Source organism: Halomicroarcula saliterrae (assembly GCF_031624395.1).
Taxonomy (GTDB): domain Archaea; phylum Halobacteriota; class Halobacteria; order Halobacteriales; family Haloarculaceae; genus Haloarcula; species Haloarcula saliterrae.
Genome location: NZ_JAMQON010000001.1, coordinates 875648 through 929049, shown reverse-complemented (window position 1 = coordinate 929049; position 53402 = coordinate 875648). Strand labels below are relative to the sequence as shown.

Genomic DNA, 53402 nt, shown 5'->3' with positions numbered 1-53402 from the left:
CCCGTTGTCGTAGCGGAACCGCAGGGCGCTGACCGGGACGCTCTCCTCCCGACCGAGGTCGTCCCGGTTGTAGATGGTGAACGTGGAGTTGTCCGGAATGTCGTACACCGCTCTGTAGGAGGTTCGATTGAGCGTTAGCGAGGCGTTCGCCTCGGTGTCCCAGTCGTAGCTCGCGTTCTCGTTCAGCTGGTCCGAGTCGACCTCTTCGGGGCCGAAGATACCGGTACAGCCGGCGAGTCCGACCAGCGCGAGGACGGCAAGCAGTGCGAGGATGCGACGTTGCATATCAGGGAACGACGGCGAGTAGTTCCGACGGCATGAACCGGCCGATGTCGGCCAGCAGGCCCGGGGCGTCGGTGTCCGGGTTGCAGATGATGCTCATCTCCAGCAGTCCGAGGCGTTCGACGGTGACGATATCCTGGGCGTGACCGGACTTGTTGACCGTCGCCCGCACCTCCGAGCGTGTCGCGCTGTTGGTGTTGACGCGACCGTTACCGTGGTCGCCGCCCCGTTTCCAGTCGTAGAGGCGGTCGACCTCCTCGTCGGCCAGTCGGGGCTCGTCACCGGCGACGAACCGCATCGAGAGGTGCTGGACGAGGCCGAACCGCTTGCGAATCTGGTGTGGGGTCCCCTGTCCGAGGTCGAGGTTCGCCGCCGGAATCCGCACGTCGCCAGCCGGCCCGGCGTCCAGCACGAACCCGTCGTCGTCCCAGCTATCTAGCGTGCCGACGTAGGTGTCGCCGGCCTCGTGGGTCGGCACGACCTCGCCGAACTCCTCGCGCAGGATATTCCGGGCGACCACGGCGTCGGGGCCCTCCACCGTGACGACCGGGAAGTCGTCATCCCGGTGGCCGATCTCGAACTCCACGTCGAGGTCACCGAACCGGTCGTTCACCAGCCCGCGCAGGCCGTCGAGCGCACGGTCACGGGCGTCGCCCGTCACGTACACTTTGGAACCAAGGACGACCATCAGGCCTCGGCTTCCACGTTTAGTTCCGAGCGCAGTTCGTCGATCCGGTTCTCCATCGCCGTCACGAGGCGGGTGTTCTCCATCGCCTCGACCTGGTTGCCACACTCGGGGCACTCGAAGCCGAACTCCATGGCCTCGCCGAACTCGAATCGGATGCCACAGTGCTCACAGAGGTAGAACTCGTTGTTGCGCTCGTACTCGCGGCGCTCTTCGAGCCCCTCCAGCAGCCGGTACATCTCCTCTTCGAGCTGTTCGGGGATCTCCTCGTACTCGAACGTCCACAGGTACGTGAGCCACCCCGAGTCCTCGTCGCGGAGCCGGCGATAGGCCGCCAGGTCGTTCTCGTAGAGAATAAAGAGCGCGCGGCGAACGTCGTTCAGTTCGAGGCCCAGTTCCTCGGCCAACTCCTCGTCGGTCACCTCGCCGTCCGGCGGCGCGGCGGCGACCGGCATCCCTTTCGGTCCGACCAGCTCGTGGAGGTACTTCTGTATGACGGGGTCCTCCAAGAGGTCCTCAAAAGCCATTACCGTGTTGTCGGGGGGTCACGTGGTTAAAACCTCCGGGTCTCTGACGGTGCCAGCGCTCCGCGGCTCGCAAGCGCGAGGCGGTCGCCGGCTACTCAGCCCACGGTCCGACATCCGCGTACCGACCGAGCAGCCAGCCGACGGCGAACGGAGTCAGGACCGCCAGGCAGGCCAGTCCGACCCATCTGGTCGGCGGCGGTTGCAGCGCCATGTAGACGAGATAGATGGGACCGAGCAGTAGGATAATCCGCGATGTCAGCGTCGAGGGGTCGCCGAACACGGGCCGCTACCCCTCCAGTGAGGCGGCGGGCTCACGTCCCATCGTCGGCGTCCTCCGGGTCGATAACCTTCTTGCCGGTCTCCATCGGGACGACGACCTGGTCCGGGTCCTGCCAGTCGCGGTCGAGTTCCGCGCCCCCGTAGAGCCGGTCGAGGAAGACGGCCAGCGAGGCGATTTCGGAGTGGGGCTGGTTCGTCACGCCGACGTTGTAGTCGGCCCGCTCGTACACCTCGAAGGGGACCTTCTCGGCGCCGACGACCACGAGCAGTGGCTCCGCGTCGTGGGCCGCGCGGATATCGCCCTCCACGTCCTGTATCGGTTCGCCGTACATCGTCAGGTGGACGACTGTCCCCGCGAAATCGCGGATGCGCCGCTTTGGCTCGTCGGTCGTCTCCACGTCGAACGGGCCGCCAAAGCGGTCCGTGATGTCGACGACGGTGTCGGCCCGACTGCTGGCCGCACCGGCGAGGACGACCCTGTCAGCGCCCAGCGCCCGGGCGGTCAGACCGACGTGCGTCGTGATCCGTTCGTCTCTCCCGGGCCGGTGGCCCAGTCTGAGCACTGTCACGCTCTGGCTGTCTCTCATTGTCCCCTCGCAGCTTCGATAGCCTCTTTGACGGGGTCGTAGGCGATTTCTTGCCACTCCACGGGAGCGCCGTCGACGAAGATAGCGGGCGTCCCCTGCACGCCCCGGTCGACGCCCAGCGCTCTGTCGGCGGCGACGGTCTCGTCGTAGCGCCGCTCTGTCGCCCCCGTTCGGACCGTCTCAGCGGCCACACCGAGCCCGTCGGCCTGTGAGCCATACGTTTCCGACCCGAGGCTGTCCTGGTTCCGAAAGAGCCGCTCCGAATAGCGGAAATACGCCTGGTCGCCGGCTTCGGCCTGCACCGTTCTGGCGGCGTTTGCGGCCTGCCAGGAGTCGCGCTGGTCGACCGGGATGGGGTAGTCGTGGAACTCGTACCGGACCTGGTCCGTTTCGAGATAGTCGGCGGCGAGCTGGGGGAACACCTCTAAGGAGTACGTTCCGCAGTGCGGACAGGCGTAGTCCTCGAAGGCAGCGACGGTCACGTCGGCGTCGGGGTCGCCGGCGACCGGCGACGGCAGCGGTTGCCCGCCCGTCGGCGTCGTCGACTCGGCTATCGTGCCGAGCTCCGGCGACTCGCTCCCGCTATCGCCCCCGAGGCAGCCGGCGGTCGCCGCCGCGAGCGCGACGCCCCCGGCGACGAACTCTCGGCGTGTCGGAGTCTTCATACGCGATTCTCAGCCGGGGAGATATAAAACGGCGTTGTCATCGCGGGACCCGACGCCCACGGCTGACAGCGGCGGCGGTGACCGCGGCGATCGAGTGACCCCCTCCTCCAGTTCGCGCTTCCCGACAGGCTGTACGGGCACAGCGGTTTCCGGTGGCTATTATACGGCCGCTCGTAGATGACACCACATGGACGTAGCGTCACGACTGTCGGATATCGGGACCGAGCGCGCGCTGTTCGCGCTCGGGGCGGTGATAACCGGTGTGTTGACGATACTCGTGTTTCTCTCCGGAAATGACGACCAGGGGGCCCTCTTCGGGGTGTTTTCGATCTATCTCGGCGGTGCAGCGACACCCGCAATCAGGAACAGCGTGCCCGACTACAAGCGCACCGGCGCGATCGCTCTCGGCGGTGTCGGCGTGATCGCTATCCTCATGGGAACCCAGTCCGGGCTCCCGGTGCTGTTCGTCATCGGCGCCATCGCGGCGCTCATGAACCTCTTTTGAGCCGGGTCAGGCCGGATACGTGCCTGTCAGCTCCGCTTTCCCGACCATGTGACCGCTGGCCGCGTCGTAGATGTCGTCTTTCGTCGCGTCGGCCGGGAGGTCGAGCTCCGTATCGAGCGCGTACAGCAGGAAGCGATAGCTGTGTTCCCTGTCCGGAGGGTTCGGCCCGCCCCAGCCGGCCTCGCCGTAGTCGTTCTGTCCCTCCGTCGCACCCTCGGGCGTCGTCCCCTCGGGAATGGACTCGGTGTCCGGCGGGATCGACCAGCAGAGCCAGTGGTTCCACACTTTCCCGGCCGGCTCCTGCGCGTCGGGGTCGTCGACTATCAGGAGCAGCGACTCGGCCGCTGACGGGACGTCGCGTATCTCCAGGGGCGGGTTCGTGTTCGCTTCGGTGTACCCGTGCGCCTCGGGGATTCGCTCGCCGTCGTCGAACGCCGGGCTCGACAGTTCGAGGTCGGCCATGGGCAGTGTTGTCGCGCCACAGACAAAAGCCCCGTCCCGGTACCCATTTGTCCGCCGACTGCCAACGCCACCGCGTGCAAGTCGTCGGCTACCGCGCCCGGGTCGATACCCACGCCGCTCTCCTGCTGGCAGCGGACGGTGAGGTGACCACGGAGCGGCTGGACCCGGGGACGGAACTCGCCTATCGGCTCGGCGAGCGCCACTGCGCCGGCGCCGTCGACAGCGTCGCGCCGGACCGAGAGCGGGAAGCCGGCGACACGCTGGTCCACTACGCCTGTGACACCGGCGAGGCGCCCTACTGCGCCGAACACACCAGCCGGTGGCCCTGTGCGCGCTGTACCGGCGACTGCGGGAAACCCGTCGCGGCCTGCGACGAGGAACACGCGGTGTATCTGGCGGCGTTCGCCCCGGAGACCGTGAAAGTCGGCGTCACCCGCTCGTGGCGGCTGGAGACCCGCCTGCGCGAGCAGGGCGCCGACCGCGCGGCCCACCTCCGGACCGTCGCGGACGGCCGCATCGCCCGCCAGATAGAGGCCGACATCGCCGCCGACCTGGGCGACCGGGTGCGCGTGCCGACGAAGATAGCCGGGTTCGCCGAGACCGTCGACAAGGCGCTCTGGGCGGACCTCTGTGCCGAACACGACCCCGTGGAGACCTACGCGTTCGACTACGGCCTCGACCTCGCGGACCGCCCGCTGGCCGAGACGCTGGCGACCGGAACGGTTCGGGGGACCAAAGGACGCGTCGCCGTCGTCGAGAACAACGACACCACCTACGCCGTCGACCTCCGGGACCTGGTCGGGTACGAACTCCTCGAGGGGAGCACCGAGCGGGAGCTGCAGTCCAGTCTGGGCGCGTTCGGATAGATTCGGCTCAGTTCCGGTCACACACAAGACATTTACTGCGTCCCTCCGCCCCCACGGTCGTGCGACGTGAAACCCTCCTCGGCGGCGCTATCGGTGCTGTCGTCCTGACGATGGTCGTCGGTCTAGTCGCGATTCCCGGTGCCCTCGCCGAGCCCCCGGAGGAGCTGCGTGAGAGCCGGCTGGAGATGCAACAGCCGTACGTCGAAGCCACGGCGGTGGGCGGTGAGACCGTGACGCTCTCGCTGTCGGCTCGACTGGCACACCGCGGCGGGCCGGCCGACAACGTCACCGTCGAGACGCGGGCCGTCGACACCGAGACAGGGCTGGTCGAGACGACCGAACGGCTGTCACTCGGAACGCTCGATGGCGACCGGGACGTGCCCTACACGACGAACATCACCGTCGAGCGGGCGGGGAGCTACCGAATCGAGACCGAGGTGTACGCCGACGGGCGCAGAGCGACGACCCACAGCGGGACGGTGTCGAACCTCGATGCGCTCGTGCCGGCGTCGGCCCGCTCCGCTGTCCGCTTTCACGAGTTCGACGACGCGAGCGCGGACTTGGAGGCCATCTCTTACCGCATCGTCGACGTCCGGGACAACGAATCGCGGCTCAACGTGACGACCTACCTCACGAACACCGGTGACGACGCCGCCGGCGGCGTCGAGGTCCAGCTGCGAGCCAGACAGGCCGAGTCCAACGTCATCGCGGACGCCGACACCGTGACGGTCGGGGAGATACGGCCCGGTCGGACCCGCACTGTCAGCACCGAACTCGCCGTGCCGGACGGCTACGACTACTGGCTCGACGGCATCCTCAGCTCCGACGGCGTCATCGTCGGCACGGAGCGGTCCGTCGCCGATCTCGACCCGACCGAGACACTCCGAGCGAACACGACGACGAGAGAGACCGGGTTCCGGTCGGACGACTTCGTCCGCCGGACCGAATCGGGAGGCGACCGCGACCGGTCGAACGAGGAGTCACAGTTGACCACCGGCGGCAGCGGCCCCGGCTTCACCGTCGGGACGGGGCTCGCCGCCCTCGCGCTCGCCGCCCTCGTAGCTATCCGGAGACAGATATGAGCGACGACGCCACCGCCACGACCGACGCACCGACCGACGAACCGCCCGCGACGCCGTCGACGGGCCACAGCGACACGGAGACCTCAAGACAGATGGTCCGGACCGCCCAGTGGGCCGCGTTCGCGTTGCTCGTCCTCGTCGCGTTGCTCGCGACGGTCCGGCTCTACTTCGCCGTGTCTACCGCCGTCGAGACCTTCGTCACGCGTCGCTACCGCCCGCTGTTCATGGCCGGGTTCAACCTCGTCGTGCTACTGTGCTGTGTCGGCGGACTCTCCGCCCTCGTGCGCCGACTGACCTGACACGACAACCCTTTTCAGCGGGCCAGCCGAACCGGAATCCATGGCAGATGACGAGCCCGAGACAGGCGACGAGTCGGCCGAATCGACCGAAAACGGCGAGGAGGAGAAGTCCTTCCGCGAGCGCGTCGAGGAGATCCGACAGAAGCGCGCCGAGGAAGGTGACGACGGGGAGGGGATGAGCCGCGAGGAACGCATGGAAGAGATGATGGGCGGCGGTGGCGGCCCCGGCGGTATGGGCGGCGGCGGCGGCAACCCCTTCGCACAGATGATGGGCGGCATGATGGGCGGCGGCCCCGGCGGTATGGGCGGCGGCCCCGGCGGTGCGCCCGGGCAGGCACAGGAAGGGGGCAGCGACAACGAAGAACTGACCCGCGAGATGCGGAAGCTCCGCGACGAGGTCCACGACGTGCGACGCACGCTCGACCGCATCGCCGACGCGCTCGAAGACTGACGACAGAGCGATTCTACGCTTTCCGACTCTAGAGCGGTAGCACTGCGAGACGTTCGACTGCCCGTAGCGGAGCGGTTCGCGAGGCGACCCCTGGTCGCACCGATTCCGGTCGACGCCGTCTAGAACAAGCTGCCTATCCGTCCTCGTAGGCCAGCGTCATGACCCACTGCGAGAAGGTGTCGTCGTGCGGGTCGACCTCCTCGTCGCCGATAAACGGGGAGAGCTGGTCGCCGGCCATCAGCAGACTGAACTCCAGGTCCCGGGCCGCGGGCGTGAGGAAGTAGGTGTTGTGGCCCTCGTACACGGTGTCTTCGCGCTGGATGAGCCCTTTCTCGAAGAGGGACTCGACGATGCGACTACCCTTCCGGGAGGAGACGTCGAGCTCCTTCCAGAAGTCGCTCTGGTGGATGCCGCCGGATTCGCGGATAAGCTCCAATCCGGCACGCTCGTCCTCAGAGAGGTCCGCCTCCGACGTTGCCGAACTCATATACAGTGTACTCCGCCGGTCGGCCGCTTAAATCTGGCCTTCGACGGGGCGGTACTCGGTGCGACAGGGCGGGCCGTCGGCGAACTCGTAGCGAGCGTTCTCGCCCAGTGCGATGAGCGACGAGGAGCGGGTGCCAAAGCCGTCGCCGTGGACGCAGACGCCGTAGTCGTGGTCGGCGATGGTCTCGCCGGCGCGGTCCAGCCACGAATCGACCGACTCGCCGGCTTCGACCTGCAGCGTCTCGCGCAGCCGGTCGGCGTTGGTCGCCTGCCGCTCGCCCGCGTCGGGCCGGTGACTCGGAATCCGGTAGTCCCCGTCCGCACCGACGTTGATGACGACGTGGACCCCGGGCTGGACGTTCCGCACCGCGAGCTGGCCGTCCCACTCCAGCAGGATGGCGGCGTTCTCGTCGGCCAGCAGGAGATTGAAGCCGGCGTATTCGGCTTCGCGGACGGCCCCCTCGACGGCGCGGGCGGCCGCCTCGGCCGACTCGTGGCTCAAGCAGTCCCGAACGAGAAGGCCCCGGGAACGCTCGCCCGCGAGCTCAGCGTCCACCCAGCGGTTGGTGACGGCGACCAGCAGGCCGTCCTCGTTGTACCCCTCCCACGTCCCCTCGGCCTCGGCGTCGGCCGGCGCGACGACCTCGCGCCCCCACTGTCGGCGCTGGGGCGGTTCCGACGGTCTGTCGAGCAGTTCGTCGCGGTTGGCCGCGAAGGCTATCGGCGTCTCTTCGAACACCTGCCAGGCGAGGGCGATGGTACACACGAACGTCTGTAGGCACTTCAGGGAGAAAACGGCTTGCCCGCACCGCTAGGACTGTAGCAGTCGTCGGACGGCGTCCCGGTCGACCGTCCCCGACGGCGTCCGCGGGAGCGCGTCGACGACGCGCACCGTCTTCGGCACCTCGTAGGGGGCGAGTTCGTCGCGGCAGTGGGCCAGAATCGTCTCCTCGTCGGCAGTCCCGACTACGAGCGCGCCCACTCGCTGGCCCCACTCCTCGTCGGGCATGCCGACGATGGCGGCGTCCTCGACGCCGTTGCACTCTCCGATGACAGCGGCGACGGTCCCGGCCTCGACGTTCTCCCCGCCGGTGAGGATTCGGTCGTCGACGCGGCCGACAACCCACAGGCGGCCGTCCTCGTCCCGGTAGCCGCGGTCGCCCGTGTGGAAGCCGTGGGGGCCGAACGCGGCCGCAGTCGCGTCGTCGTCGAGGTAGCCGGGCGTCACGGTCGGCCCCGAGACGACGATTTCCCCCGTCTCGTTGGGGCCGGCCGGGTCGCCGTCTGCGAGGACGGTCACGTCCGTACAGACCAGCGGCTGACCGACGGTGTCCGGGTACCGTCTCGCCGTCTCCGGCAGCGCCGTGGCTATCTGGGAGGCCGTCTCGGTCATGCCGTAGGTCGGACAGACCGGAATCTCCCGGGCCAGACAGCGCTCGACGAGGTCGGGGTCGGCCGGCCCGCCGCCCAGCAGGACGGCCCCGAGCGAGTCCCCGGGCGCCCACCCAGCGTCGACGAGGCGCTTGCACATCGTCGGCACGAGGGAGACGCCGGTCACGCCGTGGTCGTCCAGCAGTCGGGCCGTCGCGGCGGGCTCGAACTCGCGCTGGACGACGACCGCCGTCCCGTAGAGCGCGGCCCGCACGAAGGGGGCCAGCCCGCCCATGTGGTAGGTCGGGAGACAGACAAGCCAGCGGTCGCCGGGCCGAACGCCCAGCCGGAACGCCGAGGCCGTCGCGCTCGCGACGAGGTTGCCGACGGTGAGTCTGACCCCTTTGGGCTCGCTCGTCGTCCCCGAGGTGAACAGAATTAGCGCCGTCTCGTCCCGGGAGCGCTCGGCCGGTTCCACGGCGACCGTCGACGATTCCACGGTTTCGAGGCGCTCGACGGCCCCGGTTGTCGGCTCGTCCACGGACGCGACGGGGCAGTCGGCGACAGTCGCGGCCAGCTCCTCTGTCGCGCGCTCACAGACCAGCAGGTCGGCGTCGAGCGCGTCGAGCTGGGCCCCCAGCGTGTCCGCGGCGAGGTCGACGTTCAGCGCCGCGTACGTCCGGCCGGTGCGCCAGACGCCGTAGAGGAGCCGCCCGACCGCGGGCCGTGTATCGACGAGCGTGGCGACGCGACCGCCGGCCGTATCGGCCAGACCGTCGACGGCGGCGGCGACCGAATCGGCGGCGGCGTCGAACTCTCGGTAGGACCGCTCCGCGCCGGTTTCGGCGTCGACCACGGCCGTCCGTTCGGGCGTGGTCTCAGCCCGGTGGGAGAGCAGGTCACGCGTGGGCCACTCGACCGGTTCACGCATCGGGGCTCACCTCCGCCGGGTCGAGTCCGAGGCCGTCGGTCTGTGGGACCGAGAGCCGCCCGCCGGACAGCGTGGCGGGGTCGGGCGCGAGGTCGTGCGCCAGCCGGTCCCCGGTTGCCAGCCCGCAGGCGCCGATGTCGGGGACGCCGGCGGCGACGTGGAGCGCGGCCAGCCGGGCGACGACGCCGTCGATAGTGGTCGTGACGACCGGCTCGACGCCGTGGTCGCGAGCCCGCATCGCCAGCGTGTAGGCGTTGCCCGGGCCGCCGAGCACCATCGGCTTCAGTATCAGCACGTCCGCGGCGTCGGCCGAGAGCACCGTGTCGGCCCGACGGTGGACGAGCGACTCGTCGAGGGCGACGCCGACGGGGCCGCCACGGAGCGCGGCGTGGCCGTCGAGGTCGTCGGCCGGAAGGGGTTGTTCGACGTAGTCGACGCCGTAGTCGGCGAAGACCTCGAACGCCCGCTCGGCTTCGGCGGGGCGCCACGCGCCGTTGGCGTCGGCTCGCAGCGTCAGGTCGTCCCCGACGCGCTCCCGGACGGCACGGAGGCGTTCGATATCGTCTTCGACCGAGCGGGCACCGACCTTCAGCTTGCAGCAGTCGAAGCCGGCGTCGTCGGCCTCCGCGACCGCGTCGGCGGTCGCCGCGGGAGCGCCGTCGCCGACGGTGGCGTTGACCGGCACCGACTGACAGCGGCGGTCGGCGTCGAACCACTGGTAGAGCGGCACCCCGTCGGCCCGCGCGTCGGCGTCGAGCAGTGCGGTGGCGAAACCGTGACGGGCCGCGGGAACGCTGTCGGCGGCGAGTTCGAGCATCGCGGCGGCGTGGCCGCCCGCTATCTCGGCGGTGGCGGCGCTCGCTAGCGCCGCCCGGCAGTCGGGGAGCGACTCCGTCCACCCCGGGAGCGGCGTGGCCTCGCCGACGCCGGTGTGGCCGCGGTGGTCGTAGCGCACCACGAGCCCGTCGCGCTCCTCGATGGTGCCACTGGCCGTCGCGAGCGGGCTGGACAGCGGGAGCGAGAACGGCGTCGTGTTCATAGCAGCCGTGGGAGCGCAAGCCCCGCAGCGAAGAGCAACGAGTGCAGGAACAGCGTCTGGCCGACCCGTTCGAGCGTCGGGTTCAGCGACTCACCGTCGGTGCGTGTCAGGACGGTCTTGCCCGTCCTCGCGGCCAGCGGGATGGTCAGCAGCGGTGCGAGCGCCGCCGGTCCGTAGGCCGGGTCGAGCGCGAAGAGGACGGGGACGACGTAGGCCATCCCGACCAGCGCGACGAACTCCGCCCGACTGGGGCCGTACCCCAGGTAGACGGCCAGCGTCTTCTTGCCCGCGGCCATGTCGGTCTCGCGGTCGCGGATGTTGTTGACGACGAGGATAGCCGTCGAGAGCCCCGCGGCCGGGAGGCTGGCGACCACGGCGTCGACGGGCACGCTCCCGGCCGGGAGCGTCGTCGGGAAGGTGCCGACGGCGGGATTGGTCGCCACGGCCTGCACGTAGTAGGTCCCGGTGACGGCGACGAGGCCGAAGTAGACGAAGACGAAGAGGTCCCCCAGCCCGCGGTAGCCGTAGGGGAACGGGCCGCCGGTGTAGAGGATGCCGGCGGCGATACCCGACAGCCCGACGGCGACGATGGGGACGCCGCCGATGGCGACCAGGGCCACGCCGACGACGACGGCCAGCCCGTAGGTCAGTAGCATCGCCCGCTTGACCGACGACGGTTCGATGAGCCCGCCAGCCGTCACGCGGGTAAAGCCCTCGCGTTCGTCCGTGTCGGCGCCCTTGACCGCGTCGTAGTAGTCGTTCGCGAAGTTCGTCCCGACCTGGATGAGGAGTGCCCCGACGAGCGCGCCCAGCGCCACGAGCGGGGCGAAGACGTCCGCGTGGACCGCCAGCCCCGCGCCAACCACGACCGGCGCGGCGCCGGCCGGCAGCGTCTGTGGCCTGGCGGCCATGAGCCACGCCTCGCGTTTCGAGATATCCGCCGTCGCGGTACTCATTGCCCGGGCGTAGGGACGGCCCCCCCAAAGCGACTGTGGTTCGGCGAACCGGCGGTGAGCGTCGATACCGGATACTGTCTGCGAGATTACCAGTAAGACACCATTTTTTATCATATTACAACAAACCATCAGTATGGCTTCCCCTGATTCTTCGCGCGTGTCCTCGGGGCTCGCTGGACTCGACGAGATTCTCGACGGTGGGTTCATCGACGAGCGGACCTACAGCATCCGTGGCGAATCGGGGACCGGGAAGACGATTCTCGGCTACCACTTCCTGACGGCCGGGGCAGCGGCCGGCGAGACCGGGCTCTACTTCGCCTTCGAGGAGACCGCGAAGGACATCACGGCCAACGCGGCCTCGCTCGGGTTCGACCTCAGCGACGTGGTTATCGAGGACATGAGCCCCTCCGCGACGCAGTTCATGGAGGACGGCACCTACACTGTCTTCGGCCCGGGCGAGGTCGAAGCCAGCGGCATCGTCTCGCGAATCAGCGACGCGGTCGCCAGCAACGACCCCGACCGGGTGTTCATCGATCCGCTCACGCTGCTTCGCCACCTGACGCCCGACGAGTACCAGTTCAAGCGGACCGCGGCGTCGCTGATGAGCTACATGAAAGAACGGGGCGTAACGACGCTGTTTACCACGCAGGCGACGGCCACCCAGTCGGACGAGGACCTGCAGTACCTCGCGGACGGCTCGGTGACGCTGCGCCGCACCGACCGGGGCCGCGAAATCGCGGTCGAGAAGTTCCGCGGCTCGGGGTTCCGGGGCGGTACCCACGGGCTCCGCATCGACGGCGGGCGCGGGCTGACGGTGTTCCCGAGCCTCGTTCCCGACGACCACCGACAGCCGTTCAGCTACGAGCGGCTGTCGAGCGACATCGACGAGTTCGACGAGCTGCTCGGGGGCGGCATCGAGCGGGGGAGCATCACCCTCGTCAGCGGACCCAGCGGCGTCGGCAAGTCCACGACCGGGACGGCACTGGCCTGTGCCAGCGCGCGCCGCGGCGAGCGCGCGGCGGCGTTCCTGTTCGAGGAGTCCGAACACAGTTTCAGCCACCGCTCGGACGCCATCGGCCTGGGCGTGAGCGAACTGCGGGAGGCGGGCTCGCTGGAGGTTCACGAGGTCGAACCGCTGCGTATCTCGGCCGACGAGTTCGCCCAGCGGGTCCGGGAGAGCGTCGAGGCGCGTGACACAGAGTTCGTCCTGCTCGACGGGACCGCGGGCTACCGGCTGGCCCTGCAAAACCCCGACCGCGAGCTCCGGGCGGAGCTCCACGCGCTCTGTCGGTATCTCCGGAACATGGGCGTGACCGTCGCCCTGACGGACGAGCTATCGTCGGTGACGGGGACGTTCCAGGCGTCTGACTCCCACGTCAGCTACCTCGCCGACAACGTGGTGTTCATCCGCTACATCGAGGTCGGCGGCGAGATACGGAAGGCCGTCGGCGTGCTGAAAAAGCGGTTCGGACAGTTCGAGTCCACGCTCAGGGCGTTTCGTATCGAGGACGACGGCATCCACATCGGTGACACCCTCTCCGACCTCCGCGGTGTCCTGACGGGGACGCCGACGCGACAGACCGACTGATGTTCGAGTCGTCGTTCCAGGGGACGGACGCGTTCCTCAGCAGGTCGATGCGGGTCCTGCTGTGTCTCTCCAACCCCCGTGACCGGGAACTGCTGGCCGACCAGCTCCGCTCGGACGACCTCGAAGTCGTCACGGCCGATGGGACGGAGCCGGTCCCGCAGTTCGACCTCTGTGTCGTTGACACGTCGCGGTATCCGTCGGTTATCGACACCGTCGAAGCGCGGCGCGGGGAGCTGGGGTCGGTTAACCTGCCCGTGCTCCTGGTTCTGGGCCCCAACGATTCGGAGCATGCCGTCGGCCCGTACTGGGACAGTATCGACGACGTCCTGCCGGTCCCGACCTCGGGACAGACGTTCAGACACCGGGTGGACGCGCTGCTCAGCACGCGACGGCAGTCCGAACAGCTGGCGCTGTTCGCCCGGGCGATGGACGACGCACAGACGGGGATATCCATCGCCCACGCCGGTGGGGACCAGGAGCTGCAGTACGTGAACGACGCGTTTCTGGAGGTGACCGGTTACGAACGGGACGAAGTGCTGGGCCGCAACTGCCGGTTCCTGCAGGGGCCCGAGACGGACCCCGAGACGGTCCGACAGATCCGGTCGGCCATCGACGCGGAGGAGGCCGTCCGCGTCCAGTTGCGGAACTACCGAAAAAACGGCGAACAGTGGTGGAACGACCTCGAAATCGCTCCGGTGTACGGTGAGGGCGGTGTCACCCACTTCGTCGGCTTCCAGCAGGATATCACGGAAGAGGTCCTGCGGACCCAGACGCTCCGGCGCTACGAGGAGATAGTCACAGCCGCGGGGGACCCCATCTACGCGCTCGACGGCGACCTCCGCTTTACGCTCCTGAACGATGCGACGGCGGCGTTCTCCAACTCGTCTGAGGCGGAGATTCTGGGGAGCCACGTCGAGCGTGTCTTCGGCGACGACCACGCCGAGATACTGGGCGCGGCGGTCCTGAAACTCGCGGAGTCGGGCACCGACCGGACGACTATCGGCACCGTGGTCCAGAACGCCGAGGGTCGACCACGACGCTTCCAGACGACGGTCGCCGCGCTCCCGGCCCAGGAGTTCGAGGGCGTCGTCTGTGTCAGCCGCGACATCACGGAAGACCGGGAGCGCGAATCGCGCCTCTCGGTGCTCGACCGCGTCCTGCGGCACAACCTCCGCAACAAGCTGCTGGTGATGCTGGCACAGGTCGAACAGATACAGAGCCGGAGCGACGACGGCGCCGTCCTCGACGCTGCGGGGGCCATCGAGACGGCCGGCGAGGAACTGCTCGACCTCGCCGAGACGGCCCGGCAGTTCAAGCAGACCGTCGACCCGGCGGAAGACGACTCCGTCGGACCCGTCGACGTCGGCAGCACCACCCGCCACGCGGTCGAGGAGACTAGGATAGAGCACGGACAGGTCGCGGTCGCCGTCGACGTCCCGGCCCCGCTGTGGGCGACCGCCCACGACTCCTTCGAGCTCGCGATGACCGAGTTGCTGGAGCGAGCGGCGACGGCCGACGACGTGGCGGAGATCGTCGTCGAGCTGACCGCGGACCGCGCCGACGACACCGTCGCTATCACTGTCAGCCACGACGGGACCGGGCTGGACAGCGTCGAGATGGCTGCGCTCAACTCCGGTATCGAGTCCGACCTCCAGCACACCAAGGGACTGGGGCTGTGGTTCGTCCGCTGGATGACCGTAAACAGCGGCGGGAGGTTCAGTATCTCGGGCACCGAGCCGGGGACCCGGGTCGAACTGACGCTCCCGCTGGCCGACTCGCCCGGGGAGTGAATCCGACGCTAGACGGCCGACGGGGGCGAGCGGGTCCCCGGGAATAGACAAAGGCATTATATAATCATTGTTCGTATTAATTCGGACGATGGAGAAGCCACTGCTCGTGACCGACTTTCTCGACCGTGCGCGCCGATACTACGGCGACCAGGAAGCGATAGTCGCCACGACAGGCGAACGCTACACCTATTCGGAGTTCGGTGCGCGCGCCGACGGGTTCGCCGCGGCGCTCGCCGCCCGCGGGATAACGAAGGGCGACCGGGTGGCGGTGCTCGACCCGAACACGCACTACCACCTCGAAGCCGCCTACGGCACCATGCAACTCGGGGCGGTCCACACCCCGCTGAACTACCGACTCGTCCCCGACGACTTCGCGTACATACTGAACGACGCGGACGTCGACGCCATCTACGCGGACTACGAACACGCGGAGAAGATAGCGGCCGTGCGTGACGAGGTCCCGACTGAGACGTTCATCACGAACGACACCGACGCCGTCGACGGCGACTGGGACGCTTTCGACGACATCGTCGACACCGACGCGTCCGTCGAGCGCCCGCCGATGGACGAGACCGACGTCATCACAATCAACTACACCTCGGGGACGACGGGCGAGCCCAAAGGGGTCTGTCGGACACACCGCACCGAGACGCTCCACGCCTACCTCGTGAGCCTGCACCAGGAGATACGCGACGACGACGTCTACCTCTGGACGCTCCCGATGTTCCACGTCAACGGCTGGGGGCACATCTACGCGGTGACGGGGATGGGCGCGACACACGTCTGTACGCGCGGCGTCGACGCCGGCGGCATCTTCGATACCGTCCGCTCGGAGAACGTCTCCTACCTCTGTGGCGCGCCGACGGTGCTCAACATGCTCGTGGACTACTACGAGGACCACGACGTGGCCACGACCGGCGACAGCGACGTCCGTATCGCCACCGCCGGCAGCGCCCCGCCCGAAGCGGTCATCCGCGCCGTCGAGGACGATTTCGGCTGGTATCTCAAACACGTCTACGGGGCGACGGAGACGGGCCCGCTCATCACGACATCCGACGCCCGCCGCTTCTTCGAGGACGGGAGCGACGCCCGCTTCGGTATCAAGAAACGCCAGGGACTGGGCTATCTGGGCACGGAGGTCCGGGTCGTCGACGAGGACGGCGATGACGTGCCCGAGGACGACGAGACGCTCGGTGAAGTGGTCGTCCGGGGCAACCAAGTGATGGACCGCTACTGGAACAAGCCCGAGGCGACCGAGGAAGCGTTCACCGACCGCATCGAGGGGTACTACCACACCGGCGACCTCGCGACGGTCGACGAGAACGGGATGATAGCCATCCGGGACCGCAAGAAGGACATCATCATCTCCGGCGGCGAGAACATCTCCAGCATCGAACTGGAGGACACGCTGTACGAACACGACGCCGTCGCGGACGTGGCGGTCATCCCGGCCCCCAGCAGCGAGTGGGGCGAGACACCGAAGGCGTTCGTCGTCCCGGCGTCGGGCGACCCGGGCGAGCCCGGGACCGACGTGGACGAACTGGTCGCGTTCACCCGCGAGCATCTGGCGACCTACAAAGCCGTGAGCCAGGTCGAGTTCGTCGAGGCGCTCCCGACGACGGCGACCGGAAAGGTCCAGAAGTACGAACTCCGCCAGCGCGAGTGGGACGAGGAAGACCGGATGATAGGCGAGGGGTGAGGGCCACATCAGGGCCTGCTCTGACCCAATCAGGCTGACGGCTATCAGGGTGCCATAGAATTTGGCACAGCCGACTCTCTGTGGTACAATCTGAGATGGAAGCGTCGAGAGAGAATAGTTACAGACGGCAGTGCAAGATACAGCGGTTGAGTCGTGCACCTACGTCTGCAGCCTTTCTGCGCTGTGGCAGGAATCGGCGGTCGAATACAAAGCGCAGGTATATTGTCAGGTATTCCCGAGCCCCCCGTCAACTAAGATCGACTCACCGTTGACGTAGGAACTCAAGTCACTGGCGAGAAACAGCGCCACATTGGCGATTTCTTCGGGTTGGCCGAAGCGACCGGCGGGCGTCGCACCCAGCACCGCCTCTTGGAGGTGCTTGCCAGTTTCGCCTTCTCCCATTCCCCCCTGGGCTAACATTTGCGTCTCGGTGAAACTTGGTTTGATCGCGTTGACGCGAACCCCATGACCACCGAAGTAGTCAGCCAGCGCGTAGGTCAGTGATTTCACTGCCCCTTTCGAAGCAGAATATATCGTCTGGTAAGACGCCCCACGGTCTGCCGCGAGGCTTGCCATGTTGATGATCGTCCCTCCTTCGTCGTTTTCGGTCAGTCGTTCGCCAGCGACCTGCGCCCCGAAAAAGACGCCTTTGACATTTATGTCCATGAGGTGATCGTATTCCTCTTCCGTAATTTCGAGGAACGGGGTCTCACTGTGAACGCCTGCATTGTTGACCATGATATCGAGGCCACCGAGATCTTCGGCAGCGTCAACGGCGGCTTCCAAATCCGCTCGCTCGGTCACATCGCACTCGACGAAGACCGCCGTTTGGTCGGTCTCGGTCGTGATCTGCTCGTGTGTCGGCTCGCCGCCTTCTCGTGGCGTTTCGCGGACATCGGCGACGACGACATCGGCACCGTGATCGGCAAACGTCAACGCGATCCTACGGCCGATCCCACTCGCTCCGCCCGTCACGACGGCCGTCTCGTTTGTGAGTAGTTGACTCATTGTCCTCCCTCAGTTGCGTGTTTACTGGTTTCAGTCATTTGTGACACAGTAGCACGACGCATTGTGAGGCAGATAAATGCCATAGTTTCGCACGGAATAAAATTCAAGCTAGGCAGCTACAGTGAACGCAGTCTGGAATCGTCCAGCCACAGTTCAATAGTCACACATCCGGAAAAACTACCATCGCCACGGCTTTTCAGACTAACTCTCCCGACAAAGTCAGGAGAACTCACGGAGGCGACGGTCGTCCCGGAAACGGAGTTGGCTGTCGACTGGGAGCATACCTTTTCGAGGCCACATCGAAGAAGTCCAATCCGATTGGACCGTCTGCTATCCATGAACGTCCCGACATCTGGGGCTAACTGTGTTGCCGGGTTCTTGTAGGGTTGTTCTATCTGATCTCAATACCTCCACGGACGTACAGCCAACAGTATCAGTAGTGCCAGGGCACGTCGTCGAAGTCGGGCTCGCGGCCCTCGTTGAACGCGTCCCGTCCCTCCTGAGCCTCGTCGGTCATGTACGCCAGCCGCGTCGCCTCCCCGGCGAACACCTGCTGGCCGACCATCCCGTCCGAATCGAGGTTGAAGGCGTACTTCAGCATCCGCATCGCCGTGGGCGACTTCTCGTTCATCCGCCGGGCCCAGTCGATGGCCTCGTCTTCGAGGTCGTCGTGGGGGACGACGTCGTTGACCATCCCCATGTCGGCGGCCTCCTCGGCGCTGTAGGTCTTCCCGAGGAAGAACACCTCGCGGGCTTTCTTCTGGCCGATCTGGCGCGCGAGATACGCCGAACCGAAGCCGCCGTCGAAACTGCCCACGTCGGGGTCGGTCTGGAGGAACTTCGCGTGCTCCTCGCTGGCGAGCGTGAGGTCACAGACCACGTGCAGCGAGTGCCCGCCGCCGACGGCCCAGCCGGGGACGACGGCGACGACGGGTTTCGGGATGTGGCGAATCTGGCGCTGGACTTCGAGGATGTGGAGGCGGCCGACGTTCTCCGGTGCGTCCTCGTCGCCGACGTCTCGCGGGTCGCCCCGCTCCCCGCTCGGCCGTCCCGAGTCGCTCCGCGACTCGCTGTCCTCGTCCGCCTGATACTCGTACCCGCTCTCGCCCCGAATCGACTGGTCGCCGCCCGAGCAAAAGGCCCAGCCGCCGTCCTTCTCGGAGGGGCCGTTCCCGGTGACGATGACACAGCCCACGTCGGTGAGCCGTTTGGCGTGGTCGAGCGCCGTCGACAGTTCGTCCACCGTCTCCGGCCGGAACGCGTTGCGCTTCTCCGGGCGGTCGAACGCGACGCGGACCGCGCCCGTCTCCGTCGAGCGGTGGTAGGTGATGTCGCTGAAGTCGAACCGGTCGACGGCCTCCCACCGGTCCGGGTCGAAAATCTCTGAGACCATACTGTCGTTGCGGGGTGAAAGTGGCAAAAGCGTCCCGGTGGCTTCGGAACCATTTTGTCCACCTGTCCGAAAAGTGAAAGTATGGTCCCCTCCATCATCCGCGTCTCGCTCGGCGTCGCGCTCGGCGTCGCCCTCGCCGTCCTCTCACTGCTGGTACTGCTGTACAGCCTCATCATCGCCCAGCAGATACTGCTTGGCATGTTGTTCGTCGCCGCCATCTGGCTCGTCTACTTGCTTCTCCTGCTCGTGGTCACGCTGCGCGAAAGGAGCGAGCACGACGGCTGAGAATCGGTCACGAGGTTTTATACCGAGATGTTGCCCACTACCTACCAATCCCACTCGTCATGACCGAGAGCTTCTACGACGTGCTCGGCGTCGCCGAAGACGCGACGACCGACGAAATAGAGTCCGCCTACCGGGAGCGGCTCAAGGAGACCCATCCCGACGTGAGTGACGACGACGACGCGGGCCAGGAGACGAAGACGCTCATCGAGGCCCGCGACGTGCTCGTCGACGAGGACGAACGGGCACGCTACGACCGTCTCGGTCACGGCGCCTACGTCGGGAACGGCGCGCCATCGCCGAGCGAGGCGGCTGCCGGGGCGAGCCAGACGGACGCCGACGGGGACGGACAGACTGGTGGCAACCGGGCGGGCGCGGCCGATAGCGGGAGCCAGAGCCGCAGCCGGCGGGAAAAGCGGGCGAGCGAGCGCGTCCGACAGGAACGCCGGCGGGCGCGGGAGGCGCGGCAGCGACGTCGACAGGCCGCCGAGGACGCGCGGACCGACGACGCGGCGACGTCCGCGAGGGCGAATACGACTGAACCCACAGCCGAGCACGACACGGGGTCGGCAGGGAGCCGACGAGCAGGGGCCACCGACCCGACGAGCGGGACCGCGACCGGCAACACCTACAGCGTCCGGGAGGACGTCGCCACGACGACGAGCCACGGACCGCTGTTGCCCCAAGGCCAGGAGCTCACACTGCTTGGCATCTTCTTCGCGCTCTACCCCGTTCTGCTGTTCTCCGCGCTGCTCCCGGCGTTCCCGTCGTTCGTCAACGTCGTCCTCGGGGCGTGTACGCTGTTGACGATAATCTACCTCCAGTCGATGCCCCGTGTCGCGCTGTGTCTGTTCGGCGGCTGGAGCGGTATCAGCCTCGTGGGGCTGGCGGTGTTCGGCTTCGGCTACCTCTCGGTCGTCGGGCTCGTCGTCCTTATCGGGACTGTCCTCCCCTTCGGGTTCTCGGTGTTGACGGCCTCGGCGCTGCGGTACTAGAGCGCCTCGGCGAGTCGTCGCTGGAGTGTGTCGCGGCGCCCGTGGCTCGCTTCGGCGTCGAACGCGACCGAGAGCACCTGTGTCCCCTCGCTCCCCACGGACCCCTCGAACGCGTCGACGAACCCCTCGCGGCCCTCGACGCGCTCGAAGTCGAGTCCGTAGAGCTCACCGGTCGGCTCGAAGTCGAGCCCGTGGGGCGTCTTGAACTGCGACTCGAAGGTGTCGTGGTCCTCGATGGGCAGCATGTGGAAGATGCCGCCGCCGTCGTTGTCGACGAGGACGATGGTGGCGTCCACGCCACAGCGGCCGAGCGCGAGCAGCCCGTTCATGTCGTGGTAGTACGCCAGGTCGCCGGTGACGAGCACCAGCGGGTCGTCGGTCGCGCTCCCCGCGCCCAGCGCCGTCGAGGTGATACCGTCGATGCCGCTGGCGCCGCGGTTGCCCAGAACGGTGAGGTCGGCCGTCCGCGGCTCGCCGAAGCGGTCCAGGTCCCTGACCGGCATGCTGTTGGAGACGAACAGCGTCGCGGGGTCGGGGGCCAATCGGGTCACGTCTGCCAGCACCCCGCCCTCCCAGTACTCTCCCGTGAGCCCGTCCGAGACCGTCTCCCAGTGGACGCGCTCTGCGCGCTCGAATCGCTCGGCCCAGACCGGGTCAGCGGGCTCGGTGACGCGTTCGGCGACGGTTCGTGCGGTCAGGTCGGAGTCGGCCACCAGCAGGTCCGAGGCCGTGAAGGTCGCCTCCGTCCACCCGTCACTCGGGTCGACGACGAACTGCCGGCAGTCGGCGTCCCGGAGGTAGTGGCGCAGGGGCTTCGACGTGGGGGAGGCTCCAAATCGCAGGACGACTTCCGGGTCGGGCCAGTCGGCCGCGGCCTCGCTCCCGAGATAGCCGTCGTAGCCGCCACAGACGGGCACCGACCCGACGTGGGGGCCAAAGCGGCAGTTCGAGAGCGGGTCCGCGAGCACGGGAAACCCCGTCGCCGCCGCCAGTTCCTCGACGGCCTCGGGGCCGAGCCCGCCGTCCGATGGGCCGGCGACGACGAGACCGCGGTCGGCCGCGTCGACGGCGGCTGTCACTCGCGAGCGGTCCGGCGCGGAGAGCTCGCTTGTCCCCTGTGCGGTCCGGACGAACGGCCCGTCACGGCCGTCGGCGGCCAGTCGGTCGCCGTCGGCCCAGTCTGTCGGGACGGCAGCCGGATGGCCGTCGGGAACTGGTGTCGGCTCCAGTGGCTTGCGAAAGCGGCAGTTCAGGTGGACCGGGCCGGGGTCGCTGCCGGTGCTGTTGGAGAGCGCCCGTGCCACCGTGGTCCGGAGCATGCGAACTTTCCGGGGCTCGGCCGCCGGCTCGGGCATATCGCGGTACCAGCGCACCGAGTCGCCGTAGAGCTTCTCCTGGTCGATGGTCTGGTTGGCGCCGCTGTCGGTGAGCTCGGGGGGGCGGTCGGCGGTGAGCAGCAACATCGGGACGCCGGACTGTGCGGCCTCGATAACGGCGGGGTGGAAGTTCGCCGCCGCGGTCCCGGACGTACAGACGAGCGGCGTCGGCTCGCCGGTCCGGCGGGCCCGCCCGAGCGCGAAGAAGGCCGACGACCGCTCGTCGAGATGCGAGAACGCCCGCAGCTCCGGATGTTCCGCGCAGGCGACTGTCAGCGGCGTCGAGCGGCTGCCGGGCGAGACACACACCGCCTCGACGCCGCCGGCGACCAGTTCCTCGACCAGCGTCTCGGCCCACAGCGTGTTGACGTTGGGGTACATTACTCCAGTTCGTCGAGCATCGGCCGGTATTTGAGCTGTACCTCGTCCCACTCGCGGTCCGGGTCGCTGTCGGCGACGATGCCCGCGCCGGCGAAGAGCGTCGCCGTCCGCTCGGTGGCGACAGCCGACCGGATTCCGACCGCGAAGGTGCCGTTACCCCGGGCGTCGACCCAGCCGATGGGAGCGGCGTACCAGCCGCGGTCGAACGCCTCCGTCTCGCGGATGGTCCGCAGCGCCTCGTCCGGGGGCAAACCGCCCACGGCGGGCGTCGGGTGGAGCGCCTCGACCAGCGAGAGGACGTGTTCGTCGTCGGCCAGTTCGGCCGTTATCGAGGTCCGGAGGTGCTGGACCGTCGCCAGCCGCCGGACGCTCCGGTCGCCGATGCGGACCGACGCCGCGAACGGTTCGAGCTGGTCCCGGATAGCCTCGGCGACGATCTCGTGCTCGTGGATGTCTTTCGTGCTGTCGAGCAGTTCGGCGGCCAGCCACTCGTCCTCGGCGGGGGTGTCGCCGCGCCCCGTCGAACCGGCGAGCGCCTCCGTCCGGACGGTCCGGCCCCGCAGCGAGACCAGCCGTTCGGGCGTGGCGCCGTAGAACGTGGCCCCGTCGTCGGGCGAGAAGACGAACCGGTAGCAGTCCGGGTACGTCTCGGCGAGTCGGGCCTGTACGTCCGGGACCGAGAGATCGGACTGCAGACCGAGACGCAGTGCCTGTGCGAGGACGACCTTCTGGAGGCTCCCCTGTTCGACGCGCTCCAGGGCGTGGCCGACCTGGTCGCGCCACGCCGCCTGCGAGGGCTCGCGCTCCCGCGTCGCGATGCCCGGTCTGCGCTTTGCGTTCACTGCGGGCTCGTCGGCCAGCTCCTCCTTCCACGCGGCGAGCCGTGTTTCGGCGCGGTCGGCGGCGCCCTCGCCGGCGGCCGCGGTGGTCAGCCAGCGGTCCCCGTCGCGGGCAGTCACCTGCACCTCGGGGAGAAAGAAGGCGGCACCGGGGAACGACTCCCAGGGGGAGTCCGCGCCGTCGTGGTCGCCGTCGTGGAACGCGAACCCGCCGAACAACCGCGGACGGGCCACGCTCGGGAGCCCACCGGCCGGCGTCTCACAGCGGTCGAAAAGCGCTGTGGCCGCCGCCCGGACCTCGGCGAACCGCGACGGCCCCTCCGCCGTTATCGTGGCGGCGGCACCGGTGGCAGCAATCGATTCCGCGGGCGTCGCCCAGCCAAAGCGCGGACGCGTCTCGGTGTCGAGGACGAGCCGGACCGACCCGGCACCGAGTCGGCACCCGCGCGTGACGACCGTCGTCTCACCGACCGTCGACTCCGCACCACGCAGTGGTTCCATCACCTCGCCCTTAGGAGTGCGTCCCTTTGAGCCTGACTATACCCTCAACGCCGCCCAGTCCGGGGCAGGGTCCGCGTTGCTACCGGAGTAGTCACCACCTTCCGGTTTCGCGTCGCAGACAGGCCGAATCTACCGGTCCCGCGGCCGGCGCCTACCCCCGCCAAATTTAAATAGACCTTGCTCAAAGGACCCAACGTTGCGATGCCAAAGGTAGAGATCAATATCCCTGAGCACCTCGAAATGCAGATCGCTCAGCTGGTCGAGCAAGGCGAGTTCCTCAATCGTGAGGAGGCCATCGAGGACCTCCTCGCGACCGGGCTGAAGGCGTACAAGACCTCCGGTCCGACGGACGAAGACGACGAACCGGGCTTCGAAGAAGAAGACGGGATGATGGGGCACGACGACGAGTACGTGTTCTGAAATCGAGATATCGAACGAAACCAGATATCTCGGTTGCGGGCGGCGTAGCACGGGCAGTACCTCGACGTGGCAGTCTGGTATCCGTTCTCGGGCAATTCTTATACGGGTCGGACCGAATAGCTTGGACAACAATGCACAAAGACGAGCTGCTAGAGCTACACGAACAGATGGTGACCATCATGGAGTTCTTCCGTGACGAGATGGACACCGTCGACCCGGAGCTGTTCGACCCCTACGGCGAGCTGGACGTGCGCCCCTCCGACGTGCACAAATCGAAGAGCGAACACAAACACGCCGTCTTCGTCCTCGGGAACGCGCTGGCGACGGCGATGAGCGAAGACGAGTTCTCCGACGCGGGCCGCGTCGGCAAGCGGATGAAAGAGCTCGCCGAGGACGCCGAGAGCAAGCTGTAGATATCTGCCGACTTCTGTGGCTCTCCCCGCGCCGAGTGGAATCGCTCGCCCTCAGCGTCCCTCGAACTCCGGCTCTCGCTGTGCCATGAACGCCGTGGTCCCCTCCTCGTGGTCCGCCGTGGTGAACGCGACCCCCTGTGCGGTCGCCTCCCGGTCCAGCGCTTCCTCGACGGTCGAGGCGGCGCCCCGGTCGATGAGCTGTTTGGCCTGTGAGAGCGCGACGGTCGGGCCCTCGGCGATAGTCGCCACGATGTTCTCGACGCCGGCCTCGAAGGATTCGGCCTCGAACAGCCGCGTGAAGAGACCCAGCTCGCGGGCCGTATCCGCGTCCAGTAGCTCCCCGGTAAACACCAGCTCCTTGGCCTTGTTCGGCCCGACGACTCTGGGAAGGAAGTAGGAGACGCCCGAGTCGACGGCGAGCCCGACCCGACGGAAGCCAAAGCCGATCTTCGCGTCGGGACTGGCGAGCTGTATATCACAGGCCAGTGCCAGCCCGGCGCCGGCACCGAAGGCCGGCCCGTCGATGGCCGCCACGACGGGGAGCCGACAGTCGTGGACCGTCTCGACGGCGTCCTGAATCGCCGTGACGAACGTCATCCGGTCGGCAGGGGGGGCCTCACTGGCCACCCCCTCGACCATCGCGCCGATGTCCCCGCCGGCACAGAACGCCGAACCGGCCCCGCGGACGACGACACAGCGGGCGTCGCTGTCGGCGATAGCGTCGAACCGCTCGACGAGCCGCGCGGCCGTCGGCTCCGCCAGGGCGTTGCGCTCGTCGGGTCGGTTCAGCGTGACGGTCGCGACACCGTCCTCGACGGTCAGCAGTACGGCATCCTCGGTCATACCACGGAGGACCGCCCCCGCGACCAAAACGTTGCTGTCCGTTGGGTACGACTTTTTCAACGGGCGGTCCCGAGAGAGGCGTATGCGCCTCCACTGGCACCGGCGGGACCTCAGAGCGGCGGACAACGCGGGACTGGCCCGCGCGAGCGCTGACAACCCCGCCCTTCCGGTGTTCGTCTTCGACAGCGACGTGCTCGCTCACGCCGGCCCGCCGCGGGTCGCGTTCATGCTCGACGCGCTCTCGCGGCTGCGAGAGTGGTACCGCGAGCGCGACAGCGACCTCGTCGTCGCCCGCGGCGACCCCCGTGAGGTCCTGCCCGAACTGGCGGCCGACTACGGCGCCGACCGGGTGAGCTGGGGGAAAGACTACTCCGGCCTCGCCCGCGAGCGCGACGCCGCCGTCCGCCGGGCCCTCGACGACGCCGCTATCGCCCGCGAAGCGGTACAGAACGCCGTGCTCCACGAGCCCGGCGAGATAACCACCAACGACGGCGACCCCTACAGCGTCTTCACCTACTTCGGCCGGAAGTGGCAGGACCGGGAGAAGGCGGCCCCGTACGACCCCCCGGCCGCCGACGAGCTGGTGACCGTGACCGACGACACCGACCTCCCGACGCTGGACGCGCTGGGCTTCGACGAGCCCGAGGCCGACATCCCCCCGGCTGGGACGGGACCCGCCCGCGAGCTCCTCGATGCCTTCCTCGACGACGGCGTCTACAGCTACGAGGAGCGCCGCGACTACCCCGCCGACGGCAACACGTCGCGGCTCTCGGCCCATCTGAAGTACGGCACCATCGGTATCCGGGAGGTGTACGAGGGCACCGCCGAGGCCCGGGACGCGGTCGAGCCCGGGAGCGAGCGCGACGAGTCCGTCGCCGAGTTCCAGTCCCAGCTCGCCTGGCGGGAGTTCTACACGCAGGTCCTCTTTGCGAACCCGAACGTCGTGACTCGGAACTACAAGGAGTACGAGCACCCCATTCAGTGGAACGACGACCCCGAGGCGCTGCAGGCCTGGAAGGACGGCGAGACGGGCTACCCCATCGTCGACGCCGGGATGCGACAGCTCCGCGAGGAGGCGTTCATGCACAACCGCGTGCGGATGATCGTCGCCTCGTTCCTGACGAAGGACCTGCTCATCGACTGGCGGGAGGGGTACGACTGGTTCCGCGAGAAGCTGGTCGACCACGACACCGGAAACGACAACGGCGGCTGGCAGTGGGCCGCCTCCACCGGGACCGACGCCCAGCCCTACTTCCGCATCTTCAACCCGATGACACAGGGCGAGCGCTACGACCCGGACGCGGAGTACATCAAGCGCTACGTGCCGGAGTTGCGGGACGCCGGGGCCGAGATAATCCACGAGTGGCACGAGGCGTCGCTGACCCAGCGGCGGTCGGCCGCGCCCGACTATCCCGACCCCATCGTGGACCACAGCGAGCGGCGGGAGGAAGCTATCGAGATGTTCGAGGTAGCGAGGGGCGACGACTGAACGAAGTGAAGGAGTCGCCCCTCGAAGCGGAGCGGTGAGCGCAGCGAACCGCGGAGCAGACGCGAGGTGACGCTCTCGCTACGCTCAAGCGTCACCTCGAAGCGGAACGGCAACCGGCGGGAGCCGTGGAGCAAGCGCGAGATAGCTGACCGGTATGGGAACGACCGCACCTCTCGGAGCGAGCCGCGGAGAAAGCGCGGGACGGCTCCCTCCTTCGGTCAGTCGTCGCCCCGCGAAGCGGGCGCCGGAAAAGCGAACCGCAGGACGAACGCGGGCCACCGGCGTTCATGACACATCGAGTACCTTTTCGACTGTCGGTTGCCTTCGCGGGGGCTCGGCGTGAATCCACTCGCCGGGTTGCGCCGCGTGTACAGTGGTATCATACGGCTTCTAAACGTTTAAAAGGCATCCGCCCGACAATTACGATGGAGGCGATTTCATATGCCCGAACACTCAGAACCTGAACTGCCACCGCTCCCGTACGACTACGACGCCCTGGAGCCCCACATCTCCGAGCAGGTGCTCACCTGGCACCACGACACCCACCATCAGGGGTACGTAAACGGGCTCGAGTCGGCCGAGGAGACGCTGGCCGAGAACCGCGAGTCGGGGGACTTCGGCTCGTCCGCCGGTGCCCTGGGTAACGTCACCCACAACGGCTGTGGCCACTATCTCCACACGCTGTTCTGGAACAACATGGACCCCAACGGCGGCGGCGAGCCCGAGGGTGACCTCGCCGACCGCATCGAGGAGGACTTCGGCTCCTACGAAGGCTGGAAAGGCGAGTTCGAGGCCGCCGCGTCCGCTGCCGGCGGCTGGGCGCTGCTCGTGTACGACCCGGTTGCAAAGCAGCTGCGCAACGTCGCGGTCGACAAGCACGACCAGGGCGCACTCTGGGGTTCGCACCCGATTCTGGCCCTCGACGTCTGGGAGCACTCGTACTACTACGACTACGGTCCGGCCCGCGGCGACTTCATCGACGCCTTCTTCGAGGTCGTCGACTGGGACGAGGTCGCCGAGGAGTACAGCACCGCAGTCGGTCACTTCGAGTAACTCCCGAACACGCACTTTTTTGCGAGCTGTCCGTCGAGCAGCCGTTGTGCCGACTTCGAGAGTTTTACACGCCGCCTCGGCTTAGCGGTCCCCATGCCTGCACGGAAAACGGAGTTCGACGACGTCCGCTCGTTCGACCTGTACGAGCCCGCGGACGTGCTCGACCCGGAGCTGCTGTACACGATTCCAGAACTGGCGCGACTGCTGCAGGGCCTCCCGGCCGACGCGGAGCTCTCCGACTTCAACGAGTCGGTGTTCATCGACTGGGCCATCCCGTGGATGATATACAACCAGGAGGCCCTCGTCTTCGCCGAACCGGACGACGACGAAGTCGTCGGGCTCTACGGCCTCGCCGACGAATGAAGCTGCTCGTGGCCGGCGGCGACCGGGTCGACGCCGGCAAGACGACCTTCTCCGTGGGGCTGCTCGCCCACACCGGCGCTCGCGGCTTCAAGCCCCGGGCGGGCAACAACTACTGGTTCGACCACGACGACTACGAGCGGGCGACGAAGGAGGGCCGACTATACGGTAAGGACGCCCGCCGGCTGGCGGACGCCTCGCCGGGTGCGGTCCGGCCCGAAGCAATCAACGCCGTCCACCGGCTCTGGCACCCGTCGCCGGGCCCCTCGAAGGGGATTCTCGGGCAGTCGCCGCGCCAGTTCGTCGTCGACCGGGTGGGCGACAGCGCGGGAGGCCGTCCCGCAAGCAGTCGGCCTGCGGCCGACGACGCGGACGGGGTCGGCGAGTTCGTCGTCAACGGCACCGTCGATATCCCCGACTCCGCCGCCGAGCGACTCCCCCTCGACGCCGCGCCGCGGGTCACGTCGCTGCCCGACTTCAACGACCTGATGGCGGTGATGCACGCCGAGGCGCTCGCGGCGCTCGGCGAGACGATCGCGGCCGCCGACCGGGCCGTCGTCGAGTCGTACGGCGACATCGCACGCCCGCTGGAGGGGTTCGAGCCCGACGCCGTCGCGGTCGTCGAGCCGGGTCGGGCGCGCGTCTACGACGGCCGCCGCTACGCGAAAGCCTGCGAAATCGCGACCGGCGGTCCCGGTGAGGGGCAACTGGAGGAGCGAGTCGAGAACGTCGTCGACCTCATCGACCGCACCAGCGCGGTCCGGCTCCCGGCCCTGGACAAAGAGACGCGCGCGGACCCCGAGGCCGTCGCCGACGCCTACGACCACGCCTACGACGCCCTGCTGGCGGCGGCCTTCGACTGAGCGACCCGCTCCAGACGGGAGTCTACAGGTTCGAGAAGGCCTCCTCGACCAGTTCGCCGGTGTCCGCGACGATGTCGGCCATCACGTCGTCGTCGGGCGCCATCCCCAGCAGTCTGGCGGCCCGCATGATGCTGACGTGATACACCGTCTGGACGCCGGGCGCTGTCTCCCAGATGACGACGTTACAGGGGAACAGCGCGCCGATGCGGTCGTCTGTCGCATCGAGCGCCCGGTCGGCCATCTCCGGGTTGCACGCGCCGAGGACGTAGTACGGGTCCCGGTCGGCGTCGACTTTCTCGTTGAGCAGTTCCGACGGCGAGAACTCGACTGGGACGCCAAAGCCCGCCTCGGTGAACACGCTCCGGACGTGTTCGACGGCGGCCTCGTGGTCCATCTCGAGGGTCGCCCGTTTCTCGCCGATATCGCCCGATTCCAGCGCCGCTGGGTCGATTGGGAGCGCCATGTCCGACAGAACGGACCGCCGCCGCAAAGCCGTTACTGCCGCCGAAGTTCGACGAGGAACACCGCGCCGGTGGGCTCGTTGTTTTCCACCCAGACGCGCCCGCCGTACTGGTCGACGAGCGTCTGGACGAGATAGAGCCCGATACCGGTCCCCCGGCTCGACATCCCGCGTTCGCCGCGGCCGAAGATATCCTCCTTTCGCTCGTCGGGGATGCCGGGGCCGTTGTCGGCGACGCTGACCCGGACGCTATCGTCGAGGACCTCGACGGCGACGGTCACTGCAGGGGTCTCCGAGTCGTTGTGCTGGACGGCGTTCTTGAGGAGGTTCCGGAACACGGACCCCAGCATCTCGTCGGCGACGACCGAGACCGCGGGGAGTGTCCCGGCGACGATGATGGTCGCCGCCGTCTGTGTCTCGCGCACCTGTGCTATCTGCTCGCCGAGTGTCTGCTCGAGCGCCACCGGACACGGCTCGGTGTCCGTCCGGAGCATCGCCTCCACGAGCTCCTGGGCGCTGGTCGTCAGCTCGACGGCAGCGGCCGTGCTCCGCCGTATCTTCTCGACGTACTCCCGCTGGGTCCCGTCGACGGTCTCACCGAGCAGGTCCGCGACGGCACCGACGACCTGGAGGTCGTTGCGGATGTCGTGGCTCATCATCCGCGTGAGCAGTTCGAGGTTGTCGCGTTGTCGTGCCAGTCGGTTCTCGCTCGTCACCTGGTCGAGCGCCACCGTCGCGTTGGCGGCAAGCAGCTTCGCGAGAGTCACGTCCGCCTCGGTGAACTCGTCGGGCTGTTCGGAGGCGACGATGAACACGCCGTGGCCCCCGAGCGGGACCAGCAGTTCACTCCGGAAGGGCGTCGACGCATCGAAGACGTTCCGTTCCGACGAGACGTCCGTGTAGACCCCGACCGAGCCCGACTGGTAGGCGTTCCAGGCCAATCCGCTGGCCAGTTCGGGCGGTTCGCCGAGGATTTCGTAACACCCCGTCGACTGCGCGACGGAGACGAGCGCCTCGCGGTCGCTGTCGTAGAGGTGGACGGCGTTGACTGGGAGTTCGAGGATCTCTACCGCCGCTCGACTCATCAGGTCCGCGACCTGCTCGGGGGTCTCTCCGAGGAGCATCCGACGGGTCGCCTCGTGGAGCCGTCCGAGCGTCCGCTCGTGCTGTCGCTGGTCGGTCGTCTCGGTAACGACGACTGTGTGACCGTGGTCGTCAGGGTAGACGCGGGCGAGGCAGCTCCGGCCGTGGTCGGTCGCCGTCCACTCGCACGATTGGGCGGTGCCGGTCTCCGTGGCCCGTTCGAGCGTCGGGCGAACGACCGCTGTGGCCCCGTCGGGGAGCGTCTCCCAGACCACCGTCCCGAGAAACGTCTCCCGCTCGCCGCCCAGCAGCGCCGCCGCACGGCTGTTGAGATAGGTGTATCTGCAGTCGGAGTCCAGCGCGACGACGCCGTCGGAGATGCGCTCGAGTGTCTCGACATGGACGCTGTCGGACGGCGGCGCATCTCGACTCACACCTGATTGTGCGGGCCGACCGATAAATGTCTTTGCTGGAACCGCTAGAACCGGGCGGCCTGCCATGCCAGCTCGATGTCGTGGTACGGCCGGTCCTCGACGCTCGGCCCATGGCCGGTGTGCATCGCCGCGAGGTCCTCCGAGACGGTATCGAGCACGCGGCCGATGCTCTCGACGAGCAGGTCCCGGTCGCCCTCTTCGAGGTCAGTCCGACCGAAGCTCCCGTTGGCGAACACCAGGTCTCCCGCGAACAGCACGCCCGCGTCCGCCGAGTACAGACAGACGTGGTCGTTCTTGTGCCCCGGGGTGTGGAGCGCGCGGTACTCGTGGTCGCCGAGCCGGACAGTCCCGTCGTCGTCGAGCGCGTGGTCGACCCCCTCCTGAGCGGTGTCGTAGCCCCACACGTCGACATCGAACGCCTCGACGACGGCCGGGAGGTTCCCGACGTGGTCGTAGTGGGTGTGGGTCAGGACGACGGCGTCGAGGTCGTCGACGTGGTCACGAACCAGCGAGACGACGTCGAACTCGTTGCCCACGTCGACGAGGACGCGTCGCTCGCCGCTGACCAGGAAGGCGTTGCTGGTAAAGGAGTCGGCGTTCCGAGCGAGGTTCCGAATCATACCGGCCGTTCGGTCGGCCCGGTCATGTCGGTGTCGCTCCGGGCTCGACCGAGCGGTCGGCAAACCCCGCGTCTACGGCGGATATGTCAGCTGTACCGACGCTCTGTGGCGGAACACCCACAGGGCTATGTAGGAGGATACAGAAATTGTGATAGCAAGGAATAGCATGTCAGAGCCGGACCCACCTGTCGTACTTATCGTGGAGGACGAACCGGACGTCGCGGAGACGTACCAACTGTGGCTGGACGGCGATTACGAGGTCCGCATGGGGAAAAACGGTGACGAAGGTCTCGAACTACTCGACGAGACCGTCGACGTGGTCCTGCTGGACCGGATGATGCCGGGGCTCTCCGGCGACGAGGTCCTGCGTCAGATCCGTGAGCGGGACCTTGGCTGTCGAGTGGCGATGGTCACCGCGGTCGAACCCGATTTCGACATCCTCGAGATGGGTTTTGACGCCTACCTCTCGAAGCCGATTCGAAGCGAGCAGCTACACGATACGGTGACCAATCTGCTCGAACGGTCCGAGTACGACTCGCTGTTACAGGAGTACTACTCGCTCGTGGAGAAACAGGCGACGCTGGAGGCGACGAAATCCAGCGCGGAGCTGGCAGAGAGCGAGCAGTACGCGGCACTGACGGCGGAGATCGCGGAGATGCGCGAGGGGCTCGACGACACGCTCGGGGGTATCGAAGACGACGATGACTTCATCGCCACATTGCGTGGGCTGAGCAATGGCGAAGACGAATAAGGGGGGTAAACAAATGTACGACCTGTCATCAGTTGTCGATTTCGACGCACTGGCCGAGGTCCGACCCGGGTCCAGTATCCTCGTCTCCGGCCCGGCGATGACCGGGAAACAGCAACTGGCCTACGATATCCTGGCCGACGGCGCGGCCAGCGGCGACGGCGCCGTCGTCGTGACCACGAGCGACAAGGCGTCGGACGTGGTCGAGGAGTTCCGCGACCGGGTACCGGAGCTGAAAGGGTCACAGCTCGGCGTCGTCGACTGCCGCGGCGAGGGCGGCGCCGACCCGGAACTCATCGAGGGCGTCTCCGTCCATCAGGTCTCCTCGCCGGGGGACCTCACCGGCATCGGTATCGGCATCACCAAAGCGCTCGAATCGCTGCACAACTCCGGGCTCGAACGCGGGCGGCTGGCGCTCATCTCGCTGTCGACGATGCTGACCTACACGGACAAGAAGACCGTCTTCAAGTTCTGTCACGTGCTCTCGTCGCGGCTGGACGCGGCCGGCTACGTCGGCGTGTTCACCATCGATTCGAGCGCACACGACCAGCAGACCATTCAGGTCATCAAACAGGCGTTCGACGGGCTCATCGATATCCGGGACGCCGAGGGCGGCGGCCGCGAGGCCCGCGTCCTCGGACTGGCCACGGAACCCACCGACTGGAAGCGAATCTGACCCGTCGCCGCCGGAGGGGAGTATTTTTGCCTCTCGGGCGTTCCCACCCGGTATGGAAGTCACGCTGCTGGAAGCGACCGAGAACCCGGAGGAGCTCGTCTGCAAGGCGGCCCGGAACGACTACAGCGCGGCGTTCGTCGGTGGGCAGTCGCTCGACGCGACCATGGAGACCGTCGAGGGCGACACGCTGGCGGAGAAACAGGAGACGCTCATCGGCCACCTGCTGGACCACGGCCACTACGGCCCGTTCGAACACCCGCAGATAACGTTCGCCGTGGAGGGCGTCTCCAGGTCGTGTATGGCCCAGATTACCCGCCACCGCCACGTCTCCTTCGACGTGCAGTCGATGCGGTACGTCGCCTTCGACGACGTGGACCCGGCCGACGTCCGCGAGGGCGAGATGGTCGTCATTCCGCCGTCGGCCACCGACCCGGACTGGGTGGGCCGCAATCAGCAGAGCGGGGCCGTCGACGAGTCGACCGTCGAGGAACGGGCCGAGATTTTCAGAGACAGCATCGAGGACGCCGTCGAGTCCTATCAGGACCTGCTCGACCTCGGGATGCCACCCGAGGACGCCCGCTTTGTCCTCCCCATCGGGACGAAGGTCAACATGGTGATGTCGATGAACGCACGGATGCTGATGCACGTCGCCGACATGCGCGCCGCCGCCGACGCCCAGTGGGAGATCCGCGGGCTGACCGAGGACCTGCTCGACATCGCCGCCGACTGGTGTCCCATCACCTTCGACTACTACGAGCGCGAGATGAAGAACCGAAAGAACCGGCTCGCGCCCTAGGGTCTCCGAGATCTATCGGGGGAGCTGTCGTAGCACCGAGAGACGTAGACGGCCAGGTGCTCTCGGTCCGGTAGCCGGAACTGGCAGGGGTGCGCCAACTTAACGGTTCGCCGGACCAGACCACGATACATGGGCGCTACCGAGCAGGAACCGAGTGACGACCCGGCGGGCGACGCGCGGGCGGACTACGATTATCAGGGCGCGGACGTCGCCCGGCCGGCGATGGTCGCCGAGCTCACCGAGCGCGTCGCTGGCGACGTTCGGTTCGACGACTACTCCCGACAGCTCTACGCCACGGACGCGAGCGCGTACGAGGTGACACCCGTCGGCGTCGTCTTCCCTGAATCGACGGCCGACGTGGCCGCCGTGGTCTCCTACTGCGCCGAGCGGGAGATCCCCGTCCTGCCCCGCGGCGGCGGGACGAGCCTCGCGGGCCAGTCCGTCAACAGGGCCGTGGTGCTGGATTTCACGCGCCACATGGACGAAATCCTGTCAGTCGACGCCGAGGACCACCGGGCGACGGCGCAGGTCGGGACGACGCTTGGCGACCTGAACGCGGCGCTTTCGAGCGAGGGACTGAAGTTCGCGCCGGACCCGGCGTGGGGCGACAAGTCGGCCCTGGGCGGCGCCATCGGCAACAACTCCACCGGGGCGCACTCGCTGCAGTACGGCAAGACCGACCACTACGTCGAGTCCTGCGAGGTGGTGCTTGCCGACGGGACCGTGACGACCTTCGGCGAGAGCTCGCTGGCACAGCTCCGAGCGGCCGGCGACCCCGACGGCGACCTCGAAGCCCGCATCTACGACGCCCTGGTCCGGCTGGTCGAGGACGGCAGCGGAGCTATCGACGCGGCCTATCCCCGCCTCAAGCGCAACGTCTCGGGCTACAACCTCGACCGGCTGCTGGCCGAGGCCCGCGGCGAGTACGGCGAGGCGGGGACGGTGAATCTCGCGCGGCTGCTGGCCGGCAGCGAGGGGACGCTCGCGGTCGTTACCGAGGCGACCGTCTCGCTCGAACCGGTCCCCGAGACGGAGGCGCTCGCCCTGCTGACCTACGACGACCTCGTGACCGCGATGCGGGACGTGGAGCCGATACTGCGCCACGACCCCGCCGCGGTCGAGGTACTCGACGACGTGTTGCTCGACCTCGCCGCGGAGACCGAGGAGTTCGGCGACCTCGTCGCCGACATCGTGCCCGAGGGGACGGGCGCGATACTGCTCGTGGAGTTCTACGCCGACAGCGACGACGCCGGGAAACAGCGGGTCGCGGACCTGCTCGCCGACCGCATCGGCGACGTGGACACGGCGGTCGCGCCGAGCGACGACGCGACCGCGCGGACCGAGGCACAGACACACGCGTTTCTGGGTCGGGAGGCACACAGCGACGCCGAGCGAGAGCGGTTCTGGAAGCTCCGCAAGTCCGGCCTGCCGATTCTGCTGGGCCGGACCAGCGACGCCAAGCACATCAGTTTCATCGAGGACACCGCCATCCCGCCGGAGAATCTCCCCGAGTACGTCGCCGACTTCCGGGAGCTGCTGGCGGAGCAGGGGACGTTCGCCTCCTTCTACGCCCACGCCGGACCGGGCTGTCTCCACATCCGCCCGCTGGTCGATACGAAGACCGTCGAGGGGGTCGAGCGAATGGAAGCCATCGCCGACGGCGCGACCGACCTCGTCCGCGAATACGGCGGCAGCGTCTCCGGCGAACACGGCGACGGTCGCGCCCGGACCCAGTGGAACCACAAGCTGTACGGCGACGACGTGTGGGCGCTGTTCCAGGAGCTCAAGGCGACGTTCGACCCCGACTGGCTGTTGAACCCCGGCCAGGTGGTCGGCGTCGACGAGGCGGCCGTCGAGGCCGGCGACGCGCCGCCGCGGGCCGGAACGGTCGATATGACCGAACAGCTCCGCTTCGACCCCGACTACGAGTTCGAGATGGGGTTCGACCCGCAGCTGTCCTGGCCCGAGGAGAACGGCATGCAGGGGATGGTCGAGCTCTGTCACGGCTGTGGCGGCTGTCGCGGCCCACAGGAGACGACGGGGAGCGTGATGTGTCCGACCTACCGCGCGGCCGACGAGGAGAGCACCTCGACGCGGGGCCGGGCGAACATGCTCCGGCAGGCGATGAGCGGCGACCTGCCGGACGACCCGACCGACGGCGAGTTCGTCTCGGAGGTGATGGACCTCTGTATCGGCTGTAAGGGGTGTGCGCGGGACTGCCCGAGCGAGGTGGACATGGCGAAGCTCAAAGCCGAGGTCGAACACGCCCACCACGAGGAGCACGGGGCCAGCCGCCGAGACCGGCTCTTCGCCAACGTGGAGGCGCTCTCGCGGCTCGGCTCCGCGTTCGCGCCGGTATCGAACTGGGTCGGGGCGGTGCCCGGCAGCGGCTATCTCGGCGAGAAGCTGCTGGGTATCGCCCGCGAACGGGACCTCCCGACCTTCGAGCGCGAATCCTTCGAGGCGTGGTGGGCCGACCGCGGCCCCGCGGTCCCCGAGGCCGAGGCGACGCGCCGCGCGCTGCTGTTCCCGGACACCTACAACAACTACAGCCACCCAGAGGTCCTGCGCGCTGCCGTCGAGGTGCTCGAAGCCGCCGGGGTCCACGTGCAGGTCCCCGACGACGCGGGGCCCTCGGGTCGGGCCGCCCACTCGAAGGGGTTCCTCGACGTGGCCGGCGACCGGGCCGCGGCGAACGTCGACGCGCTCGCCCCCCGGGTCGCCGATGGGTGGGACGTGGTCGTCGTCGAACCCTCCGACGCGGTGATGTTCCAGTCCGACTATCTGGACCTGCTGGGCCACGACCACGACGGCGCGACCGGGCTCGCGGCCGGCGCCTTCGGCCTCTGTGAGTATCTCGACCGCTTCGCGCTCGACGCCGAAATACGCTGGGCCGCACCCGACGAGTCGCTGACCTACCACGGCCACTGCCACCAGAAGGCAATAAAGAAGGACCACCACGCGGTCGGTGTTCTCCGCCGGGCGGGCTACGCCGTCGACCCGCTCGACTCGGGCTGCTGTGGCATGGCCGGGTCCTTCGGCTACGAAGCCGAACATTACTCTATGAGCCAGTCCATCGCCGACATCCTCTTTGGCCAGGTCCGGGCGAGCGACGGCGACCGAGTGGTCGCTCCCGGGGCCTCCTGCCGGACGCAACTCGGCGACGGCCCCACCGACGGCCCGGTCCCACACCCGGTGGAAAAACTGGCAGACGCCGTCCGGACAGACGGTGAGTAGGGGGTCCATTCACAGCGCTTTTATGCTGTCCTCGGGTCTTACGAGATAGATGTCCCGCGCGGTTGTCGTCACACTCGCCGCTGTCCTGCTGGTGGGCAGCCTCGCCGTTTCGCCCGCTGTAGCGGCGTCGAGCGAGAACCGACTACAGACGCCGGACAGGTTCGACACGACGACGTTCCGAATCGCCCTGTACGAGAACGGGTCGGCGACGTGGACGATAGCGCACCACCAGCCCCTGGAGACCGACAACGAGACCGCGCAGTTCCGGAGCTACGCCGAGGCGTTCGAGGAAAACGAGACGGAGCTGTACCGGAACTTCGTCGACGACGCCGAGACGCTCACACGGACGGGGACAAACAAGACGGACCGGCAGATGGACGCCCGGAACTTCCGGCGGTCGGCGGGAATCGAGCCCGTCCAGGACCGGGGGACGGTTCGGATGTCGTTCCTGTGGACGAACTTCTCGCGAGTGTACGCGGACCGCGTCGTCGTCAGCGACGTGTTCGAGGGCGGGTTCTACATCGGGACCGGCCAGACGTTGGTGTTCGAGCACGACACGTCGCTGGCGTTTACCGCCGCCGAGCCGTCACCGGCCTCACAGAGCGACCCGCAGTCGCTCCGTCAGAGCGGGACGATAACTTACGCCGGGGAACGCACGTTCACCGACAGCAGACCGTACGTCGAACTCGGGCCGCCGCCGGCGACAGGGGCCACGGCGACGCCCAACGTCTCCGCGGCAGGGGCCACACCGGGTGAGAGCATGTGGCAGCTGGCGCTCGCGCTCGCAGTCATCGCGCTCGGAGTTGTCGCCGCCGCAGCCTGGCGGTCGGGGGCCGCGACAGCCGTCCTCGGTTCCGACGACGACGGCGGGGCCGCGACGGAGTCGGCCCCCGAGCCAGCGTCCGACACCGCCGTCACGGACGACGAGCTCCTCAACGACGACGACCGCGTCATCAAACTGCTCGAAGACAACGGCGGCCGGATGAAGCAGGTCGACATCGTCGAGACCACCGAGTGGTCGAAATCGAAAGTCAGTATGCTCCTCTCGGATATGGAAGAGGAAGGGGATATCAGCAAGCTCCGCGTGGGCCGTGAGAACATCATCAGCCTCGCCGGTGAAGAGCCCGACGCGGCCGGCTCTCCCTTCGACGAGGAGTGAGAAACCCACACAGGGCACTCCCGAAGCGCAATGATTATACGTACCTCTGTCCTTCGACAGAATGTACGCTCCGGTGGTGTAGTCCGGCCAATCATATCACCCTCTCACGGTGATGACCAGGGTTCAAATCCCTGCCGGAGCATTCCTCTGTTCGACGTGCCGAGCGATGGCGGCGGTTCTTTGAGGGACGGGGACGACCGAACGGTATGGCTGTCCCGCTCGCGCCCACGCTCGTCGCTATCGTCCTCCTACTCGCTTGCAGCGCCTTCTTCTCCAGCAGCGAGACGGCCCTGTTCTCGCTCTCGCGGGAGTGGGTCGCCCAGGCGGCCCCGACGGACGCACGGGCAGCGGCCGTGGCGGACGTGCTCGAAGACCCACACCGACTGCTGGTCACGCTGCTCGTGGGGAACAACGTCGTCAACATCACGCTGTCGAGCCTGTTGACCGCCCTGCTCGTCGACCGACTCGAACCCGGGCTGGCCGTAGTCGCCACGACGGTCGTCGCCAGCACCGTCATCCTCGTCGCCGGCGAGATACTACCGAAATCCTACGGGCTGGGACACGCTCAGTCGTTCGCGCTCACCGTCGTCAGGCCACTCCGGTACGTCGAACTCCTCCTGTACCCGGTGGTCACTGTGTTCGACCTGCTTACGAGAACTGTGTCGGACCGCATCGGCGGTCAGCAGTCGATAGAGCAGACCTACGACGAGGTGGAGTGAAACCCATCGAGAGAGTAGAGAAAGAGCGTTACTCGCCGTCCCACTCCGCCCGACAGTCGTCGTCGCAGAAATGCGCCGTCTGGACGCTGTTGTCCTCGACCCACGTGATGACGCGGTGTGTCACCTCGTTAGCGATTGCGGCGTCACATACAGCGCAGTTCGGGGCGTCCGCCTCGTCGATATCCTCGTGGTGATCCGATGTTGGGTCGACCATCTTACCGGAGCGTCGTCGTCACCATACTTAATCTCACATACTCGTCCCGAGAACCCGTCAACCTCGCGACTTCTTCGGCGCTCGCGTCTGTCCCCGTTCGGCAGTACCGAGGTTCCCGACGCCGTTCGGGCCCTCGCTACCTGTCCCGTATGACCGTCTCACCGGGTGTCGTGGTCGCGCCCGCCGAGAGCACTACGCCGGCGTTGAGACTGGTGTTGATAGCCGTCCGGACGCCGTCGCCCGCGACGACCCCGAACTTCCGGCGGCCCGTCGAGACGCGGTCGCCTTTGACCGTTATCGTCACCGGTTCGCCGTCGTGGCGCAGGTTCGCCACCTGCGTGCTCGCGCCCAGGTTCACGTCGGTTCCCAGCACGCTGTCGCCGACGTAGGAGACGTGTGGCACGTTCGAGTCGGCCATCACGACGCTGTTTTTCACCTCGACGCCGTGGCCGACGTGGGTGTCCTCGCCGAGCATCGTCGCGCCCCGGACGTAGGCGTTCGGACCGACGGTCGCCCCGGCGCGGACCAGCGCCGGCCCCTCGATGACGACGCCGGGTTCGACGACCGCTCCCTCCTCGACCACCACGTCGCCCCGCAGGTCCGCGTCGCCCCGGACCTCGCCGTCGATACGGCGGTCGACCTCGGCGAGTTTCCACTCGTTGGCCGCCAGTAGCTCCCAGGGCCGTCCCACGTCGAGCCAGCGGTCCACCTCGACGGCCGTCACCGAGTGCTCCTCGATGACCCGGGTGAGAACGTCGGTTATTTCCCGTTCGCCCCGCTCGCTCAGCTCCACGTCGAGCCACTCGCGGGCCTCCGCGGGGAAGACGTACGCGCCGGCGTTCGCGAGTTCGGTCGGCGGCTCCTCGGGCTTCTCGACGATAGCGGTGACCCGGTCGCCGTCAGTCGAGAGGACCCCGTAGTTCGACGGGTCGGGCACCCGGTAGGCCGCGATAGCGGGCGCGGCGTCGAACAGCGCCGCGAGGCTCGCCTCGTCGTAGAGATTGTCGCCGTTCAACACGGCGAAGGGCCCGTCGAGGTACTCGCTGGCGGCGTTGACGGCGTCGGCCGTCCCGAGCTGTTCCTCCTGTACGGCGAACTCCACCGGGACGCCGCGGTAGCGCTCGCCGAAGTACTTCCGGACGGCGTCGGCTTCGTAGCCGACGACGAAGATGAGTTCCTCGGCCCCCGCCTCGATGGCCGTGTCCGCGGTGTGAGCGACCAGCGGGCGGTCAGCCACGGGGAGCATCGGTTTCGGCGTGTTCTCGGTCAGTGGGCGCATCCGTGTGCCTTCACCGGCAGCGAGTACGACTGCTTGCATATGTCGTCGGACTCACGGCCCCCGAAAATAGCTACCGCTGTGGCAGCGATTCCCATATTTCCGCGAGCGGTCGGCGAAAGAATACCGGTCGCTGCTCACGTATTGGTCGCAGCAAAATGCTCGGTCAGGGATTTGACCCTGGTCCTCGGCTCGAAAGGGCTACCCTAACCGCAGGGTGGCCATTCGTTTCGAGCCTACCCAAATCCGCTCAATTGCGTTTTTTGGCCGCTACTAACAACTATTATGCAGGGGTGATACTTAAACCACCGAGATGATTGTCCACCAGCCAAGTTCGATTCGAATGAATCTCGAACCGGGACCACATCAGAAATGGAATTCTAGTGCTGATTCCTGTGCCTATGCGTAACATACCTCGCTCAGAATTAATACACCCCGGGTCATGAGGAATAATTAGACTCACAGACGAGGTGATTCGACATGCTGACTGCTAAACCCACTCCGCGGCCCGCTTCCCTGCCGATAGCCGCGGGTGGCCCGTGTTTGCTACGCGGTCAGCGTGTGGAACCGGACAGTAATTCCTGGATGGAATATGCCGTCGAGCAATTCGACGCGATTCCGTCCGGCGATGTCCGGACATCTTCGCCCGCATAACCCGGCTCCTCACGCGGACTACCCGCTCGGAGCCAGGGAACACGGGCCTGCCGCCTGCTCAAGCTTGGCAGTGTCGTCCATCTCGGGCGAGCTGGCGGGCGCGCTCGCGGCACGTTGACTCTGTTCGCACCCGATAGCGGTGCGGACCTGTGACCGCTGTGGGCCGACCACAGCGCCGTCACGAGCACACAACAGCCACAGATAGCGGCGGCACTGTGCAGCCCCGGAGTCTCCGTTGGCGAGGGACGCGGGACTTTGGATCCCGAGGTCGGGAGTTCGATTCTCCCCGGGGCGATAGCCGTCGCGTGCCGGCGTGGTGTAACTCGGAAGCATACGGCCCTGTCACGGCCGTGATTCGGGTTCAAATCCCGACGTCGGCGTCAGAATACTGCGGTCGGATGCCCATCGAGGCAGGCACACGCGGTCGACAATGCTGTCGACGGCGACGGGCCCGGAAGGGTCTGGAACCTGCATGGACCGGTGTGGCATTCGAGACTGAGCTGACAGTCGAAGCACGCCCCCGCGAGGACGGGAGCGAGCGGTCGCTTCTGTCCTCGCACCCACAGACGAATAGACAGAAAACCACTTTCGGGTCGATGGTCCAGCGGCCGACGATTCGTGCCTTGGGGGCACGAGACCGAGGTTCGAATCCTCGTCGACCCATGTGCCGCGATGGTCTAGCCTGGTCGGACGCCTCCCTGCTACGGAGGTCTCCTGCAAGGGATTCCCCGGTTCGAATCCGGGTCGCGGCGTCCTGTTGTCAAGCAGGGTTGGGAACAGCCCCTTCTGAGGTGAGACAGGCAGACAGGTGACTGCGCTCGGTTTGAAACCGAGAGCCGAGAGGCTTCGGAGTTCGACTCTCCGTCTCACCGTTGACGGGGTTTCCCTAGTCTGGCCAAGGGGCCGTGCTGGAACCACGGTGCCCGCGAGGGTACGGGTGTTCAAATCGCCCTCCCGCCGTGCAGCTATGGATTCGTGGTCCAACGGGAAGACGCCCGCTTCCAGAGCGGGAGATGGCTGTTCGAAAACCGCTTGCGGTTTTCGAGCCCTGGAAGACGAACGTGGTTCGAAAGGCGCCACGCGCCTTTCGTTCATCACGAGAGAGCTCCGCTCTCTCGGACGACAGTGAGTCTTCCTCTGGTTCGATTCGGTCCGAATCCATTTTCCGCGGTAGCCAAGCGGCCAACGGCGGCGGGCTTAAGACCCGCTGAACAGCTCTTCGAGGGTTCGAATCCCTCCCGCGGAATGCGTCGCCATACCCAAGTGGTCAACGGGGCACGGTTGAGGGCCGTGTGTGCAGACTATCGCAGGTTCGAATCCTGCTGGCGACATGCCGGCCACAGTGCTGGCTCTGAGACGGTGCGTCGCCGTACCCAAGTGGCAACGGGAGGCGGCTCAGAACCGCCGGCGTAGGTCCTGCCGAGGTTCGAATCCTCGCGGCGACACTCTGCGGGATTGGGTAGCCTGGCTGATCCCGGCTGGCTCATAACCAGCAGACCCACGTTCGAATCGTGATCCCGCAATCGCAGTTACGGCGAGCGCGCCTTCTGTGGGCCCCTAGCTCAATTGGCAGAGCGCCCGCTTCGCAAGCGGGAGGCTCCGGGTTCGAGTCCCGGGGGTGTCCATCTACTTCCCGTGGTCAAGCGGTCTACGACGCCGTCCTGTAGAGGCGGAGACGCACGTTCGACTCGTGCCGGGAAGATCTGGTAGCTAGCTGTTTGGACAGCTGACTGCCGCTGTGGGACGGTGGAATAGCTTGGTTCACCAACTCTCTCAATGGGTTTTCACCGGAACTCCGGTGCGACGCTGAGAGTTCCTTCGTCACGCTTCTAACGTGGTCACGCAGGTTCGAATCCTGCCCGTCTCATCTGCTCCAGTGGAGTAGCGGCCAAACTCACGGCCCTCTCACGGCCGAGCCCCCGGTTCGAATCCGGGCTGGAGCATTGGCAGACAGTCCAGTGGAGTGGACGTGCCGCTCACATCGGCGAGATCGCAGGTTCAAATCCTGCTCTGCCAATGCAGGCGCGTAGCTCAGTGGTCAGAGTCCCCGCGCTGATAACGAGATTGTCAGCGGTTCGGGAATCGCTGAGCGATTTCCGAGCCCTGCCAGACGCGCACAGCAAAGCGAGCACGTCTGGCTCTGGTTCAACTCCGCTCGCGCCTATGCGGTCGATACACTGTGGGCCCGGAGCATATGAGAACATGCGCCGACTTTTAACCGGCAGATAGCGGGTTCAAATCCCGTCGGGCCCGTTGGAATCGCCCCACGATTCCACCACTGTTTCCTAATCTGCCGGGCGGTCCCGCGTGGTGCGGGTACTCGGCTGTTACCCGAGTTGTGCGAGGTTCGACTCCTTGGCCCGGCGTGGGGCTTGCACTCCCCCATCCACCGCCCTGTCTTCGTGCCACGGTGGCAGAGCGGTCCAACGCACCCGCCTGCAGAGCGGGACAGCGTCGGTTCGAATCCGACTCGTGGCTTGCGCTCCCGGAGTCCCCGCTGGCGAGGGATGCTACCCTTTCAAGGTAGAGGTCAGGGGTTCGATTCCCCTCGGGAGCACTATCGGGCGCTGCTGCGACCCGAGGAACCAATTACGACGCACGAACACGAGGTAGCACACAATGACTATCGAACATCTGGACTTGGAGTATAGCGCGGAAGACATCAGAGATTTTATCGAAGCCGCCGTCGCCACGCGGGGCTCCGAAAACCGCCCGCGGTTCTACGCAATCACCGGGAGCCACATTTATGGCTTCGACAGCGCCGAGAGCGATATCGATGTCCGCGGTCTGCACATGGCTCCAGCCGAGTCGTACGCGTACCTCGATACCCCGGCCGAGGAAGTCACCGTCAACATGGATGGGACGACCGAAGGTTTCGAGGAGTACGCCGAAGTCGACCTGCGGAGCTACGAGCTGAAGAAGTTCGCACAGCTCCTGCAGTCGGCGAACTACAACATCGTCGAACTGGTCTTCGAAGCGCCGACGGTCATGAACGGGATGCCGCTGGAGATGGACGCACTGCAGGACCTCATCCGGGAGTTCCTCCCGATGAACGTCCCACACGCGTACCTCGGCATGGCAAAGTCGAATTACTACAAGCACCTCGATCCCGAGAAGGCTGAGGGGTACGATCCGCGAGCGAAGAAGTTCCTCTACGTCTACCGTGGGCTGCTCGGCGCGCAGTATGTCGTCGAGTACGAGGATATCGAGGCCGATATCTTCGAACTCGCCGATGCTATCGATGGCGGCGACCCTGCGCTCGTCGAGGACCTCGTCGCGCACAAGCGCACCGGTAACTCGGCGACCGTTCCGGACGCCTTGGAAGAGCGGGCTCGGAATGCGATCACCGGACAGTTCAACGCTATCGGCGAGTTCCCGACGCCGGACAAGAGCGGCTACAGAGAAGCGCTGGACAACTGGATGCGGAAAGTCAGAGCATGATTCTGCGTCTCTGATTGTGTCGTCTGCCCTTGACGGGGCAGTACTGCGTGGCCGGGTTGGGGTAACTGGCAACCTTCGGCCCTGTGACGGACGAGCAGCGAGTTCGAGTCTCGCACCCGGCCTTCGGGACACCGTCGAGGCGGTGGGTTACTTCCTCTTGATAGGAGCCGCAGTCCACCCACCGCCGATTTCCCGGTGTCCTACCATTCGTCGGCGGCCGTCGAGACGGAGCGTTCCTTCCTCAGGCACCCGCGGGTTCGACTCCTGCACCGCTCCGTCGATTTTCCGGCCGCCATCATGCGAGGCGACCGTCGAGTCGAAGTGTTCCTTCGATCTGGCATCCATCAGGTTCAAGTCCTGACGGTAGGCTCTCCAGCCTATCGTTATGTCCGGACAAAGGGACTGTCCCGACACCGGACCCGCTTCGATAATTTCCCGGTCGCCGTCACTCATAAGGTGGTCGTCGAGCTGGAGTGTTCCTTCGCTTGTGGAGCGACTACTCCGGGTTCGAGTCCCGGGAGCGGACCAGCCGCTCTGGTGTAACTGGTAACACGGTATCCATCGCTCCAGCGATTTTCCGACCACCGCTTGTCCCTGTAGCTCGGTTCGGAACGAGCACCGGCTTTCGAAGCCGGGTGTCACAGGTTCGAATCTTGTCAGGGACGTTCCCCGCTCGCGGTGAGCGGTTTGCGGCGTCGACTGTTGCGACGCCAGTGATAGCATGCAACTGAACGATACGAAACAGACGGTCGCAGAGGCGACACGCACCACCAACCACGAGGGCGGTGAGGCGTTCCGGCCTGTGGACCCACGACTCGCACTGTACAAACGAACGATCAACCAGCTGCTCGAAGATTCGTACTACGAGGACGACACGGAGCACCTGCGGGCGGTCGTCGAGCGTTTCGACGCTGCGACGGCCGAGGACCCGGAGTTCGTCCTGAAACTCGCCGCGTACGCGCGCCAGGAGATGCACCTCCGGGACATCCCGCAGGTCCTGCTCGTGCTGGCGGCGAACGACGCGCGGTTCAAAGATGACTCGGACGAGTCACTCATTCGGGAGTGGACGCAGGCCATCGTCCAGCGGATGGATGAGACAGCGACGGCGCTCGCGGTCCACGACAAACTGTTCGGTGGGACTGCGCCGTGGCCGCTGCGTCGCGGTATCGAGGACGCACTCGTCGAGATGGCTGACGCGTACACGCTGGAGAAGTACGCGCTCCCGCGGCGGGAGGTGACGCTGCACGACGTGTTCAACCGCGTCCACCCGACACCGGTTGACGAGGAGCAGGAAGACCTGTTCGAGCGGTTCATGCGCGGTGACCTCGACGACTATCCGGATGTGGAGCCGCTGCCGTCGCCGAACACGTGGGAGACGGTCATCTCTGAGCAGGGGAACACGGCCGAGGCGTGGGAGACACTCATCGAAGACGACGAGTACTCCCTGCCCATCTTCGCCTCGATTCGGAACCTGCGGAACATGCTCGAAGCCGGCGTCGACGAGGAGACAATTGTCGGGCACCTGGAGCTGGAAGCGGTGCAGCGTGCGCCGCTGTACCCGTTCCGGTACTACCAAGCGTACAAAGCGCTGCAGAACGCTGGCCTTGACGCGCCCGAGGTCGAGCGGTGGCTGGAACAGGCCGTCGACGTGGCCGTCGAGCATGTCCCTGATGACCTCGGCAACACGTTTGTCGGGGTGGACCTCTCGGGGTCCATGACCGCGGCGCTCTCCGATCAGGGCACACTCCAACGGAAGGAAATCGGTGCACTGTTCGGTGCGGTGCTTGCCGACCAGGGTGCCCGCGTCGGCGGGTTCGGGTCAGAGTTCCAGACTGTTTCCACCCACATCGATACGCCAGTCCTGCAGCGACAGAGAGCAGTCATGGGTATCGATGACGAGGTCGGGAACTCGACTAACGGCTGGAAAGTCCTCGACTACCTCCGGGAGGAAGACATCGCTGTCGAGCGAGTCGTCCTGTTCACCGACATGCAGATTTGGGACTCGACGGCTCGACTGGTCGACGGCGACCGGACTGTCCGCGAGGCCTTTGAGGAGTACCGTGCAGCGGTGGCGTCAGAAGCATCGCTGTACATGGTCGACCTCGCATCGTACGGCGACCTCGCAACACCGGAAGGATACGAGGACGTGTACAACGTCTCGGGGTGGTCTGAGCAAGTGCTGGAGTTCATCGGCTACGCCGAAGAACCGATGCAGGTCATCGGCAAGATCGATGACTTCGAGCCAGCGTGACTGCAGTTTCCGATTTTTGCGCGAGTAGTGGAGTCTGGCCTACCACGCGGCTGTGCCATGGCTGAAACAGGCGTTCAAATCGTCTCTCGCGCATTCGGAGCGAATCATGGCGGGACGGTCCCGCCGGGTCGCTCCAATGGAGGTACTACGATGGCAATCACCAGTGACAACGACACGCGACAGACTACGACCCTAGTCGTCACCGTCCGCGTTCCGAACGGAGCGGACGGCGACCTCACGACCAACGCAGAGCGGCGGCTCTCGCGCGCCGACGGGATCCTCGCTGTCACTGTTGAGGGCCTCCAGGAGCTACAGCCCGGCCTCTCCGCTACCAAAGCGACTGTCCGCGTCACAGTTGAAACAGCTGAAGGCCGAAAGACACAATCAGTCGAGGATACACTCGCTGGACAGACCGGTGTCGAAGTTACGGATTAGTCCGTTGACCTTCTCATTCGTATCGCTCTTCGAGGTTGTCCAAGGCGCGCCAGAACCCTATTGTTCAGTTTCGTCGTCAATGTCACCGAGCGTCATCTGCCTTCCAGACACCTCATCATCAAGATAGTCGTCGATTGATTCAATATCGTACTTTTGCTCCAACCGTACTTGATCGGCGACGCTAGAATCAGCCATAGAAATGATGATTTGATACTCATCAAGCACTTCCGGTATCTCCAGAAGAAAGTCTGTAATGTCCTCAGCGTTCTCTCCGTCCTGACCGTTCCCATAAGGAGAGTCAATCATGAGCAGCTTCAACGGAAGCATAGTCTCTTCTCTCTGCAATTCAGCTAGTACCGAAGTATGGAACAGTAACATACTGAGAGTAAGCTCGGCGTTGGTTTGCTCCAATAGCTCCGGTTTCGACTTGTCATTAGCGACATGGACAGTATAGCGGTACGAATCCCTGTCTCTGAACGTCACGTAATCTGCTTCCTTGAACGTACCCCGTGAGAACACGTCAAGCAAAGACTCCATTCTCCGCTTCAGACGTGTCTGCAATTCTCTCCTCGCCTCAATCCGTTCCTCAACTAGTAAGTCTTGGAACGATTTCAAAGCTGCCCGACGCTCCTCTTTGTGAACCCGCTGCTCGTTCAACCTCGTTAACCGACGGACCTCCAAGGCGAGGTCGTGAAGCATCTCACGTTTCGTCTCAATCCGGAGTTCAAGCTTCCGACTCTGCTCTTTCAGGCTACCAATCTTTTCCTCCAACGTGCTTTTCCTCTGTTTGTACTCCCTGAACTTCGACTCCGACTGTTCCTCCTCCAACTCTTCCAGCTGTTCCTTCTTCTCCTCAATCCTCTCAGCCAAGAACTCAATCTCCCCTCTAACCCTCCGTTTCTTTTCCTCCAACTCGTTCAGCTCTTCCTGACGCTTCTCCTGCTCTAAGATCTCCCCCTCTTCATCCACTTCAGAAACCGATTCATAACGGTCATCGTCGACGTCCTTACCGCAGAGAGGGCAATCTCCTTCCTCATGGAATTGTCTGTGCTCACTTGGATCAATATCGTTTGTACAGACAGGACATCGATTCGGCAAAGCAACCATCTGCTTCATCTCTTCCAACGCAGGAGCAATCTCCTCAGTAACAGCATCGCTCTCAAGCTTCGAAATCTCTTGTTTAATTGACCCAAACTCGTCATCCTTCTCCTGCTTCCTGTTCTGCAAGTCAGAGATTTCGTCCTGAATATCGATCTTCTCAGTAAGGGTTTCGCTGATATCCTCCTTATTCTCCAGCAGGCGAGAAAGCTCCTCCTTTTCCTCTATTTTCTCCACTATCTCTGACTCTATTTCCTCTTGTTCGTCGATAAGACTCCGGATGTCCTTACTGATACTGACAGCTCGCTGCTCTCTTCCTCGTAGATGAGCTTTCGCCTCTTGCTCTTCTTCGCTAAGTCTGCATTCCTCAATCTGATTCTCGACCCCTCGTTCAACGTTCGTCAAAGTGATTCCAAACAGGACATCGATTAAGTCAGTTGCATCGTCACAGCTGTAGAACTTCCTCAACTCGCCTGTGATGACGCTGAACAACGAGAAAACATCGAAGTCATCGAAGTCCTGCTGATAGATTGGAGTGTACCCAATAAACTCCCGGATATCGCCTTGAGTATGTCTTTGAACCTTTGAAGTCTTATTCTCATCCGGATTCTCGATAATATTCGGCTCGTTCTGACCGCTGTAGCCTACTCCAGGACCTCCCTCCATACCCCGATAGACGCGGTAATCCGTGTCGTCTTTCGACCAATAACCGTTAGTCCCCAACCGTTCAAAGTCCTCTCGGATTGGGTCTGTCACGAGCGGATCGTCATCTTTTCGACCGAATAGGTTGAACCGTGTAGCTTCAATGAAGCTGCTCTTCCCTTTCGAATTCTTCCCGTGAACCACCGTGTTCGGATCGGTAAACGATATATCGAGTTTCTGGATTGCTCTGTAGCCCTCGATATGCATCCGAGAAAGAGAGACAGAGGACTCATCGAAAGTCAAACGTGAGTACCTGTTTTCTAAGATCTCAAGGAACTCCGCTTCATATTTCTCATCAATATCTTGATCCTCCTGAATCGCTTCTTGCACCTTCGACTTGATTTCTTCTTCAGACATAGCTCACACCTCCTTCTGCCGAAACTTCCAGCCACGGCTCCGAATCGTACTCCACCTGACGCCCTCTGATCAACACACCGCGTTCATCAGCTTCATTTACATCGTCGATGCTGTCAACATGGTCCTGAAGTTCCTCAATCGACATGGAACCGCACCTGTTAACCACCGCTGTAATTGCGGCTTCCCACTCGGACAACACGTCAGTGCTGAGATTCTGAAGGATCCCTGCAAATCGGTCCATCAATACCTCACCTGATCCTCCTAAAGAGATCTCAAACCTAGCTCTATTCTCGTTCACTTCCGGTGTTGAATCACCTTCTACCAACTCTTCGTCAACAAGGTTTGATGCATAGAGTCGATGCTTGTCCTCTTGCAGATTTCTCGAAAACGGTCCAGACTCTCTCTTCCGATACGTGTACCGGAAACCAGTCGCCTCCAGTTTCCCATGATCTACAGGCCTAGTATCTTGGCCTATTCTATCCTGCTCGACCAACTCCCGATTCACCAGATATACCAGCTTTTGCAGTTTAAACCGGCTATTGACGAGATTATCCTCGGATTGCTCAGAGTACTCGTGAATCAATTTCAGGAGCATCGTTAGATCCAGAATCTCGTTAATTGAGTACCGGATCTCGTTCCAACTCTTGTAAACCTCGTCAAATGGGATGTTTTGAGTCTCGAATAACTCAACAGTCTCTGGCTCTATCCCTGCCTGATGCAAATAGTCAATAATCTCATCGTCAGTGAAGATATTCTCCTCTAAGAAATTCAAGTACCGCTCGTCGTAATTCGAGAAGTCCATTTCTTCCGCTCCGAACGACTGGTGCACTAAGTCAATGAACTCCCTCCGCTGCTCTCCAGTTAGATCGAGCCACTGACCGACACGGGTAACCGCCTTTTGATGAGTTTCTCTACCCGACATGGTCAGTTCTCCACCCTATGATACACCGCCTTCTTCCAATCAAACACCCAACCTTTCGCAACATCTCCCCGGCACTCCGGGCAAATATTTTTGAAGTACCGTCTAGTCTCATCCTTCACATCATCCAGTGATTGTGCAATCTCCACAGCTCTTGTTAAATTAGCAATACGTTCTTCAGGAGCCGAATATTCCGAATTCTCAAGTAAAACTACGACTTCAGAACTGCTTGGAATTGTACTTCCTTTGACATGATCGTACATTTTGGTATCCAGAAGCACGTCGCAGTGAACGAAGATCAGGCTATTCGGTACAATTTCATCACTGTCCTTGATTCGATCGCTGCCGAATCGGAGGAAATTTGCTGAAAGCTCATTCCCTCGGTGCTGTCCGTCATTGCTGAGATGATCGCAATCCGACATCTCGCTCATCACTTCCTGGATAGGATTCCCGAAGCAACTGTCAGAGTCGGTCAGAAATATGACAGTCTCTGTATGGGGCCAAACGTCCTCCTTCGATTTTGGCTCATTCATCTTTGGTTATTTTATTAAGCCGGGCGATTATTGATTGGAAATCATTTCGCAGCTCTGTTAACTCTTCCCCATCAGGGCTTCGAGAACGGTGGACGATCACCGCCTGCGATATCTCTGGCTTCTCACTGAACACTTCCACCCACTCTTCTATATCCTGAGCTAATTCTCGGCCGCCGTCTGTCGAAGACTGCCGCAAACAATTTGAAACGTCTTCCATAGACTTCCCAAGAGAACCATAGAGCTTAGTCAAATGGATAGGGGCCTTTATGCTGCTATCCAACGCACTTTGAGACTGGCGAACCTCAGATACAGCGGCTTGTAGCTCCTCCGTATTTTTAGGAGTATCAATCCCAAACCGACTGATGTACAACAATATCAAGAATCCAAATATGGATCCTATACTGAGGCCGAATACTATCTCTTCTGAGTTCAGTATAGGTGGCTGCTCCAGTAGAACTGAGTGAGCCAAGAAGGCTACCGCCGTCATCAATATCCCGAGAGCTGTATAACCTGCAGCGATGATTACTAAGGTCCGATTCTTGTGGAGGGCAGGAGAATATGACGATCTCCCAATACTGTATGTGTATATGATCGTGAGACCTACTGATACGACGCCCAATGTTGCAGTTCCTATGATGTAGTTCCGGGTGACGTCTAAATCGATAAAACCTGTAGATGTTACTTGTAGAAATCCAATTAGTGTTATTCCCTCCAATACTACGGCAGTTAAAAGCTGACGTGGAAGAGCGCCGAACAAGAAAGTAGAAGGGCTGACAGAACGCTTGAAATCGGACATTGCTATTGGCTCAATAAATCCTCACAGCGGTTATATTTTTCACTGCTACCAACACCAGAAGGATGACCAAGACGGCCAAGAAGGGACGCGAAAAGATTGTCGCAATCAAGGAACGACGCAGTCTATCGAAGGTGATGTAGCATGATGTACTGCCTCGCCTGTGCATGGCTTTGGTATGCGTACTAGTAGCTCTCAAGTATGGTGACCGCACAGGGGAACAGGGACTCTGCAGGAAACGGCGTTCCACATCAAGAAGCTACTAGTAGCTGTTATTAGGTCAAAGACCGATAGACTGCGCCAGATTGATTGCCCAAAATACACGTTTTCTTATATGAATCGAGGTGTCTGCTGAACACAGGGCGCGTCTCTGAAATCAAGAATATTCTAATTAACAATTGAATCACAGTATCTCATTCACAAGTCTATTGAATATCGAATCGACGAGTCTAACCTTTATTATAAAGCAAATTAACATCGTAGCAGTCCTCATGCCTTCCGACTTCTATTCTGTATTAGGGGTATCGGAATCAGCAACCAATTCAGAAATTCAGGCTGCTTTGCGTAAACAGTCGAAACGGTTCCATCCAGATGTCTGCAGCCGAGATGATGCTACTGATCGATTTAAAGATATACAGGAAGCTGGTAGTGTGCTTGACAGTTCTGATAGAGCAGTATACGATAATTTCAGTCATACAATCTACACCAAAGCCAATGCTTCTGTAAAGGTGCGAAAAGAATGGGACTCCCAAGGGAATCCACCTGATTTTTCGGAGTCCTCGGCCGCAACGGAGTCTTCGGAGTCCTCGGCCGCAACGGAGTCTTCGGAGCGGAACTCAAGCACAAGCAAGCCTTCACATCAAGCCTCAAAAGCAAGACAAGCCAGGGAACGGGCCGCCGAAGCAAGGCAAGCCCAAAGTCAGTCTTCGGAGTCTTCCACCGCAACGGAGTCTTCAGAACAAGCCTCGAAAGCGAGGCAAGCTAGGGAAAGGGCGGAAAAAGAAAGACAAGCGTCTGTAAATAGTGGTGCAAATGAAAGCGCCGATAAACCTAGCGACTCAGAATCGGTCGAGCAAGAAAATCTTGGTTCACAGGATTACACTAAAACAGAGAACGGCAGCCACAACAATCTCCTGAGCTCGCTCATACATAGCGTTCTCAACTCAATTATTTGGAAGTCCTCTTTTATTGCGTCTTCAGCGACGATCTTGTTTTGGTCCCTGCTAGTGTATCCTGTAATAGGTGGACTTCGCAGCGGCACAGCGGTTGCCAATTTGTTCACTCCATTTACGTTTGTGGGTTCTTCATTTTTTTATACCAGCAGCATCTTCGAGCTTTCGTGGGCTCTGAATTACGCAGGTTTGTCGATAAATCTCACAGAGCTCAATGAGATTTGGGGAGTGATTTCTGTTGGATTCAAATTTCTTGCGTTCGTAATTAGCAGTATCTATGTCCAGACTTCAGTAAGAGAGAGTGGGCTTTTGCAAGTCGTATCCTCTGCTATCGCACTAACCACTTGGCAGCTATTCCTTTTTGTGGTATCTCTGTTAGCATTTTCTATATTGACCAATTTTGGTATTATATCCACGATAAGCGCGGTCATCATTTTATTCCTGCCTGTTATTATCATCCACGGGTTTCTATCGTTTACTGCCAACCTCCTTGGATACAATATGATAAATATGATTAAAAGTCGGGAATCTCTCTAACAAAAATATGCTGATGTCCTGAAGGAATAAGAAGACAACGTAGAATTACGATTCCTAATTCTGATCTCATTACTATCTTAGACTGTCTTCCGCAGTACAGAGCCCCCCTTGGGGATTCAGACTGAGCAGATAGTCCAGCGCAGTAGTACTAAAATAAAGGCGGCCAATGAGAGTGGATATTTTCTATTCTGCACGCTCTACTAGTAGTTCTTCGGTGTGGTGCCCACATACCGAGGGAGGGAATTTTCGGAAAACGGCGTTCATAACCCTGGTTTTCCCGACTGGTTCCTCAATAATTCAGTAAACTAATTCTCTCAGCGAT

At 64.5% G+C, this 53402-nt stretch carries 53 protein-coding genes and 21 tRNA genes (1 of these 74 cut by a window edge); 47 read left to right on the top strand and 27 right to left on the bottom strand.

From position 1 onward, the window contains the following. From NDI56_RS05085 to NDI56_RS05060, 6 genes are all read right to left on the bottom strand, one after another. Nucleotides 1-285: the start of a DUF5803 family protein gene (locus NDI56_RS05085; RefSeq protein ID WP_310918326.1), read on the bottom strand. Its footprint begins 507 nt before the window's first position; the window shows 285 of its 792 coding nt (coding positions 1-285); the start codon lies at nt 283-285; the stop codon falls past the left edge of the window. Nucleotide 286: 1 nt separating this feature from the next. Further along, nucleotides 287-970: a DUF2110 family protein gene (locus NDI56_RS05080; RefSeq protein ID WP_310918325.1), complete on the bottom strand. Its 684-nt coding sequence runs from the start codon at nt 968-970 to the stop codon at nt 287-289. Then, nucleotides 970-1494: a transcription factor E gene (gene tfe / locus NDI56_RS05075; RefSeq protein ID WP_310918324.1), complete on the bottom strand. Its 525-nt coding sequence runs from the start codon at nt 1492-1494 to the stop codon at nt 970-972. The genes NDI56_RS05080 and tfe overlap by 1 nt, the downstream gene beginning before the upstream one ends. 91 nt (nt 1495-1585) lie before the next feature. Beyond that, the gene (locus NDI56_RS05070; protein ID WP_310918323.1) at nt 1586-1774 is read right to left on the bottom strand and encodes a hypothetical protein; all 189 of its coding nucleotides are present in this window, start codon (nt 1772-1774) and stop codon (nt 1586-1588) included. 31 nt (nt 1775-1805) lie between these two features. Further along, nucleotides 1806-2360, bottom strand: coding sequence for a tRNA (cytidine(56)-2'-O)-methyltransferase (locus tag NDI56_RS05065; RefSeq protein WP_310918322.1), 555 nt, complete (start codon nt 2358-2360; stop codon nt 1806-1808). After that, the gene (locus NDI56_RS05060) at nt 2357-3025 is read right to left on the bottom strand and encodes a DsbA family protein (protein WP_310918321.1); all 669 of its coding nucleotides are present in this window, start codon (nt 3023-3025) and stop codon (nt 2357-2359) included. Before NDI56_RS05060 ends, NDI56_RS05065 begins: the two co-directional genes overlap by 4 nt. 187 nt (nt 3026-3212) lie before the next feature. Here NDI56_RS05060 and NDI56_RS05055 point away from each other — a divergent pair, with 187 nt between their 5' ends. Further along, nucleotides 3213-3530: a hypothetical protein gene (locus NDI56_RS05055; protein WP_310918320.1), complete on the top strand. Its 318-nt coding sequence runs from the start codon at nt 3213-3215 to the stop codon at nt 3528-3530. 6 nt (nt 3531-3536) lie between these two features. Here NDI56_RS05055 and NDI56_RS05050 read toward each other — a convergent pair whose 3' ends face one another. Next, nucleotides 3537-3992 (bottom strand): YbhB/YbcL family Raf kinase inhibitor-like protein, encoded by a 456-nt coding sequence (locus NDI56_RS05050; RefSeq protein WP_310918319.1) that lies wholly within the window; start codon nt 3990-3992, stop codon nt 3537-3539. Between the two features lie 74 nt (nt 3993-4066). Between NDI56_RS05050 and NDI56_RS05045 the strand changes: the two genes are divergently transcribed. From NDI56_RS05045 to NDI56_RS05030, 4 genes are read left to right on the top strand one after another with little or no spacing between them, the layout of a single operon-like run. Continuing rightward, nucleotides 4067-4858 carry a DUF2797 domain-containing protein gene (locus tag NDI56_RS05045; RefSeq protein WP_310918318.1) on the top strand — a complete coding sequence of 264 codons (792 nt, stop codon included), beginning with the start codon at nt 4067-4069 and terminating at the stop codon, nt 4856-4858. 59 nt (nt 4859-4917) lie between these two features. Continuing rightward, nucleotides 4918-5940, top strand: coding sequence for a DUF7490 domain-containing protein (locus tag NDI56_RS05040; RefSeq protein ID WP_310918317.1), 1023 nt, complete (start codon nt 4918-4920; stop codon nt 5938-5940). Then, entirely contained in the window at nt 5937-6239 is a 303-nt protein-coding gene (locus NDI56_RS05035; RefSeq protein ID WP_310918316.1) for a DUF8060 family membrane protein, read from the top strand. The genes NDI56_RS05040 and NDI56_RS05035 overlap by 4 nt, the downstream gene beginning before the upstream one ends. Before the next feature lie 40 nt (nt 6240-6279). After that, complete coding sequence (locus tag NDI56_RS05030) at nt 6280-6690, top strand: hypothetical protein (protein WP_310918315.1); 411 nt, start codon at nt 6280-6282, stop codon at nt 6688-6690. A 133-nt stretch (nt 6691-6823) separates the two neighbouring features. Here NDI56_RS05030 and NDI56_RS05025 read toward each other — a convergent pair whose 3' ends face one another. The 5 genes from NDI56_RS05025 to NDI56_RS05005 are packed head-to-tail and all read right to left on the bottom strand — an operon-like array spanning nt 6824 to nt 11473. Beyond that, nucleotides 6824-7177 carry a helix-turn-helix transcriptional regulator gene (locus NDI56_RS05025; protein ID WP_310918314.1) on the bottom strand — a complete coding sequence of 118 codons (354 nt, stop codon included), beginning with the start codon at nt 7175-7177 and terminating at the stop codon, nt 6824-6826. Nucleotides 7178-7204: 27 nt separating this feature from the next. Then, nucleotides 7205-7942 carry an NRDE family protein gene (locus NDI56_RS05020; RefSeq protein WP_310918313.1) on the bottom strand — a complete coding sequence of 246 codons (738 nt, stop codon included), beginning with the start codon at nt 7940-7942 and terminating at the stop codon, nt 7205-7207. Between the two features lie 45 nt (nt 7943-7987). Next, a complete protein-coding gene (locus NDI56_RS05015) occupies nt 7988-9478 on the bottom strand; it encodes a class I adenylate-forming enzyme family protein (RefSeq protein ID WP_310918312.1) in 1491 nt (496 codons plus the stop codon). After that, entirely contained in the window at nt 9471-10517 is a 1047-nt protein-coding gene (locus NDI56_RS05010) for a mandelate racemase/muconate lactonizing enzyme family protein (protein ID WP_310918311.1), read from the bottom strand. The genes NDI56_RS05015 and NDI56_RS05010 overlap by 8 nt, the downstream gene beginning before the upstream one ends. Further along, a complete protein-coding gene (locus NDI56_RS05005; RefSeq protein ID WP_310918310.1) occupies nt 10514-11473 on the bottom strand; it encodes a 1,4-dihydroxy-2-naphthoate polyprenyltransferase in 960 nt (319 codons plus the stop codon). Before NDI56_RS05005 ends, NDI56_RS05010 begins: the two co-directional genes overlap by 4 nt. A 133-nt stretch (nt 11474-11606) precedes the next feature. On the opposite strand from NDI56_RS05005, the gene NDI56_RS05000 reads away from it, so the two are divergent. From NDI56_RS05000 to NDI56_RS04990, 3 genes are all read left to right on the top strand, one after another. Then, nucleotides 11607-13061, top strand: a complete 1455-nt coding sequence (locus NDI56_RS05000; protein ID WP_310918309.1) for an ATPase domain-containing protein — start codon at nt 11607-11609, stop codon at nt 13059-13061. Further along, nucleotides 13061-14851: a PAS domain S-box protein gene (locus NDI56_RS04995; RefSeq protein WP_310918308.1), complete on the top strand. Its 1791-nt coding sequence runs from the start codon at nt 13061-13063 to the stop codon at nt 14849-14851. Before NDI56_RS05000 ends, NDI56_RS04995 begins: the two co-directional genes overlap by 1 nt. Nucleotides 14852-14939: 88 nt before the next feature. Then, nucleotides 14940-16550 (top strand): long-chain-fatty-acid--CoA ligase, encoded by a 1611-nt coding sequence (locus tag NDI56_RS04990; RefSeq protein ID WP_310918307.1) that lies wholly within the window; start codon nt 14940-14942, stop codon nt 16548-16550. A 225-nt stretch (nt 16551-16775) separates the two neighbouring features. Here the strand turns inward: NDI56_RS04990 and NDI56_RS04985 are convergent, their stop codons facing one another. Beyond that, nucleotides 16776-17558 (bottom strand): SDR family oxidoreductase, encoded by a 783-nt coding sequence (locus tag NDI56_RS04985; protein ID WP_310918306.1) that lies wholly within the window; start codon nt 17556-17558, stop codon nt 16776-16778. Nucleotides 17559-17991: 433 nt separating this feature from the next. After that, entirely contained in the window at nt 17992-18951 is a 960-nt protein-coding gene (locus NDI56_RS04980) for a 1,4-dihydroxy-2-naphthoyl-CoA synthase (protein WP_310918305.1), read from the bottom strand. An 81-nt stretch (nt 18952-19032) separates the two neighbouring features. Between NDI56_RS04980 and NDI56_RS04975 the strand changes: the two genes are divergently transcribed. Continuing rightward, complete coding sequence (locus tag NDI56_RS04975) at nt 19033-19236, top strand: DUF8066 domain-containing protein (protein ID WP_310918304.1); 204 nt, start codon at nt 19033-19035, stop codon at nt 19234-19236. A gap of 59 nt (nt 19237-19295) precedes the next feature. Then, a complete protein-coding gene (locus NDI56_RS04970) occupies nt 19296-20228 on the top strand; it encodes a J domain-containing protein (RefSeq protein ID WP_310918303.1) in 933 nt (310 codons plus the stop codon). Here NDI56_RS04970 and menD read toward each other — a convergent pair. Next, nucleotides 20225-21985 (bottom strand): 2-succinyl-5-enolpyruvyl-6-hydroxy-3-cyclohexene-1-carboxylic-acid synthase, encoded by a 1761-nt coding sequence (gene menD / locus NDI56_RS04965; protein ID WP_310918302.1) that lies wholly within the window; start codon nt 21983-21985, stop codon nt 20225-20227. The genes NDI56_RS04970 and menD overlap by 4 nt on opposite strands. Next, nucleotides 21985-23325, bottom strand: coding sequence for an isochorismate synthase (locus NDI56_RS04960; protein ID WP_310918301.1), 1341 nt, complete (start codon nt 23323-23325; stop codon nt 21985-21987). Before NDI56_RS04960 ends, menD begins: the two co-directional genes overlap by 1 nt. A gap of 201 nt (nt 23326-23526) precedes the next feature. Here NDI56_RS04960 and NDI56_RS04955 point away from each other — a divergent pair, with 201 nt between their 5' ends. Further along, complete coding sequence (locus NDI56_RS04955) at nt 23527-23745, top strand: ribbon-helix-helix domain-containing protein (protein WP_310918300.1); 219 nt, start codon at nt 23527-23529, stop codon at nt 23743-23745. A gap of 131 nt (nt 23746-23876) precedes the next feature. Next, nucleotides 23877-24158 (top strand): UPF0058 family protein, encoded by a 282-nt coding sequence (locus NDI56_RS04950; protein ID WP_276250752.1) that lies wholly within the window; start codon nt 23877-23879, stop codon nt 24156-24158. Nucleotides 24159-24209: 51 nt separating this feature from the next. Here NDI56_RS04950 and NDI56_RS04945 read toward each other — a convergent pair whose 3' ends face one another. Continuing rightward, nucleotides 24210-25001 carry an enoyl-CoA hydratase/isomerase family protein gene (locus tag NDI56_RS04945; protein WP_310918299.1) on the bottom strand — a complete coding sequence of 264 codons (792 nt, stop codon included), beginning with the start codon at nt 24999-25001 and terminating at the stop codon, nt 24210-24212. Between the two features lie 82 nt (nt 25002-25083). Between NDI56_RS04945 and NDI56_RS04940 the strand changes: the two genes are divergently transcribed. From NDI56_RS04940 to NDI56_RS04925, 4 genes are all read left to right on the top strand, one after another. Continuing rightward, the gene (locus tag NDI56_RS04940; protein WP_310918298.1) at nt 25084-26490 is read left to right on the top strand and encodes a cryptochrome/photolyase family protein; all 1407 of its coding nucleotides are present in this window, start codon (nt 25084-25086) and stop codon (nt 26488-26490) included. Nucleotides 26491-26931: 441 nt separating this feature from the next. Then, nucleotides 26932-27543, top strand: coding sequence for a superoxide dismutase (gene sod, locus NDI56_RS04935; protein WP_310918297.1), 612 nt, complete (start codon nt 26932-26934; stop codon nt 27541-27543). A gap of 93 nt (nt 27544-27636) precedes the next feature. After that, a complete protein-coding gene (locus tag NDI56_RS04930; protein ID WP_310918296.1) occupies nt 27637-27906 on the top strand; it encodes a DUF5827 family protein in 270 nt (89 codons plus the stop codon). Then, nucleotides 27903-28766 (top strand): ATPase, encoded by an 864-nt coding sequence (locus NDI56_RS04925; protein WP_310918295.1) that lies wholly within the window; start codon nt 27903-27905, stop codon nt 28764-28766. Before NDI56_RS04930 ends, NDI56_RS04925 begins: the two co-directional genes overlap by 4 nt. A 22-nt stretch (nt 28767-28788) precedes the next feature. On the opposite strand, the gene NDI56_RS04920 is transcribed toward NDI56_RS04925, so the two are convergent. The 3 genes from NDI56_RS04920 to NDI56_RS04910 are packed head-to-tail and all read right to left on the bottom strand — an operon-like array spanning nt 28789 to nt 31363. Then, nucleotides 28789-29229, bottom strand: coding sequence for a DUF302 domain-containing protein (locus NDI56_RS04920; RefSeq protein WP_310918294.1), 441 nt, complete (start codon nt 29227-29229; stop codon nt 28789-28791). A 32-nt stretch (nt 29230-29261) separates the two neighbouring features. After that, complete coding sequence (locus tag NDI56_RS04915; RefSeq protein ID WP_310918293.1) at nt 29262-30743, bottom strand: sensor histidine kinase; 1482 nt, start codon at nt 30741-30743, stop codon at nt 29262-29264. 44 nt (nt 30744-30787) lie between these two features. Continuing rightward, nucleotides 30788-31363 (bottom strand): MBL fold metallo-hydrolase, encoded by a 576-nt coding sequence (locus tag NDI56_RS04910; RefSeq protein WP_310918292.1) that lies wholly within the window; start codon nt 31361-31363, stop codon nt 30788-30790. Nucleotides 31364-31529: 166 nt separating this feature from the next. Here NDI56_RS04910 and NDI56_RS04905 point away from each other — a divergent pair, with 166 nt between their 5' ends. From NDI56_RS04905 to NDI56_RS04875, 7 genes are all read left to right on the top strand, one after another. Further along, nucleotides 31530-32114, top strand: a complete 585-nt coding sequence (locus NDI56_RS04905; RefSeq protein ID WP_310918291.1) for a HalX domain-containing protein — start codon at nt 31530-31532, stop codon at nt 32112-32114. Nucleotides 32115-32127: 13 nt separating this feature from the next. Further along, on the top strand, nt 32128-32787 hold the full coding sequence (locus NDI56_RS04900; protein WP_310918290.1) for an RAD55 family ATPase: 660 nt from the start codon (nt 32128-32130) through the stop codon (nt 32785-32787). Nucleotides 32788-32839: 52 nt separating this feature from the next. Further along, nucleotides 32840-33583 carry an FAD-dependent thymidylate synthase gene (thyX, locus tag NDI56_RS04895; protein ID WP_310918289.1) on the top strand — a complete coding sequence of 248 codons (744 nt, stop codon included), beginning with the start codon at nt 32840-32842 and terminating at the stop codon, nt 33581-33583. Nucleotides 33584-33712: 129 nt separating this feature from the next. Then, complete coding sequence (locus NDI56_RS04890) at nt 33713-36820, top strand: FAD-binding and (Fe-S)-binding domain-containing protein (protein ID WP_310918288.1); 3108 nt, start codon at nt 33713-33715, stop codon at nt 36818-36820. A gap of 49 nt (nt 36821-36869) precedes the next feature. After that, nucleotides 36870-37979 carry a helix-turn-helix transcriptional regulator gene (locus NDI56_RS04885; RefSeq protein ID WP_310918287.1) on the top strand — a complete coding sequence of 370 codons (1110 nt, stop codon included), beginning with the start codon at nt 36870-36872 and terminating at the stop codon, nt 37977-37979. A 67-nt stretch (nt 37980-38046) separates the two neighbouring features. Further along, nucleotides 38047-38121 (top strand) — tRNA-Glu (locus NDI56_RS04880). A gap of 64 nt (nt 38122-38185) precedes the next feature. Further along, nucleotides 38186-38698 carry a DUF21 domain-containing protein gene (locus tag NDI56_RS04875; protein WP_310918286.1) on the top strand — a complete coding sequence of 171 codons (513 nt, stop codon included), beginning with the start codon at nt 38186-38188 and terminating at the stop codon, nt 38696-38698. A gap of 28 nt (nt 38699-38726) precedes the next feature. On the opposite strand, the gene NDI56_RS04870 is transcribed toward NDI56_RS04875, so the two are convergent. Beyond that, the gene (locus NDI56_RS04870; protein WP_310918285.1) at nt 38727-38912 is read right to left on the bottom strand and encodes a DUF7576 family protein; all 186 of its coding nucleotides are present in this window, start codon (nt 38910-38912) and stop codon (nt 38727-38729) included. A 136-nt stretch (nt 38913-39048) separates the two neighbouring features. Beyond that, nucleotides 39049-40230 carry a bifunctional sugar-1-phosphate nucleotidylyltransferase/acetyltransferase gene (gene glmU / locus NDI56_RS04865; RefSeq protein ID WP_310918284.1) on the bottom strand — a complete coding sequence of 394 codons (1182 nt, stop codon included), beginning with the start codon at nt 40228-40230 and terminating at the stop codon, nt 39049-39051. 831 nt (nt 40231-41061) lie between these two features. On the opposite strand from glmU, the gene NDI56_RS04860 reads away from it, so the two are divergent. From NDI56_RS04860 to NDI56_RS04770, 19 genes are all read left to right on the top strand, one after another. Further along, nucleotides 41062-41137 (top strand) — tRNA-Gln (locus NDI56_RS04860). Nucleotides 41138-41149: 12 nt separating this feature from the next. Then, nucleotides 41150-41222, top strand: a tRNA-Asp gene (locus NDI56_RS04855). 210 nt (nt 41223-41432) lie between these two features. Continuing rightward, nucleotides 41433-41505, top strand: a tRNA-Pro gene (locus NDI56_RS04850). A 3-nt stretch (nt 41506-41508) separates the two neighbouring features. Further along, a tRNA-Ser gene (locus NDI56_RS04845) sits at nt 41509-41594 on the top strand. Nucleotides 41595-41717: 123 nt separating this feature from the next. After that, a tRNA-Ser gene (locus NDI56_RS04840) sits at nt 41718-41804 on the top strand. 202 nt (nt 41805-42006) lie between these two features. Continuing rightward, nucleotides 42007-42088: transfer RNA gene (locus NDI56_RS04835), tRNA-Leu, on the top strand. A 3-nt stretch (nt 42089-42091) separates the two neighbouring features. After that, nucleotides 42092-42173: transfer RNA gene (locus NDI56_RS04830), tRNA-Leu, on the top strand. A gap of 32 nt (nt 42174-42205) precedes the next feature. Next, nucleotides 42206-42287: transfer RNA gene (locus NDI56_RS04825), tRNA-Leu, on the top strand. 3 nt (nt 42288-42290) lie between these two features. Continuing rightward, nucleotides 42291-42365 (top strand) — tRNA-Met (locus tag NDI56_RS04820). A 28-nt stretch (nt 42366-42393) separates the two neighbouring features. Then, nucleotides 42394-42467, top strand: a tRNA-Ala gene (locus tag NDI56_RS04815). 4 nt (nt 42468-42471) lie between these two features. Beyond that, nucleotides 42472-42544: transfer RNA gene (locus NDI56_RS04810), tRNA-Tyr, on the top strand. Nucleotides 42545-42582: 38 nt separating this feature from the next. Beyond that, nucleotides 42583-42709, top strand: a tRNA-Arg gene (locus NDI56_RS04805). A 3-nt stretch (nt 42710-42712) separates the two neighbouring features. After that, nucleotides 42713-42785: transfer RNA gene (locus NDI56_RS04800), tRNA-Glu, on the top strand. 1 nt (nt 42786) lies between these two features. Beyond that, a tRNA-Val gene (locus NDI56_RS04795) sits at nt 42787-42859 on the top strand. A gap of 3 nt (nt 42860-42862) precedes the next feature. After that, nucleotides 42863-43006 (top strand) — tRNA-Ile (locus tag NDI56_RS04790). 240 nt (nt 43007-43246) lie between these two features. Then, nucleotides 43247-43320: transfer RNA gene (locus tag NDI56_RS04785), tRNA-Cys, on the top strand. Nucleotides 43321-43323: 3 nt separating this feature from the next. After that, nucleotides 43324-43399: transfer RNA gene (locus NDI56_RS04780), tRNA-Glu, on the top strand. Between the two features lie 62 nt (nt 43400-43461). Then, nucleotides 43462-44283, top strand: coding sequence for a nucleotidyltransferase domain-containing protein (locus tag NDI56_RS04775; RefSeq protein ID WP_310918283.1), 822 nt, complete (start codon nt 43462-43464; stop codon nt 44281-44283). A 50-nt stretch (nt 44284-44333) separates the two neighbouring features. After that, a tRNA-His gene (locus NDI56_RS04770) sits at nt 44334-44405 on the top strand. A gap of 25 nt (nt 44406-44430) precedes the next feature. Here NDI56_RS04770 and NDI56_RS04765 read toward each other — a convergent pair. After that, on the bottom strand, nt 44431-44736 hold the full coding sequence (locus NDI56_RS04765; protein WP_310918282.1) for a hypothetical protein: 306 nt from the start codon (nt 44734-44736) through the stop codon (nt 44431-44433). A gap of 137 nt (nt 44737-44873) precedes the next feature. Here NDI56_RS04765 and NDI56_RS04760 point away from each other — a divergent pair. The 4 genes from NDI56_RS04760 to NDI56_RS04745 all read left to right on the top strand — a co-directional run bounded on the left by NDI56_RS04760 (nt 44874) and on the right by NDI56_RS04745 (nt 46969). Then, nucleotides 44874-44948 (top strand) — tRNA-Arg (locus tag NDI56_RS04760). Nucleotides 44949-45004: 56 nt separating this feature from the next. Beyond that, a complete protein-coding gene (locus tag NDI56_RS04755) occupies nt 45005-46534 on the top strand; it encodes a TROVE domain-containing protein (RefSeq protein ID WP_310918281.1) in 1530 nt (509 codons plus the stop codon). 18 nt (nt 46535-46552) lie between these two features. Further along, nucleotides 46553-46627: transfer RNA gene (locus NDI56_RS04750), tRNA-Gly, on the top strand. Nucleotides 46628-46684: 57 nt separating this feature from the next. Beyond that, nucleotides 46685-46969, top strand: a complete 285-nt coding sequence (locus tag NDI56_RS04745; protein ID WP_310918280.1) for a hypothetical protein — start codon at nt 46685-46687, stop codon at nt 46967-46969. A 57-nt stretch (nt 46970-47026) separates the two neighbouring features. Here the strand turns inward: NDI56_RS04745 and NDI56_RS04740 are convergent, their stop codons facing one another. The 4 genes from NDI56_RS04740 to NDI56_RS04725 all read right to left on the bottom strand — a co-directional run bounded on the left by NDI56_RS04740 (nt 47027) and on the right by NDI56_RS04725 (nt 51374). After that, complete coding sequence (locus NDI56_RS04740; RefSeq protein WP_310918279.1) at nt 47027-49126, bottom strand: AAA family ATPase; 2100 nt, start codon at nt 49124-49126, stop codon at nt 47027-47029. After that, complete coding sequence (locus NDI56_RS04735; RefSeq protein WP_310918278.1) at nt 49119-50048, bottom strand: hypothetical protein; 930 nt, start codon at nt 50046-50048, stop codon at nt 49119-49121. Before NDI56_RS04735 ends, NDI56_RS04740 begins: the two co-directional genes overlap by 8 nt. A gap of 2 nt (nt 50049-50050) precedes the next feature. Further along, on the bottom strand, nt 50051-50476 hold the full coding sequence (locus NDI56_RS04730) for a hypothetical protein (RefSeq protein WP_310918277.1): 426 nt from the start codon (nt 50474-50476) through the stop codon (nt 50051-50053). Nucleotides 50477-50570: 94 nt separating this feature from the next. Next, nucleotides 50571-51374: a hypothetical protein gene (locus NDI56_RS04725; RefSeq protein ID WP_310918276.1), complete on the bottom strand. Its 804-nt coding sequence runs from the start codon at nt 51372-51374 to the stop codon at nt 50571-50573. Nucleotides 51375-51862: 488 nt separating this feature from the next. On the opposite strand from NDI56_RS04725, the gene NDI56_RS04720 reads away from it, so the two are divergent. Beyond that, nucleotides 51863-53080: a J domain-containing protein gene (locus tag NDI56_RS04720; protein ID WP_310918275.1), complete on the top strand. Its 1218-nt coding sequence runs from the start codon at nt 51863-51865 to the stop codon at nt 53078-53080. Nucleotides 53081-53402: the final 322 nt, after the last annotated feature.

What these genes read in the sequence shown, in the direction of transcription:
- NDI56_RS05080 (WP_310918325.1), bottom strand. Translation starts at nt 970, where the DNA reads ATGGTCGTCCTTGGTTCCAAAGTGTACGTGACGGGCGACGCCCGTGAC.
- tfe (WP_310918324.1), bottom strand. Translation starts at nt 1,494, where the DNA reads ATGGCTTTTGAGGACCTCTTGGAGGACCCCGTCATACAGAAGTACCTC.
- NDI56_RS05065 (WP_310918322.1), bottom strand. Translation starts at nt 2,360, where the DNA reads ATGAGAGACAGCCAGAGCGTGACAGTGCTCAGACTGGGCCACCGGCCC.
- NDI56_RS05060 (WP_310918321.1), bottom strand. Translation starts at nt 3,025, where the DNA reads ATGAAGACTCCGACACGCCGAGAGTTCGTCGCCGGGGGCGTCGCGCTC.
- NDI56_RS05055 (WP_310918320.1), top strand. Translation starts at nt 3,213, where the DNA reads ATGGACGTAGCGTCACGACTGTCGGATATCGGGACCGAGCGCGCGCTG.
- NDI56_RS05050 (WP_310918319.1), bottom strand. Translation starts at nt 3,992, where the DNA reads ATGGCCGACCTCGAACTGTCGAGCCCGGCGTTCGACGACGGCGAGCGA.
- NDI56_RS05035 (WP_310918316.1), top strand. Translation starts at nt 5,937, where the DNA reads ATGAGCGACGACGCCACCGCCACGACCGACGCACCGACCGACGAACCG.
- NDI56_RS05030 (WP_310918315.1), top strand. Translation starts at nt 6,280, where the DNA reads ATGGCAGATGACGAGCCCGAGACAGGCGACGAGTCGGCCGAATCGACC.
- NDI56_RS05025 (WP_310918314.1), bottom strand. Translation starts at nt 7,177, where the DNA reads ATGAGTTCGGCAACGTCGGAGGCGGACCTCTCTGAGGACGAGCGTGCC.
- NDI56_RS05015 (WP_310918312.1), bottom strand. Translation starts at nt 9,478, where the DNA reads ATGCGTGAACCGGTCGAGTGGCCCACGCGTGACCTGCTCTCCCACCGG.
- NDI56_RS05010 (WP_310918311.1), bottom strand. Translation starts at nt 10,517, where the DNA reads ATGAACACGACGCCGTTCTCGCTCCCGCTGTCCAGCCCGCTCGCGACG.
- NDI56_RS05005 (WP_310918310.1), bottom strand. Translation starts at nt 11,473, where the DNA reads ATGAGTACCGCGACGGCGGATATCTCGAAACGCGAGGCGTGGCTCATG.
- NDI56_RS05000 (WP_310918309.1), top strand. Translation starts at nt 11,607, where the DNA reads ATGGCTTCCCCTGATTCTTCGCGCGTGTCCTCGGGGCTCGCTGGACTC.
- NDI56_RS04995 (WP_310918308.1), top strand. Translation starts at nt 13,061, where the DNA reads ATGTTCGAGTCGTCGTTCCAGGGGACGGACGCGTTCCTCAGCAGGTCG.
- NDI56_RS04990 (WP_310918307.1), top strand. Translation starts at nt 14,940, where the DNA reads ATGGAGAAGCCACTGCTCGTGACCGACTTTCTCGACCGTGCGCGCCGA.
- NDI56_RS04985 (WP_310918306.1), bottom strand. Translation starts at nt 17,558, where the DNA reads ATGAGTCAACTACTCACAAACGAGACGGCCGTCGTGACGGGCGGAGCG.
- NDI56_RS04980 (WP_310918305.1), bottom strand. Translation starts at nt 18,951, where the DNA reads ATGGTCTCAGAGATTTTCGACCCGGACCGGTGGGAGGCCGTCGACCGG.
- NDI56_RS04975 (WP_310918304.1), top strand. Translation starts at nt 19,033, where the DNA reads ATGGTCCCCTCCATCATCCGCGTCTCGCTCGGCGTCGCGCTCGGCGTC.
- NDI56_RS04970 (WP_310918303.1), top strand. Translation starts at nt 19,296, where the DNA reads ATGACCGAGAGCTTCTACGACGTGCTCGGCGTCGCCGAAGACGCGACG.
- menD (WP_310918302.1), bottom strand. Translation starts at nt 21,985, where the DNA reads ATGTACCCCAACGTCAACACGCTGTGGGCCGAGACGCTGGTCGAGGAA.
- NDI56_RS04960 (WP_310918301.1), bottom strand. Translation starts at nt 23,325, where the DNA reads ATGGAACCACTGCGTGGTGCGGAGTCGACGGTCGGTGAGACGACGGTC.
- NDI56_RS04955 (WP_310918300.1), top strand. Translation starts at nt 23,527, where the DNA reads ATGCCAAAGGTAGAGATCAATATCCCTGAGCACCTCGAAATGCAGATC.
- NDI56_RS04950 (WP_276250752.1), top strand. Translation starts at nt 23,877, where the DNA reads ATGCACAAAGACGAGCTGCTAGAGCTACACGAACAGATGGTGACCATC.
- NDI56_RS04945 (WP_310918299.1), bottom strand. Translation starts at nt 25,001, where the DNA reads ATGACCGAGGATGCCGTACTGCTGACCGTCGAGGACGGTGTCGCGACC.
- NDI56_RS04940 (WP_310918298.1), top strand. Translation starts at nt 25,084, where the DNA reads ATGCGCCTCCACTGGCACCGGCGGGACCTCAGAGCGGCGGACAACGCG.
- sod (WP_310918297.1), top strand. Translation starts at nt 26,932, where the DNA reads ATGCCCGAACACTCAGAACCTGAACTGCCACCGCTCCCGTACGACTAC.
- NDI56_RS04930 (WP_310918296.1), top strand. Translation starts at nt 27,637, where the DNA reads ATGCCTGCACGGAAAACGGAGTTCGACGACGTCCGCTCGTTCGACCTG.
- NDI56_RS04925 (WP_310918295.1), top strand. Translation starts at nt 27,903, where the DNA reads ATGAAGCTGCTCGTGGCCGGCGGCGACCGGGTCGACGCCGGCAAGACG.
- NDI56_RS04920 (WP_310918294.1), bottom strand. Translation starts at nt 29,229, where the DNA reads ATGGCGCTCCCAATCGACCCAGCGGCGCTGGAATCGGGCGATATCGGC.
- NDI56_RS04910 (WP_310918292.1), bottom strand. Translation starts at nt 31,363, where the DNA reads ATGATTCGGAACCTCGCTCGGAACGCCGACTCCTTTACCAGCAACGCC.
- NDI56_RS04905 (WP_310918291.1), top strand. Translation starts at nt 31,530, where the DNA reads ATGTCAGAGCCGGACCCACCTGTCGTACTTATCGTGGAGGACGAACCG.
- NDI56_RS04900 (WP_310918290.1), top strand. Translation starts at nt 32,128, where the DNA reads ATGTACGACCTGTCATCAGTTGTCGATTTCGACGCACTGGCCGAGGTC.
- thyX (WP_310918289.1), top strand. Translation starts at nt 32,840, where the DNA reads ATGGAAGTCACGCTGCTGGAAGCGACCGAGAACCCGGAGGAGCTCGTC.
- NDI56_RS04890 (WP_310918288.1), top strand. Translation starts at nt 33,713, where the DNA reads ATGGGCGCTACCGAGCAGGAACCGAGTGACGACCCGGCGGGCGACGCG.
- NDI56_RS04885 (WP_310918287.1), top strand. Translation starts at nt 36,870, where the DNA reads ATGTCCCGCGCGGTTGTCGTCACACTCGCCGCTGTCCTGCTGGTGGGC.
- NDI56_RS04875 (WP_310918286.1), top strand. Translation starts at nt 38,186, where the DNA reads ATGGCTGTCCCGCTCGCGCCCACGCTCGTCGCTATCGTCCTCCTACTC.
- NDI56_RS04870 (WP_310918285.1), bottom strand. Translation starts at nt 38,912, where the DNA reads ATGGTCGACCCAACATCGGATCACCACGAGGATATCGACGAGGCGGAC.
- glmU (WP_310918284.1), bottom strand. Translation starts at nt 40,230, where the DNA reads ATGCAAGCAGTCGTACTCGCTGCCGGTGAAGGCACACGGATGCGCCCA.
- NDI56_RS04775 (WP_310918283.1), top strand. Translation starts at nt 43,462, where the DNA reads ATGACTATCGAACATCTGGACTTGGAGTATAGCGCGGAAGACATCAGA.
- NDI56_RS04765 (WP_310918282.1), bottom strand. Translation starts at nt 44,736, where the DNA reads ATGAGTGACGGCGACCGGGAAATTATCGAAGCGGGTCCGGTGTCGGGA.
- NDI56_RS04755 (WP_310918281.1), top strand. Translation starts at nt 45,005, where the DNA reads ATGCAACTGAACGATACGAAACAGACGGTCGCAGAGGCGACACGCACC.
- NDI56_RS04745 (WP_310918280.1), top strand. Translation starts at nt 46,685, where the DNA reads ATGGCAATCACCAGTGACAACGACACGCGACAGACTACGACCCTAGTC.
- NDI56_RS04740 (WP_310918279.1), bottom strand. Translation starts at nt 49,126, where the DNA reads ATGTCTGAAGAAGAAATCAAGTCGAAGGTGCAAGAAGCGATTCAGGAG.
- NDI56_RS04735 (WP_310918278.1), bottom strand. Translation starts at nt 50,048, where the DNA reads ATGTCGGGTAGAGAAACTCATCAAAAGGCGGTTACCCGTGTCGGTCAG.
- NDI56_RS04730 (WP_310918277.1), bottom strand. Translation starts at nt 50,476, where the DNA reads ATGAGCGAGATGTCGGATTGCGATCATCTCAGCAATGACGGACAGCAC.
- NDI56_RS04725 (WP_310918276.1), bottom strand. Translation starts at nt 51,374, where the DNA reads ATGTCCGATTTCAAGCGTTCTGTCAGCCCTTCTACTTTCTTGTTCGGC.
- NDI56_RS04720 (WP_310918275.1), top strand. Translation starts at nt 51,863, where the DNA reads ATGCCTTCCGACTTCTATTCTGTATTAGGGGTATCGGAATCAGCAACC.